The following is a 55548-nucleotide window of genomic DNA, read 5'->3' as shown; positions in this document are numbered from 1 at the left end:
CTCGAGTTCGCGTCCACCCACAACGTGCACACCATGGTCTACAACCCGCTGGGCGGCGGCCTGCTGACCGGCAAGCACAGCTTCGACGCCAAGCCCACCGAGGGCCGCTACGGAGACTCCAAGCTCGCGGCCATGTACACGCAGCGGTACTGGGACAAGCAGCTGTTCGACGCGATCGGCGAGCTGTCCCGGATCGCCGCCGACGCTGACGTGACCCTCGCGGAACTGTCGCTGCGCTGGCTCGCCTACCGTGACGGCGTCGGGTCCCTCCTGCTGGGCGGATCCAAGGTGGAGCAGCTGCGCGCCAACATCGCCGCCGTGGGCAACGGACCGCTCCCGGCCGACGTCGTGGAAGCCTGCGACACCGTGGGCACCTCTCTCCGCGGCCCGATGCCCGCCTACAACCGCTGACGCTTTCCTGACTCTTCGCACTGACTGAACCGAACTGACTGAAGGACTCTGATGACCTCCGAACTGGCCCTCGAATTCGCCCGCAAGATCCGCGCCCGTGAGCAGGCGGTGGGCTACTGGGCGGTGCTGGACGCGCCCGTGGCCACCGAACGCATCGGCCGCCTCGGCTACGACTACGTGGCCCTGGACGCGCAGCACGGCCTGCTGGGCTACTCCGGCGTACTCAACGGGCTGATGGCCATCGACGCCGGGCACACCGCCGTCGGCATGGTCCGCACGGAAGCCAACGACTTCACCGCCATCGGCAAGGCACTGGACGCCGGCGCCGTGGGGGTCATCGTTCCGCTCATCAACAACGCCGAAGACGCCGCCGCGGCCGTGGCGGCAGCGAAGTACCCGCCGCTGGGTGGCCGCTCCTACGGCCCCATGCGCTCGGCCCTGCGCATCGGCCCCGTCCCGGCCGAGGCCAACGCCACCACCCTGGTCTTCGCCATGATCGAAACCCCTGAGGGCCTGGCCAACGTCAAGGAAATCTGCGCCACCCCAGGCCTGGACGGCATCTACGTGGGCCCGTCCGACCTCGCGATCGCCGTGGGCGGGGCCTTCCCCGGGGACCCCGCCGTCGAGACCGAATTCAACGCCGCCCTGGAGACCATCGCCGAGGCCGCCGCCTCCGCGGGCATCGCCGCCGGCATCCACACCCCCGCGGGTACCGTGGCGGCGCAGCGGCTGACGCAGGGCTACACCTTCACCACCATCGCCTCGGACCTGACGCACCTGGAACAGATCGCCAAGTCCCACCTCGACGCCGCAACTTCCGCTGCCGGAACCAAAGAGGACTAATCCCATGACGAACACCACCACCGACGAGTACAGCACCATCACCCCGGACGGCGTTGTAAAAACGGCCGACGGCGCCGACTTCGCCTACCTGCCCGCGCCCACCGTGCAGAGCCACGCGGCCAACCTGCTCACCCTCCCGGACGGCCGGCTGGGCTGCGTCTGGTTCGGCGGCACCCAGGAAGGCGTGCCGGACATTTCCATCTGGTTCTCCGCCCTGGAACCCGGCAGCAGCCAGTGGTCCGGGTCCGAACAGCTCTCCGACGATTCGGCACGCTCGGAGCAGAACCCCATCCTGTTCACGAACACGGACGGCGCCCTCTGGCTCCTGTACACCGCGCAGAAGGCGGGCAACCAGGACACCGCCGAGGTCCGGCGTCGTATTTCCCTGGACAGCGGCCGCACCTGGGGACCCGTAGAAACTCTGTTTGCCGCGAACGAAACCGGCGGCGTGTTCGTCCGCCAGCTGCCCGTGGTGCTCCCGTCCGGCCGCCTGATCATCCCGATCTTCCGCTGCATCACCACCCCGGGCGAAAAGTGGGTGGGCAACAGCGACGACAGCGCCGTGATGATCTCCGACGACGCCGGCGCCACGTGGTCCGAAACCGTGCTCCCCGGCAGCCTGGGCTGCGTCCACATGAACATCCAGCCCGTGGCCGACGGCACCCTGCTGGCCCTGTTCCGCAGCCGCTGGGCCGACTCCATCTACGAATCCCGCTCCACCGACGACGGGTCCACCTGGAGCGAGCCGGTCCCCACCGAGCTGCCGAACAACAACTCGTCCATCCAGTACGTGGCGCTCGCCGACGGCCGCCTGGCGCTGGTCTACAACCACAGCCGGGCCGAGGCCTCCACCGAGCGGCGGCTCTCGCTCTACGACGAGATCGACGACGACGGCCTGGCTGAGGAACAGGGCCAGATCACCGAACCGGTGGTCACGGACGCCGACGCAGGTCCGGGAGCCGGCGACAGCGGCGAACGGAAGGCCTTCTGGGGCACCCCGCGGTCCCCGATGACGCTGGCGATCTCCGAAGACTCCGGCCGTTCCTGGCCCATCCGGCGCAACCTGGACGTGGGCGACGGCTACTGCCTGTCCAACAACTCCCGCGACGGACTCAACCGCGAATACTCCTACCCGTCCATCCACCAGGGCCCGGACGGTGCACTGAACATCGCGTACACGTACTTCCGGCAGGCCATCAAGTTCGTCCGCGTGGACCCGCAGTGGGCCTACGACGGCACGCAGACGCCGGGCGGCCTGGAGGACGGCTCCATCAATGACTGAACAGCATGCGGTGGTCACCGGGTGCAGCTCCGGCATCGGGCAGGCCATCACCAGACGGCTGCTGGCCGACGGCTGGTCCGTCACCGGGCTGAGCCGCACCGAGACGTCCCTGGACGGAAAGTTCGAGTGGCTGCAGGCGGACTTATCTGATCCTGAATCCCTGGCTGACGACGTGGCCGGGCTGCGGCCGGCCCACGCCCTGGTGCACGCCGCCGGGTTCCAGCGGACCGCCCATATCGGCTCCCTTGACCCGGCCGCGCTGGCGGGCATGTTCACCGTCCACGTGGCGGCGGCGTCGGTCCTGGCCAACGCGCTGGTGCCATCCATGCCCGACGGCGGCCGGATCGTCCTTCTGGGCAGCCGCACCTCCACAGGCATGCCGGGCAAGAGCCACTATGCCGCCACCAAGGCTGCGTTGATGGGGCTGGGCCGGACGTGGGCGCAGGAGCTCGCTCCGCGGGGCATCACCGTCAATGTGCTGTCCCCGGGCCCCACCGACACCCCGATGCTGAACGACCCCGGCCGCGCCGCCACCCCGGTGAAGCTGCCCGCGCTGGGTGCCCTGGTGGACCCGGACGACGTCGCCGCCCTGGCCGCGTTCCTCCTGGGCCCGCACGGCAAGTCCATCACCGGCCAGAACTACGTCATCTGCGGCGGCGCCTCCCTCTGACGCCCGCTCACCTGTGGCGGCTTCTTTCCGGACGCCCGCTCACTTGTGGCGGCTTTAACCCGAACGCGCGCTCACTTGTGGTGGCTTCTTCCCGAACGCGTGCTCTCTCCCGGTACCCAGACGGGGGCGCCGTGCACGTTTGTGCAGGAGCCGTTGGGTGGGCGTCCACACCCGAGCGCCACAGAAAGTACCTACTGACCAGTAACAACGCTCGGCCGGCCCCGCTCAGGCGAGGTGCCGCCACACCACCGGATACGCCGCACATTCGTGCAGATCCGCTGCCTCCGGGCCGTGGCGCTGCCAGCATGGAAACCGGCCCGGCGCCTGATGACCCCCAACATCAGGCGCCGGGCTTCCTCCGAAGACAGACGAACAAAGAGGTTTCCATGTCCTTCCTATCCCGGGCCCTGTCCGTTGCCGCAGCAGCGCTCCTCGCCACATCCCTGATGGCGGTCCCTGCCCAGGCCGTCGACGTTTCCCCGCCAGGCGCCAACGACTGGTCCTGCAAACCGTCGGCAGAGCACCCCTACCCAGTCATCCTGGTGCCGGGAACGTTCGAAAGCATGGCGAAGAACTGGTCCACCATGTCGCCCTACCTCAAGAGCCAGGGGTACTGCGTGTTCGCCCTGAACTACGGCGCCACCAACGGCGTGTACGCCACCGCCCCCGTGGCCGAGTCCGCCAAGCAGCTTGCCCCGTTCGTGGATTCCGTCCGGGCCGCCACCGGTGCCAAGCAGGTGGACCTGGTGGGCCACAGCCAGGGCGGCATGATGCCCCGGTACTACATGGGCTTCCTGGGCGGCGCCAAGTATGTCCACCACCTGGTGGGTATCGCGCCGTCCAACCACGGCACCAAGGGCCTGATCGTCCCGCCACCGGACATGCTGCCCACGCCTGACTACACCCTTGCCGGGTGTGCTGCCTGCGCGGACCAGCAGGCCGGTTCAACCTTCATGCAGAAGCTCAACTCGATCGGCGACACCGTGGCCGGGCCGTCGTACACCGTCATCTCCACGAAGTACGACGAGGTAGTGATCCCCTATAACAGCCAGTACCTGAACGGGAGCGCGCGCCAGGTCACCAATCTCACCATCCAGGACAAGTGCCCGGCCGACGTCTTCGAGCACGACCAGACGCCCAACGATCCCGTGGTGCACCAGTGGGTGGGCAACGCACTGGGCCGCGCGTCCGGTCCCGCGGACCCCGCGTTCCAGCCGGTCTGCCTCTAGCGCGCACGCCTCAGCAAAGAAGAACGTACGACGGCGGGTGGTTGGCTGTGTGCCCGCCACCCGCCCAGGACGCTGGAACGGTACGGGGACGCTGGAACGCTTCAGCGTCCCCGCACCGTTCCAGCGTTTTCGGCGCTCCGGGCGCGCACACAACCCGGGCTGCCAGGACGCCCTTCTCAGGAAGCGCGGGACTCCAGGGCCCCATGCTGTCCGGCGGGGCGGCCCTCCGCCACAGCCCAGTGCCGGTGCAGCGACTCCGCCAGCCGTTCGGGCTCAACCCGGTGGGGCGGGTCGAAGTGGTGGCGCCGGGGAAAGACCTCCAGTTGGAAGTCCGGGAAGAAGACCCTGGCCAGCCGGGCCGCAACATCGCCCTGGTCATCGGGATGGCTGAGCCCGCCCACGGCGTAGTACACCGGCCTCGTGAAGGCGGCGAGCCGCGACCGGTCCAGGTCATAGTCCCGGAAAGTGCGCAGGAAAGCACGGATCCCGGCGGGCCGCCTGGCCATCCACGGCGGCGGGGGACCGGCCTCCTGAGGCGGCAGGACGACGTCGTCCCTCACCTGGAGCCGCATGAATCCGGCCATGAACTCGTCCGGAGGAAGCGCTTCCAGCTGGCCGTACCGGCGGCGGTGTTCAGTGTAGGAGTGGCTCCAGTCCCAGCTTCCGGCCCAGGCCGGCTCCAGCACGGCAAGGCTCTGCAGCCGCTCCGGATGCTGAGCGGCGAACGCCAGCGCCACCGCACCGCCGCCCGAATATCCCACCAGGTGGAAGCTCTGCCAGCCCCGGGCATCAGCCTCGCGCAGGACGCCGTCCACCTCCGTGTCCAGCGTCCATCTGGCTGGTGGTTGGTCCTCCCGGTACAGCTCAAGTTCCTTGGCGACGGCGCTCACGCCCGGCCCCAGCGCTTCGATCAGGCGCGCGTAGGCCAGATCGGCGGGGAGCACTGCGCCGGGCAACAGGATGACCCGAATCGGTTCCATGCAAGAACTGTACGCCCGCACCGGAACCGCGCAATGGGGCCGGAACAGTCGAAAGGTCAGCGGTCACGCAGAGGCTGGCGGCGGAGGTTCCGGGCGTGGAGGTAGACCATCAGCACCAAAAGTGGCACGTGGATGGCGGGCAGGTTGTGGGCGAACCATCGTGGCAGGTAGATGTCCGTGACGGACCCGCTCTCAGCGCCGTATCGTTCGGCCAGGCCGGTGAGCGGGCACCGGAATCCGTTGCCCGCGAACACCAGGGATTCGCCGGCAACCACCGCGGCGGCCACGCTAACCCGCCGGTCGGTCCGCCCCGCCAACCCTGCGATGAGCACGTAGACCACGCACGACTCGATGGAGAACCACGCCAGCGTGTGCACCGCCTTGACCGCCGCCACAGCGGCACCGCGCCGGTCCATCCGCGTCCCTACAGCGTCTCCGGAACGGGCCGCCCCGGGAACAGCGTGGCGTACTGCTTCCGGTACATCCGCCGCCCCACCAGCTTGTACGCCAGCCGCACCGGTGCCGGGATCTCCTTGAACAGCTCAACCCGGTCAGCCGGAGGGTTCGTGGCCAGCACCATGCCGAGGTACGCCACCATGAATCTCTTATCGAATTTGTTGATCCCGTGCTGCCCCACGGCCGCGGCTTCCTTCTCGGTCATCACCCGGTCCACCACCGGCATGACCTCGGTGACCTCGCGGCGCAGGTGCACGTCCAGCACGGCTTTCAGGTCCTCATACAGCGCGGCGAGTTCCGACGCGTCCGATTCACCCGCCGTCGCCATCCAGCGCAGCCGTACCGGCTCAATCCGTTCCAGCCGCTGGGTGACCTGCCGGTGGTGCTCCAGCATCTGCGCGATATGCAGGGCACAGCCGGGGGCGCGCTGCTCCAGCGGCGGGTACATGAGCAGGTCCTCGCCCTCGTGGTGCACGTGGAGGACCATGTCGAAGTTCCCCAGCACCTCCCCGACGTACGCGGCCCGCCCAGTATCGCCCGCCGTCACGGAGCGGACCAGGCCGGGCGCCTCGCCGTACGCCCACAGGAAGAAGCGGTGGATGCGCCGCATGGCCGCGGTCCCGGTGCACAAGACCGGCCCGGGCGGCAGGGGAGCGGCGGTCTCGCCGGGCTGCATGGTGAAGAAGTCGGTCACGGGATGGCCCCCTGTTCGTCGCGAGACCAGGCCTCTCCCCGCGAGCATCGTATCGCCGCACCGGGCCCTGAACAATGGCGTGCGGAATGATGCGCGGCAGCTCAGCAGGACGTACGACGGCGGGACGCACCGCCGTCGTACGTCTCGCCTTCAGGAGGTCCCGGCGACACACGGAGCAACCCCTGTTGGACCCCGCGGCCGCCAGCGGAAACAATCAAGCGTGACCTTCACGCCTGCAGACACCGCCACCACCCGCCCAACGCTCCGCGGCACCTTCGGCATGACCGCGTCCACCCACTGGCTGGCCACCGCCTCGGCCCAGGCAGTGCTGGAACGGGGCGGAAACGCCTTCGACGCCGCGGTGGCAGGTGCCTTCGTCCTGCATGTGGTGGAGCCGCACCTGAACGGTCCCGGCGGGGACATGACGGGCATCTTCGTCACTGCCGCCAACCCCTCGGAGCCTGTGGTGCTGATGGGCCAGGGGCCCGCCCCGGCCGCAGCCACCCGGGACCACTACCTTGCCGAAGGGCTGGAGCTGGTCCCCGGCGCCGGTGGGCTCGCCGCCGCCGTCCCGGCCGCCGTCGACGCCTGGCTGCTGCTCCTGCGGGACCACGGCACATGGGAGCTCGCGGACGTGCTGGCCTTTGCCATCGGCTATGCCCGGAACGGCCACCCTGTGCTGGAGCGCGTGTGCAGCACCATCGCCTCCGTTGCAGGGCTCTTCACCGAGCACTGGCCCTCGTCCGCCGCGCTGTGGCTTCGCGGCGGAAAAGTCCCGGCAGGAGGCGACCTCCTCAAGAACCCGGAATACGCGGATGTCCTGGACCGGCTCATTGCCGCCGGCGGCCCGGCCTCGGGTGAGAAGACGGGGGAGCGGGAGGCCCGGATCGACGCCGCCCGCCGCGAATGGCGCGAAGGATTCGTAGCCACCACCGCGGCTGACTTCCTCACCGGCCCGCACCGGCACTCGTCCGGAACGGATCATGCCGGCGTCATCACCGCCGCCGACTTCGCCGCGTTCGAAGCAGGGTACGAGCCCGCCGCCACCCTGGAGTTCCGCGGCCACACCATCGCCAAGACGGGCGCCTGGGGGCAGGGCCCGGCGCTCCTCCAGACGCTCGCGATCCTCGACGGCTTCTCCGATGAACACCTGGACCCGTCCACAGCACTCGGCGCGCACACCATCCTCGAAGCCCAGAAGCTGGCCATAGCCGACCGCGAGGCGTACTACGGCGACGCCGACGTGCCGCTGGAACACCTGCTGAGCCCCGGATACGCTGCCGAGCGGCGGAAGCTGATCGGTGAGCAGGCGTCCCATGAGTTCCGCCCCGGCGCTGTTCCCGGCCACCAACCGTTCCTCCCGCCGCTGCGCACGGAGTACCTCCCGCCGTCGATCGCTGAACGTGGCGGGCATGCCTTTCCCGGCGTGGGCGAACCCACTGTCCAACCGACCGGTGAGACGCGCGGGGACACCTGCCACCTGGACGTGGTGGACCGGTGGGGCAACATGGTCTCGGCCACGCCGTCCGGCGGCTGGCTGCAATCTTCCCCGGCCATTCCCGGGCTGGGATTCTGCCTGGGATCGCGGCTGCAAACCACCTGGCTCGAAGAGGGTGCGCCCTCAACCCTCACCCCGGGCAAACGGCCCCGCACCACCCTGACGCCCACGCTGGTGCTGAAGGACGGCGAACCTGTGGCCGCACTCGGATCGCCCGGCGGGGACCAGCAGGACCAGTGGCAGCTGCTGTACCTGCTCCGGACCATCGTGGGCGGGTACGAGCCGCAACAGGCCATCGACGCACCCGCTTTCCACACCACGTCCATCCCCGGGTCCTTCTGGCCGCGGACGTGGACGCCGGGCGGCGCGGTGGTGGAGGACCGCCTGGGCGACGCGGTGATCACCGGCCTCGTGGAGCGCGGGCACCTGGTCACCCGGGCGGGGGATTGGGCCCTCGGCCGGCTGTCCTCCGTGGAACGCGACCCCGCCACCGGGATCCTGAGGGCGGCGGCCAACCCGCGGGGAGCGCAGGGGTACGCGGCCGGACGGTAATTGCGTCAGCAAGGCTCCGGCCGTCAGAAACCGGCAGCCCGAACAACATCGATCGAATCAGACAGCAGCCCTACCCTTTGGTCCACTGACGAACCCTGCGGCGCGGACACCTTCAGCCCGCGATAAACCTCGGTGTTCGGGCCACCGGGTGCGGACTCCAGTGCAGCGCTTACCGACCGGACCGCCGCGGGAGTCAACAACGACGCCGGCTCCACGGGTGCAGGCGGCACATGGCAGTCATCCCATGCTTCGCCGAAACGGGTGGCTACCGGGGCGCATCCGGAGAGGACAACCCCGGCCAGCAGTTCCGAGTCCAGGCACCTACGGATGTGGCACCCGGCGGTACGTCCGGCGCGGCCTTCAATGGCTGAACGGCCCCAGTTAACCGCCACTCCCGTTCCAGTTCCTGAGGCGGTGACTGCCTCCAGTTCCTCCTCCAGCGTCAGGAAGCCCTTGACCGGTGTTTGGCCAGATTTTGCCGCGTCACAGTGCTCCAGTACCGGCCTTGCAGTGTCCCATTCGAACGCCGCGAGCTGCTCCAGCGAGGAAGCCAGGGGGCCGATGCCCGCGGCACCGGCAGGCACACCGTGGGGAACCGGGCGCGGCGCGCTGAACAGATGCACCGCGCGGACGGCCGGGCGGCCCAGTACGCTGTTGAGCGCTCGCACCGCCCTTGCGGCAGCGGCGGCACGCGCCACGGCGGCCTGCCTCCCGGCCGAGGTCAGGGACGCCAGCCCGAAGTCGGCTGAGCCATCCAGCCTGGACATCGTGTCCGGAATGGTGGTCACCACAAACGTCAGGTGGTCGGGAAGGTGCCGTACCTGCTCAAGGAGCCAGTCGCCGTCGTACTTATGCAACTGGCCCGTGGGGTAGAACGGAATCTCAAGCCCGGAAACGCCGGGCAGCCTGGCTGCCGCGTGAAGGAGAGCCGCCTCAGCCTCCGGGTTCCATCCGTCCAGGGCGGGCGCTGCCGCGTAGCTGCTCAGGATCAGGCCCGGACTGCCGCTCACACCCGGGCCGCCGCTGCGGACATGACGGGGTTCGACAGTTTTCCCACGCCCGCAATTTCCACCGAGACGATGTCACCCGGACTGAGCTCCAGGACGGACTCGTCGGCGGCCCACGGGGTGCCGGTGAGGATTACATCGCCGGGGTACAGGGTCATGAAGCGGGAACAGAAGATGAGGAGTTCCGCCACGCTGAAGACCATGCTTGCCGTGGACGAGTCCTGGGCCAGGTCGCCGTTCACCGTGGTCCTGATGCGGAGTGACTGCAGGTCAGGAATCTCATCTAGCGTCACCAGGTCAGGGCCGAGGGGGCAGAACGAGTCCAGGCTCTTCCCCCGCGTGGACTGGACGTCCGCAGCCTGGAGGTCCCGGGCCGATACATCATTGGCCACCGTCACACCCGCCACTGCCCGCAGTGCCTCCTCGGCGCTTCCCGCGTCCTTGAGGAGGCTTCCGATGACGACGGCGAGCTCGCCTTCGCAGACCACCTGCCCGGCCAGTGCCGGGTCAAGGATGATCGGGGCACCGTCCCCGGCCAGGCTGCCCGCGAACTTGCCGAAGACCAGGGGGATGCGTCCCGGTGCCCGCCGGTCCGGGGCTGTGCCTCCGGCGGGCACCGGACATAAAGGGACTTCCGGACCAGGCGCTGGCCAGTAGTTTTCGCCAATGCCGATCAGCTGCCCGGGGATCCGGACGCCCGGCAACAGGGCGCAGACCAGGGACGGACGTTGGTCCGGACCCGGCTCGGCCCCGACCAGGGGATACCGGGCCATTCAGTGGCTCAGGTGTGAGGCGTACACGCGCAGGCGGGGGTGCTGGAACACTTCGTCCGGCGGCCCTTCGGCCACAATGCCTCCATGTTCCATGAAGATCACGCGGTCGGCGACCTCGCGGGCGAACTTCATCTCGTGGGTCACGATCACCATGGTCATGCCTGTCTTGGCCAGTTTCGCCATGATGTCCAGCACCTCATTCACCAGCTCCGGATCCAGGGCGGATGTGGGCTCATCGAACAGGATGGCCTTGGGGTCCATCATCAGCGCCCGGCAAATAGCCACCCGCTGCTGCTGCCCGCCGGACAGGTCCGCCGGATAAGCGTCCGCCTTGTCCTCCAGGCCCACGGACCGCAGCTTCTCCATAGCCCGCGGAACGGCGTCGGCCCGTTTCTGCCCTTTGGCGATCACCGGGCCTTCCAAAAGGTTGTCCAGGACCGTGCGGTGCGGCCAGAGGTTGAACTGCTGGAACACCATGGCGATCTCCCGCCGGAGCCAGGTCAGCCGAAACTGGTCCAGCACGCCCAGCTTTCCCCGCCCGTTGGGTGTGTAGAACACCTGGCGGCCGTCCACGTGGATGCGGCCTGCGTCGGGCACCTCCAGCATGTTGATGCACCGCAGCAGCGTGCTTTTCCCTGCTCCGCTGGGGCCGATGATGGCCACCACCTCGCCGGGCAGGATCCGCAGGTCCACGTCTTTCAGGACCTGGCGCGAGTTGTAGCTCTTGGTCAATCCGGTGATGCCGATCATGCCATGCTCCCTACAGCCTCACGGAGTTGCTTGGTGGTGCCCATCTTGCGGCCCATTTTCTTTTCGATGACGAGTTGCAGGACCATCAGGAGGCTGGTCATGACCAGGTACATGGCCGCCACGACGCCCAGGGTTTCCATGACGTTGTAGGTGGAGTTGTACGCCTTCTGGCCCTGCAGCATCAGGTCCGGCACGGTGATCACTGAGATTTGTGCCGACTCCTTCAGCATGATGATGCAGTTGTTGATGTACGGGGGAGTCATGAGCCGGATGCCTTCCGGCGCCGTGACCCGGAAGAACTTTTGCAGCGGGTTCATGCCCACTGAGTCCGCAGCCTCCAGGTGGCCCGCGTTTACCGATTTGAGCCCGGCCCTGATGATCTCGGAAAAGAACGACGCCGAGTTGAGGCTCATGGCGATCAGCCCCGCCGTGAAGGCGTCCATGGTCAGCCCGAACGGCTTCGTGTAATAGAAGAAGAACAGGGACAGCATGAGCGGCAGGCCGCGGAAGAACCATACGTAGGCGGCTGCAAAGATCCGCAGGGCACGGACCCGGGAGAGCCTCAGGGTGGCGATGACGTAGCCAAGAACGGTGGCGCAGACGATCGCTGCGGCAACGATTCCCAGCGTGGTCAGCGCCCCGGCCAGGAAGATCGGGAAGTATTCGGCTGCTACAGAGCCGGGCTCATAGGTGTTCATGGTTGATCAGGCGGAGGGGATCTCGACCGTGAATCCGAACCACTTCTGGTTCAGTTCTTCCAGGGTGCCGTCTGCCTTGAGCTCCTCAATGATCTTGTCCACCTTGGGCTTCATTTCGGTGTCGTCCTTCGGGAGTCCGACGCCGGCGGGCTTGGTGCCGTAAACGTCGCCCACAATTTTCAGTTCCGACGCCAGCGGGGAGTTCTTCATGAAGTTCTCTGCGGCGATCCTGCCGGTTGCGAAGACCTCGATCCGGCCGGCGGCTACGTCCGCGAACCCTTCGGGGGCGCCGGGGTAGGCCTTCAGCTCGGTGAACCCGCCGATGCCTTTGACGTCCGATTCCGTTCCAGAACCGCCGATGGCTCCCACCACCAGGCCGTCCAGCTTACTGAGCTGCTCCACCTTCGTGTTGTCCTTCTTCACCACCGCCACGGCTCCGTCCGCCAGGTAGGGCGTGGAGAAAGTGATGGACTGTTTACGCGCATCAGTCATGGTCAAGCCGGACATGACGGCGTCGAACTTGCCGCTGTTCAGGCCCGGGAGGAGTCCGGTCAGCTGGCCTTCCACAAATTCAGGCTCCATGCCGAGCTTCTCCGCAATCAGGGTGCCCACTTCAATGTCGAAGCCGGTGAGCTTGCCGGCTTCAGAGAAGGTGATGGGCCGGAAGGTGCCGCTCGTGGCGATGGTGAACTTTTCCTTTGGCGCGGACTCAGCGGATGTGTTGCTGGTTGCTGCGCAGCCACTGGCAGCGAGGGTTAGCGCTGCCAGGGCGGCTACTACGGCGGCTTTGCTGGTGCGTGAAAACATGCGGGCTTCCCACTTTCGGTGATCCATGTGCCAGTGATGTGCTGACACGGATGACGCTATGGGTTCCGTGTGTCCGGAAATCGCCCGCTTCGTTTCCGGAACGTTAATTATGAATTCTGTAGACACTTTGACGAAGCGGGGCCATTGGACGGGCCGTTTACCGCGCCAGTTCAGCCGGCGTCTGCCGCCAATTGCTCCAGGAGCTCGGCAAAAGCGAGGGCAGCAAGTTCCCCGCCCGGAGGCGCCACCACCTGCACCGAGAGGGGAAAGCCCTCAGCGGAAAGTCCCACCGGAAGCGACACCACGGGGCATCCCGTGAGTGTCACCGCCCGGCACGGGCCCATGATTTCCCATCCCTGCAGCTGCTCGCCGTCCACGTCCAGCGTGCCGTCCACCCGGGCCGCGGGGCCACCGGCGACGGGAAGCAAAGCGATGTCAACGGACTCAAGCTGCCTGATAGCGCCGGTGCGGGCCGCGTCCGCAGCCAGGCGTGCCCGGGCAGTTTCCCCGGGCGACGCTGCCAGCGAATTTTTGATGGTCTGCAGGTTGGCGCCGGTAATGGCATCCTCCCTGCCGGCAACCGCGGCGGCGTGGTCCACCATGGGGTCCAGTTCGCGCAGCCGGTTGTAGGTGGGCAGGCAGTCGGCAAAAAGATCAGGCTGTTCCGTGGCCGTATGGCCCGCCGCGGCGATGGCGGCGGCCAGCCGCACCATGACCTCGGCGACCTCCGTGCGGACCGGGCCGAACGCCCGGCCATCGCTCCACGCAACCCGTATCGGCCCCTCCTGCGTGGGCAGCGGCTCCGTAGGCGAACCGGCCATCACGGTATAGGCCGCCCGGAGGTCACGGACGGAACGGGCCAGTGGGCCCACCGTCTGGAAGGATCCCTGCATGCCGGGGCTCACCGCCGGGATTACGCCGTCGTCCCCGAAGTTCCCAGCCAGGCCCGGTACCTGCCCTTCGCCGGGGAGCGCGCCGATCCCGGGCCGCAAGGCCGCGATGCCCACGCACTGCGCGGGCCATCTCAGTGACCCGCCGAAGTCCGTTCCTACGCCCAACGCAGAGATGCCTGCGGCGACCGAGGCGGCCTCACCGCCGCTGGATCCGCCAGGGGTGGCGTCCGGGTAGCGCGGATTGCCCGTCCTGCCCAGCAGGGGGCTTTCGCAGGTCATGCCGAAGGCGAATTCGGGGCAGTTGGTCTTGCCCACAAGGATGGCGTCAGCGTCAAGGAGCCGCTGCACCGCGGGGGCGGTGGTGTTTGCCATGGTGGCGGCGAACGCCTTGCTGGCGGCCGTGACGGGAAAGCCTGCCACCGCAACCACGTCCTTGACGCTGAACGGGATCCCGGCCAGCGGGCCCAGCGTTCCGCCCGCAGCCCGGCGGGAATCGAGGGCTGCAGCGGCCCGTTCCGCGCTGTCCCAGTCCTCGCTGATAAAGGCGTTGAGGTCCTTGCCCTGCGGGGAGTCGGCAATGGCGCGGGCTTCGGCGAGGATGCTGACGGCGGATTTCCTGCCCGTGCGGAAGGCCTCGGCGATGGACGTGGCGTCCGAGAATCCGGAGTTCAGTGCTGCAAGGAGTGAGCTGCTCATTCACTGGCCTCCTTTTTGGTGGTCGAGCCCTGCCGGGCGAGGTAGTCGCGCTCGCCGTGCTCCTCGAATTCGCGCCGGATCCGGTCGGCGTCCCCCGAGCGCAGGCACTCCAACAGTTCGGCGTGCCTGTCGCACCCCTTGCTCAGGTCACCCTTAGACCGTTCCTCGTTGAGGACATTGGCCGCCATGGAAACCTGCATCTGCACCATGAGGGAGCGGTAGGTGTCGCTGAGCCTGCGGTGGCCGGCGGCATCAACCAGTGCGGTATGGAAGTCGATGTTGGCTTGGACCACTGCCGGCCGGTCGCCGCGCCTTGCTGCTGCCCGCATGGCTTTCATGATCGGGTCCAGCGATGAGTACGCGCCGGGGTCCTTCCGGGCCAGAAGGCGGTCCAGTGCGAACATCTCCAGTGCGCGCCGGAGCGAGTAGATCTCGTCAATGTCGGTGTCCGTCATGGACACCACGCGGTATCCGCGCCTCGGTGACTGCTCAAGAAGGCCCTCGCTTTCAAGGGTCCGCAATGCCTCACGCAGCGGAGGACGGGAGATGCCCAGCTTTTCGGCGAGGGGAGGCTCATTCAACTTGTCGCCGGGCACCAATTCGCCACTGACAATCAGCTTTCGGATCTCCCTGGCGGCCAGTGAAACGAGGCTCTCTTGCTGGATCATGCTCCAAGACTACTGTCTACATTTTTCCTCCCGCCTGCCCCGGGCTGAGTTTACGCAGGGTTTACACAGGGAGCCGTTTCGTCAAACTGTCTACAGTATTCTTAACCGTACTGCCGACGTAAGGATGACTGTTCGATGGGAAAAATACGGACACGTTCCGGTTCGGTGCGCCGACAATTCGGATGGATTGATCCCTTTGTGCTGCTGCTTCTGGCCACTCTTGCCGTAGCCGCGCTGTGGCCGCCCAGGGGCTGGGTGGGCCCGGTGTTTTCCACCGCCGCGGGGATCGCCGTAGGTCTGCAGTTCTTCATCAGCGGGTTGAGGCTACCGCCGTCGGCTGCGCTCCAGGGCGTGAAGGCCTGGCGGCCGCACCTCGTCATTGTTGCGTTTTCCTTCGCCGTCTTTCCGCTGCTCGGACTCGGCGTGGCTGCCGGTTCCTCATGGCTTCTTTCGCGCGAGCTCGTTGCAGGACTGCTTTTTCTGACGATGCTGCCGACGGCGGTACAGACCGCCACCACCTTCACCGGCATCGCCGGGGGAAATACTGCGTTGGCCGTGTGCGCGGCCTCGATCTCCAACCTCTTGGGGGTGGTGGCCACACCCCTCCTGGCTGCCCTGGTGTTGGGTTCCTTCGGCGGCCTGCATACGGACGCGGTGTTCAAGATAGCGCTGCAGATCTTTGCGCCGTTCGTGGCGGGGCAGCTGCTTCATAAGCCGTTGGCGCGGTGGACCGTCCGTCGGGCGAAGCCGCTGAAGGTGGTAGACCGCAGCGCCATCCTCCTGGTGGTGTATGGAGCCTTCGGAGCGGCCGTGGCCGGCGGTCTGTGGCAGCAGATTCCGCCTGCCCAGCTGGCTGTGACAGGGGGGATCTGTGCAGCGCTGTTGGCACTGGTGCTCTCCGCGACATCATTGACGGCACGCAGGTTGGGCTTCGGACGTGCTGATGCCACCGCAGTCCTCTTCTGCGGCTCGCAGAAGAGCCTCGCCAGCGGGCTGCCGCTCTCGGCCATCCTGTTCCACGGGCCACTTGCGGGTGTGGTGATCCTGCCAGTCATCATGTACCACGCCATGCAGTTGATCGTGTGCGCGGCGATCGCCCGCCGGTTGGCCAAACGGGCCGGACAGGCTGTTGGCAAGGCCCCGCTCGACGCGTTTGCGTAACCAACGGCGAGCGCCGGAACCGGAACCCCCACAAGATCGGGAGTTCCGGCCGGGCTGGCCCCAAAAAGTCACGCAAACGCGCCGCGCGAAAGGTCAGCCCCGCGCCTGAAGCCCCGGGACGCCGTCGCGGATCTCGAAGGAGGCCTTCGTGGAGACCGGTGCGCCCGGCGTCGTGACGTGGTCCAGGACCCGGAAGTCCGCGGTCATCGATTCCTTGGTGATGCGGGTGTTCACGTAGCCGCGGTTGTCGTTGTAGAACTTCAGGTGCGGGTTCCAGGCCATGACGGGATCGGTGGTGGAGCCCGTGCCGTTGCCGGTTGAGGTGATGGACGTGCACACCAGTTCGGAGCCCACCACGGGGGAGGTCGGGTCCTTGTAGTCCACCTTGACGTCGTTGGCCCAGTTGCGGTGCACATCGCCGGTGAGGACCACGGCGTTGCGGACATTGGAGTCCACCCAGCCCTGGGTGATGCGGCGCCGGGAGGACACGTAACCGTCCCAGCCGTCCATCGAGACATCGTCCACGTCCAGGGCCTGGGCGCGGTCCCGCTCGGCGAAGAAGACCTGCTGGCCCAGGACGTCCCACCGCTGGGTGGAGTTCCGGAAGCCGTCCAGCAGCCACTTCTCCTGCTCGGCGCCGGTGATGGTGCGGTCCTCCGCAAGCCGCCCGGCCACGTTCTTCTTCCAACCGTCGCCGGCGAGCTGGTCGTCGCGGTACTGGCGGGTGTCCATCATGTGGAAGTTGGCCAGCTGGCCCCACTGGATCTTCCGGAAGATCTTCATGTCCGGCCCGGCCGGCAGCGAGGACGGGCGCAGCGGCATGTTCTCGTAGTACGCCTGGAAGGCGGCGGCGCGGCGCTGGCGGAAGTGCTCCGTGGTGTCATTGAGCTGGCCGGCGTCGCTGTTCTCCGGCACCTCATCCGCCCAGTTGTTGTCCACTTCGTGGTCATCCCAGACCACTGCCCACGGTGCGATGGCGTGCGCTGCCTGCAGGTCGGCGTCGGCCTTGTACTGAGCGTGGCGCTGCCGGTACGTTTCCAGCGCGACGGTCTCCGGGCCTTCATGGTCCCGCGGGTTGCCCCCGCCGATCACGTAGCTGCCCTTCTTGTACTCGTAGAGGTAGTCGCCCAGGTGCAGCACCAGGTCCGGGTGGTCCTCGGCGAGGCGCCGGTAGGCGGTGAAGTAGCCGTGTTCGTACTGCGCGCAGCTGGCGAACGCCATGGCCAGCGCGGCGGGCGTCTCGTGCAGGGCAGGGGAGGTGAGGGTGCGGCCCACCGGGCTCAGGTGCCTGCCGGTGCGGAACCGGTAGAAGTATTCGCGGCCGGCTTTCAGGCCGCGCAGCTCCACGTGTACCGAGTGCGCGGTTTCGATCCGGGCGTGCTCGACGCCGCGGGCTACTACCCGGCGCATGCTTTCGTCCTCGGCCACTTCCCACTGCACCGCAACGTTGCGTGCGGGCATGCCGCCCAGGCCGTCCTCGGCCACGGGGTTTAGCGCCAGGCGGGTCCAGAGCACGAAGCCGTCCGGCCACGGCTCGCCCGACGCGATGCCGAGCAGGAAGGGGTTGGTGCGGAGGCCGGCGTCGTCAGCGGTGGAAACCGCGACGGCGGCACCCGGCAGGGCGGCGACGATGCCTGCGCCCAGGCCGGCGGAGATCAGGGTTCTGCGGGAAATATTGTCCATGCTTCGAACCTAGGGAGGCCGGTTGGACAGGTTCCTTGGGGAATGTGAATGGCGGGTTAACTGCGTGACAAGATCAGTCGATTGCGTGCCGGACCGGAAGTGCCTGCAGGGTCCTTGGACTCTGGCCCGGCCGCGGGCAACCGGGAAGAGTGGTTGCCAACCCCATCCGGCCCGTGTAAGGACGTTGCCATGGCCCGCACCTCCGTCATCACCGGCGCAGCATCCGGCATTGGTAAGGCCGCTAAGGAGCTGCTTGAGGAACGCGGTGAGCGCGTCATCGGCGTTGATCTCCATGACGCCGACGTCGTGGCAGACCTCTCCACCCCAGGCGGCCGTTCCGCAATGGTGGACGCGGTGCGGGACGCCAGCGGCGGCACCATCGACGCCGTTTACGCCGTGGCCGGGCTCGCATTGCCGGCGCCCGCCACGGTGGCGGTGAACTATTTCGGCACCCTCGCAACACTGAACGGACTCCGCCCGCTGCTGGCCGGCTCGGACGCGCCGCGGGCCCTGTTGGTCTCCTCGATGGCTGCCCTCATGGCCAGCGACGATGAGCTCGTGGCGCTGCTGGCCGCAGGGGACGAGCCGGCAGCCCTGACCCGCGCCGAGGTCCTGGCCAAGGAACCGGCCGTCACCGGCGGGCTCATTTACGTGTCCACCAAGCTGGCACTCTCCCGCTGGGTCCGCCGGCATGCTGCCACGGCCGACTGGGCCGGTGCCGGGATCCCGCTGAACGCCGTTTCACCCGGCATTATCGCCACGCCCATGACGGCGGACCTGATCGACACGGAAGAGGAGCGGGAGTCGCTGCTCAAGATGGTCCCCATGCCGCTGAACGGCATCGCCGAACCGATGGTGGTGGCCCGCCTGATGGCCTGGCTCAACAGCCCCGAAAACTCCCACCTCTGCGGGCAGGTCATCTACGTGGACGGCGGCAGCGACGTGGTGCTGCGCGGCGACACCGTGTGGTGACCAGCAGGGCCCCTCTGGCTACGAACAGGCTCAAAAGACTGACTGTCAGTCACAGGCAGCCCGGAAAGCCAGGTATCCCGGATCGTCGCGTCCCACGATCCGGCGCAGCGCCTCGACGGCCAGCGGATCAGATGCCCCCATGTCCGTGGAAAGCCAACGCACCAGCAAGGAGGCGTCCCCGCTGGCCCGAACGGCGGACCCCACGGCGAGGTCCATCTGGTCCCGCAGCAGCTGCACGGCCAGGGTTCCTGACCGGCTGAGCAGGGGAGCGCGGTAAGCCTCCAGCGCTTCGGCCACCCGGCCAGCACGCAGCAGCCGCAGCACCCGGCCCGAGTCGGAGCGTCCGGTCAGGCTTGCCGCCAGCCGGTAGGGGTTGGATTCCACGGCGCCGCCCACCAGTGACCGGACCCGGAACATTTCGGTTCGGATGGCCTGCGGCGTTCCCGAGTCCCCGTGCAGTTCGTAGGCCAGTTCCTCCGCGGACCAACCCTGCGACCGGGAGTCCAGTAGAGCCAGGATCTCGGCCCGGCGGAGCGTGAGGGTGGTTCGGCTGCCGTCGTCGAATACCGCCGCAGCTTTGTCACCCAGCAGTTCAAGGGAGGTTACGACGGCGGCCGGCTGGGCATCAGGAGCCGTTGACCGCCGAGCGCGGACGGGAGATGACGCAGCCAAGGAGGCTCCGCCGTCGAGCGTTCCCAGGAGCGATTCCGCCACCCGGACCGCGCACCGCACCATCCGCAGCGTGTCCGCACTGATCGTGTCCAGGGGGCCGGAGACATCCAGGACGCCCAGCACTTCGCCGGTGGCAGGGTCCGTAATGGGCGCGGCGGTGCAGGCCCACTCGTGGTGGGTGCGCACAAGATGTTCGGCGGAAAACAGCTGCACGGCACCGCCGGTCACCAGGGCCTCGCTGATGGCGTTGGTACCGATCCCGGCCTCGGACCAGTCCGCTCCCTCCAGGAACTCCAGATGGTCGGCCCGGCGCAGGACGGCGGGGCTGCCCACCCGCCAGAAGATTTCCCCGCCGGCATCGGTGAGCACCAAGAGGTGGCGCCCGTCCCGCGAGTCGTCCGCCAGGAGCTCGTGCAGCGCCGGCATGACCCGCTGCAGCCGGTGCGCGCGCCGCAGTTCCAGCACCTCGGACACATCGTGCAGGTGCCGCGGGCTGTGCTGGTCCGGGCTGATGCCCAGCGCCATGGACCTGTGCCAGGAGGCGACCAGGCTAGTAGGGATCTCGGGGCGCGAGACACCGGATATGACCAGCTCGTGCGCGCGCCGCAGCGTCCGCGCATACCGTGCCGGGTCCGAAAACCTCTGACCGTAGTCCACCGTGTCCTCCTCGCCGCCGGCGTCCTTGCCAGTCCGGTGGGCGTGTAACGCACCTGTTACCCCCGCCGCGTTCCACTAGTGATGCAGCTCACGCCCGCCTCAGCATATCGCAGCACCCCGGCGGGACAGGGCGGCCAAGCACCAACACAAAGGAGTGGAGATGACCGAAACACCCACCGCCGCCGCCAAGGCCTGGCTCGGCGGCCTGGACGAGGCGCTGCAACGGCGCGACGTGGACGCAGCACTTGAGCTTTTCGAGGACGACAGCTACTGGCGGGACTTCGTGGCATTCACATGGAACCTCAAAACCCTCGAGGGAAAGGCGGACATCCGGCGCATGCTGGAGTCCACGCTGGACCGCGTGCAGCCCACCAACTGGGCGCTCGCCGAGGACGCCACCGGAGATGCAGACAGCGCGGAAGCCTGGATCACGTTCGAAACCGGTGACGCCCGCGGCTACGGCCACCTCCGGCTCCGGAACGGCAAATGCTGGACGCTGCTGACCACCATGCAGGAGCTCAAGGGCTTCGAGGAAAAGAAGGGTCCGCGGCGCGAGCAGGGCGTGGCCCACGAGATTGTCCGCGGCCGGCGGTCCTGGAAGGAACTCAAGGAAGAGCAGGAAGCCAGGCTCGGCTACCAGGAGCAGCCTTACTGCGTGATCATCGGCGGCGGCCAGGGTGGGATCGGCCTCGCCGCCCGGCTGAAGCGGCTGGGCGTGCCCACCATCATCATCGAAAAGAACCAGAACCCCGGCGACTCCTGGCGGAACCGCTACAAGTCCCTGCACCTGCATGACCCCGTCTGGTACGACCACCTGCCCTACCTGAAGTTCCCGGACGACTGGCCCGTCTTCGCCGCCAAGGACAAGATCGGCGACTGGCTGGAGCATTACACCCGCATCATGGAGCTGAACTACTGGTCCGGCACCGAGTGCGTGGGGGCAGCGTACGACGACGGCACGCAGGAATGGGAGGTCAGCGTCCTTCGCAACGGCGAACCCGTGACGCTCCGGCCGAAGCAGCTGATCTTCGCCTTGGGCGTGTCCGGCTACCCGAGCATTCCCACGTTCGACGGCGCCGAGTCCTTCCTTGGGGAGCAGCGCCACTCCTCCCAGCACACCGGCGGCGGGGACTGGACGGGCAAGAAAGCCGTGGTGATTGGCTCCAACAACTCGGCCCACGATATCTGCGCCGACCTCTGGGAGCACGGCGCCGACGTCACCATGGTGCAGCGTTCCTCAACGCACATCGCCCGCAGCGAGTCCCTGATGGACCTGGCGCTGGGGGACTTGTACTCGGAGCGGGCGCTCGCGGCAGGGGTGACCACGGAGAAGGCCGATCTGCTGTTCGCCTCGCTGCCCATGCGCATCCTCCCGGAAGCACAGGTGCCGGTGTACCAGGAGATGGCGTCCCGGGATGCCGAGTTCTACTCGCAGCTGGAGGCCGCCGGGTTCGACCTGGACTTCGGCGTGGACGGGTCCGGCCTGTTCGTGAAGTACCTGCGGCGCGGCTCCGGCTACTACATTGACGTCGGCGCTTCCCAGCTGATCATCGACGGCCGGGTGAAGCTGAGGACCGGGCAGGTCACCAAGATCACCGGCAACGCGGTGGTGATGGACGACGGCACCGAACTGGAGGCGGACCTGATTGTCTATGCCACCGGCTACGGCTCCATGAACGGCTGGCTGGCGGACCTGGTTTCGCCCGAGGTCGCGGACCAGGTAGGAAAGTGCTGGGGGTATGGCTCAGACACGCCAAAAGACCCTGGCCCATGGGAGGGGGAGCTGCGCAATATGTGGAAGCCCACCAACGTGCCGCAGCTCTGGATCCATGGCGGCAACCTGCACCAGAGCCGGCATTACTCCGCCTACCTGGCGCTGCAGCTGAAGGCCCGGATGGAAGGACTGGACACCCCCGTCTACGAATTGCAGCCCAGCCACCACACCCGCTGAGCCGGCGGTTGAACCCACCGAAACCCATGAAAGGACCATCATGAAGGCAGCACGTTTCCACGCCCGCAAGGACATCCGCATCGAGGACGTCCCGGAGCCGGAGCTCAGGGCAGGGGCGGTGAAGATCGACGTCGCGTGGTGCGGCATCTGCGGCACCGACCTGCACGAGTACCTGGAAGGGCCCATCTTCTGCCCCGCCCCGGGGCACCCACACCCGGTGTCCCACGAGGAATCCCCGGTGACCCTGGGGCACGAATTCTCCGGGACTGTGTCCGAAGTGGGCCAAGGCGTGGACGGACTGGCAGTGGGTGACAACGTCGTCGTCGAACCCTACTTCGTGGACGGTGACTGCGACATGTGCCAGGCGGGCAGCTACCACCTGTGCCGCCAGATGGGGTTCATCGGGCTGTCCGGCGGCGGGGGAGGGCTGAGCGAGAGGATCGTGGTGGACCAGCGGTGGGTGCACCCCATCGGGGACATCCCGCTGGACGAGGCGGCGCTGATCGAGCCGCTGTCCGTGGCCCACCACGCGGTGGCGCGAAGCCGCGTGAAGGAAGGCGATGTTGCGCTGGTGGGCGGGTCCGGTCCTATCGGCCTACTCACCGCGGCTGTCCTCAAAGGCATGGGCGTGACCACCATCATCAGCGAACTCACCCAGGCGCGGAAGGAGAAGGCCACTTCCAGCGGGGTGGCGGACCATGTGCTGGACCCCAGCAAGGAGGACGTGCCGGCCCGGGTGCGGGAGCTCACCGGCGGGACCGGGGCTGATGTCGCGTTCGAGTGCGCCGGTGTGAACGCGGTATTGGACACCATGCTCGACGCCGTCCGTCCGGGCGCCGTGGTGGTCAACGTGTCCATCTGGGGCGCGCCAGCCACCATCGATATGCAGAAGCTGGTGCTCAAGGAGATCGACCTGCGCGGCACCATCGCCTACGTCCGAGACCACCCCGCCGTGATCAGGATGGTGCAGGAGGGCAGAGTGGATCTCAAGCCGTTCATCACCGGCCGGATCGCGCTGGAGGACCTGGTGGAGCAGGGCTTCGACACCCTCATCAACCACAAGGACACCGCGGTGAAGGTGCTGGTGCACCCGTAGTGGTGTGCGCCGCCGGACTTTAGTCCCTGTTCTGGAGTAACCCTCCGGCGTAGCTTGAAGGTGGGTCCCGCACCCCGCAGGCCCACATTCAAGGGGGCATCATGACCAGGCCCAGGCATCCGGTTCTTGGCATTCTGGGGCTCAGCGGCCTGATGGTGCTCACAGGCTGCTTCGGCCCTCCCGCGCCGACGCCCACGGGCAGTTCTGCCGCGCCAGCGCCCACCGCGAGCGCGACCGGCACCACGGGTCCAAGCACGACGGCGGCCCCCGCCACGACGACGCCGTCCAGCACCTCAGCCGCGCCCACCACCAGCGCCGCCGCGCCGCCGTCGTCCGCTCCCGCCAGCCAGCCTGCGACGGAGGAACCGCAACCCACCGGGCTGCCGGAACAAACGGGACCGCTGACCGTGTACTACATCGGCATCGGATACGGCGGCCCGGGCCCCACGACCGGGTGCGGAGACAGCGTGGTTCCCATCACCACGGCACCTGTCCGCTTCACGGACCAGGTGCGGCCGAGCATCGAGGCATTGCTCGCCAACAAGACCTACACACTGGGCGAATCGGGTTATGTGAACGCGCTGTATCAGTCGAACCTGACGTATGTGGCCGGTGAGCTGAACGGCAGTACCATCACCATCTGGCTGACCGGGCAGTTCATGCTGGGCGGTGTGTGCGACATTCCGCGGGCCAAGGCACAGCTGGAGTACACGGCGATGGCCGCCTCCGGCGCCACCAGTGCGCAGGTGTACGTCAACGGCCGCCCCATCGACGAGGTGCTGAGCCTGAAGTAGGCAGCTTGGTTTCCCGCACGTACCGCCGGGGCGGTGCCGGGGCTTTGGGCCCTACCTGCCGCTGCCGGCCGGAGCCTAGCCTGAAGGCAGCAGCGGCACCCTGCCGCCTGCCCGGCTCCGGGAGGTACACGGTGAAACAGGCCAACGCGAGCATCATCGCCGGCATCGTCCTGATGATGCTCGGTGTCCTGTTGATGCTGGACCGGGTGGGCGTCCTTGACAGCGGGGCGATCGTTGCGCCGCTGGTGTTTGCTGCCGCCGGTGTCCTGTTCCTGTCCGTCTTCGTCCGACGCCGGGAGCACTGGTGGGCGGCCATCCCCGGGTCCGTGTTCCTTGGCCTCGCCGCGGTGGTCACCTCCGCTGAGCTCACCGGCAGCGGCGCGTCCGCGGGCTTCCTGTTCCTCTTCATGGGTGCCGGCTTCGGCGCCGTTTACGTCCGCGTCCCGGACAACTGGTGGGCCATCATCCCGGCCGGGGTGATGCTGACCCTGGCCGTCATTGTGGCCCTGCCGCCGGCGTTCCAGGGCACACCAATTGCCGCTGTGCTGTTCCTGGGCCTGGCGGCCACCTTCGGCGTGCTGACCCTGGTTCCGGTCCGCTCCTCCGATGTCAGTAGCTCAGGCGCCGGCCATCTCAAATGGCCGTTGATTCCGGCCGGTGTCCTCGCGGTGCTCGGCGTGATCATGGCCCTCCAGGCGTCAGCGCTCCTGATTCCGATGGACATTGCCGTGCCAGCCGTGATGATCGCGGCCGGGATTGCGCTGGTGGTTTACGCGTTCCTCGCCCGGACCGGCAGGCACCGCAAGGTCGACGGCCCCGGCTAAGCGGTACGCGACGCCAGGTGTTCCGCCACGTACTCGGCGTCCGGGCCCACCCCGGGAAGCGTCGCCGAGATGTGCCTGGTCAGCCAGGGGAGGCCGACGGCGTACAGGCCCGGGTGCTCCGTCACGCCGCGCAGGTGGCGGGGGTAGTTCCACTCATCCAGGAGGTCGAGGGCCGGGTCCAGCATGCTGAAGTCCAATCCATAGCCGGTGCACCAGATCACGGACGTAATGCCCTCCGCCGCCAGGTCCAGCCGGGATCCGGACTCGGACGGCAGCCAATTGTCAGGCTCAGGGACATCGGCCGCCGGGGCGTCGATGCCGGCAGCTGCGATGTAGGCGTCGGAGAGCCGGCCCAGCCGCTGGCCGAAGCCGGCCTCAACCAGCGTGAGGCGTTCGGCGAGATCGTCCGTGAAGACGGGACCGCCGTCGTGCATTCCCTCGAAGCGGCCGTGCAGCCGGACGCCCCTGCGGCCCAGGGACCGCAGCCGGATGCTGCGGCCGCCGCCGTTGCCGGACAGCAGCGGATTGCACATGAACCGGCCCGCGGGGGAGGGGAGCTGATCCACCTGCAGGGCGTTGATGCCGTACTCCGGCCCGTGCACGTTCACCTGCATGATCCAGTGGAAGACGTCCTTGCCGCGGTACCGCCGGGGCGCCTCCGGGCACGACGCCACGGACAGGTGCACCGTGCGGCCGGCGTCCAGCAGGTCCTCGGTGATCTGCCCGCCCGACTGCCCGGTCCCCACCACCAGCACCGCGCCGTCCGGAAGCTGGCCGGGGTTGCGGTAGCTGTGGCTGTGCAGCTGCAGCACGTCCGGGGAGATGCCGACGGCGGCCGGCGGGATCCGCGGCCGCTGGAACGCGCCGCTGGCCAGGACGACGTTGCGGGCAGCCCACGCGCCACGGTCCGTTTCCACCGTGAACCCGCCATCCGCCGGGGAGATCCGGGTGACAGCGGTTCCCAGCTTCACCGGCGCCGCGATGTCCTCCGCATAGTTCCGGAAACAGCCGATGGTGGCGTCCCGCGGCTGGAACCCGTCAGGTTCGGACCCGGCGTAGGCCTTGCCGGGCAGGTCCAGGGAGAAGTTGGGGGTGTTCAGGTAGAAGGAATCCCACCGGTCCTGCCACGCCCCGCCCAGCGCTGGCCGCCGTTCCAGCAGCCGGTGCTCCACCCCGTGCTGGCTGAGCCAGTAACTGGTGGCGAGGCCGGCCTGTCCGGCACCCACTATTACTGTGTTGGTTTCCTGCCGGGAGGCTGCGGGGGAGGACATGGCTACTTCGCGGCTGCCCGCGGGGTGCCGGACCGTGGCGCCCGGGCCTTCGGTTCCTTGGTGGCCTTCGGTTCCTTGGGCTGCTTGGGCGGCAGCGTGGCGATGTAGCCCAGGGCTTTTTCGGCCCAGGCCCTGGCACGGGTGTCGTCGCCGTCGCCCTCTTCGTTCCAGACTTCCGGCAGTCCGGTGTACCCGCCCATCGGCCGCTCCGCGGGTCCGAACGGTACGGTCCGCTCGGAGGATTCCAGGATGCCCCGGTCCGCGTCGGAGAGTTTCACGCCGATGGTGGATCCGAACAGGCCCGCGAACATGTTGCCGTTGATGAACGCGCCCAGGTTGCCGAACATTGGCTTCACCACGACGTCGGGATGGTCCGGCACCACACGCCGGAACCGTTCTTTGTCCTGCTCCGAAGCTTTGGGCATCTCCATGGGTGTCATCTCCCGGAATAGGGGCGGAGTGGATCTGGATGCAGGATATGCCTGGGCGGGTACCGGGGTCGAGGGGGAGCAACGCCCTGCATTTTGGGAATGCTTGCTGCTGTCATCAGGGCGGGTACCGGCCGTGGTTCGGCAGCGCCGGAAACTCCTGTAGTGTGGTACATGTTGTTGTGTTTATGCAGTTGGTAGTTCAGGCAGTACGCACGGTCGAAAGCCCGTGTTCTTCTGAAGTAGCGGTTTTTGAACACCCCACGCCGGAGGGCCCGAAAGTCGGGACGTTCCCTCCACCTTCACGAAGGACAAAAATAATGGCTACTGGTACCGTCAAATGGTTTAACGCTGAAAAGGGCTTCGGCTTCATCTCCCCGGACGACTCCTCACAGGACGTTTTCGCGCACTACTCCGCGATCAACTCCAACGGCTTCCGCTCCCTCGAAGAGAACCAGAAGGTTTCCTTCGACACCGAGCAGGGCCCCAAGGGTCCCCAGGCCACCAACATCCAGGCTCTCTAATTTCCTAGAGTTCCGGGACCGTTAGGTGTCATAAAGCAGGGCTTGCCTTCGGGCAGGCCCTGCTTTTGCTTAACCCGGGTGTGCCACGTCAGCTGCCGGCGTCCAGCGTAGGCATCCCCAGCTCGGCGCAGACGCTGTGCGGCCCCGGAATGATGGCCACAGCATTGTCCACCACGCAGGCAGTAAGTTCCGGAACGTAGTGGCCCGGGCCGAAGTTGTTGGGCATGGCCGTGGCAGGGTTACCCTGTGCATCGGTGACGCCGGTCTCCAGATCCTGCGGGGGACGGGCCGCGGGGCCTTCGAAGTCCGGCGGAATCAGGTCATCCGTGGCGCCGCCAGGGTTCATCAGCCCCTGGTCCCAGTTGAACGCGCAGAGCGCCACAGGATCCTCAATCTGCTTGTTTCCGGCCCGGGGATCCGTGCCTGGATTTGGCCATGTCAAGGCCCTCGTCCCGGCTCCACAGCACCTCATCTGTTTCCCCCCCCAACCGTTCCATACCTCATAGTGTCCGCGGGCCCGTGGAATGTCCCGGCAGGAAGGAGGCACATCGGGAGGATTGTGCAGCAATGGTTATCTGGCTGCCACTCCGCCACCCCGGGCCGCTTCAGCCGGGCTGCGTTACCCCGGGTGGCGCTCCGCCAGGAACGCCGTCAGCGCAGGGTTGTCGATTTCCTTGGCCAGCCAGGGGACGGCCTCCGCCGCGGCTTCGTCGCCGAGCACGGCGCGGTGGGACTGGCCGCGCACCACGAACTCCCGCATCCCGCTCCGGCTGGCCAGCTCACCGAGCCTGTCCACGAAGCCGGCGGCCCGCGGCGACCGGATGGCAATGGCAACTTCCGCGGCCGTATCCAGAAGCCTGGCCGAATACCAGAGGTACCAGGGCTTTGGCTCCAGGCCGCGGTCGATCCAGTGCTCCGCAGCTGCGAGGTCGCCGTGCCGGGCGAAGAGGCGCGCTTCGGCCCCGGCCGCTAGGGCCATGTAGCAGTGGTCGCCCGCCAGTTCCGCCATCACCCAGGCCCGGTCGATAAACGCGGCGGCTTGCTCCATCTCCCCGGCGGCCAGGTAGGTTTCCCCGCGGACCCCCGCGACGAACGGCTCGAATGCCGTCCAATGCTCCTCCGCGATCCAGGCCAGGGCGCGGTCCAGGATGGCTCCCGCAAGGTCCAGTTCGCCGCGGAGCAGGTGCACCCGGCCCAGGAGGGCCGCACTGAAAGCCTGCTGCCGTCGGTTGCCGGCAGCCTCGGCCAGTTTCCCGGACTCCGTGAGGGCCGCTGCAGCTGCCCCGTACCGTGCAGTGTCTGAGGCCAGCATGCCCTGGATGGCCAGGATCCGGGCCTGTTCGTCGGGAAAACCGTCCGCCGCCTGCATGGCCTTGTCCAGCCACCCGGCGGCCCGGTCCGGCACACCCCGCTGCACGGACAGGTAGCCCAGCTCGCGGTACGCCGCAGCGGCGGTCCGGGAGGCGCCGTCGGGCCCCTCCGCCTGGAGCGCCCGGTGGAGAAGGTCCGCCACCTCGGCGCCGCGGCCCCGCCGGCCTGGTGGATCAGCGCCCCGGACAGCGTCACCAGCGACTCGGCCACCAAATGGCTGTTGCCCGTATGCTGCGCCAGGCTGACGGCAAGCCGCAGCTGCTCCAGCCCCCGGTCCACGGACCCGGCCCACAGCGATGCCCCGCCGGCATCCAGGTAGGACCGCACGGTTGCCGCAGTGGCCGGTGTGCCGGGATCGGGCTCCGGATCCGCGTCGAACAATGCGCGGCGGACCTCCGCCGGCAACGGCAGCCCCAGTTCCTGCCGGTAAAGGTTGCCGCAGTGGACGGCGTGCGCGCGGGCCTTGCGGTACTCGCCCGCGGCTATGAGCGCCTTCACCAGGACGGCGTTGCAGTCCGCGTGGAAGGGGTCCCGCTCCAGGGCAAGGGTTGCCAGTTCGGCGGCCTCGCCGGCGGCGTCCGATGCCAGTGCCGCCAGGGCAGCCTCGTACAGCAGTGACTGGACCACATTGTCCAGGCGGTAGCGCTGGTCCGCCAGCCAGGAATCGAACACCGGGGAGTCCGTAAAGGCCAGGCCTTCCAGCAACTGCCCGGTGAAGCGGCGCGGGTCGGTGCCCGGACCGGTGGCGGGGTCCATCGCGTCCAGCGCATCGCAGCGCCACGGCGGCAGCAGATCCAGCCGCAGGGGATCGCCCGCCACCGTGACGCCGTCAAGTGCCCGCCGCAGCTCCGACAGGTTCCAGCGCAACGCCCCCAGCGGGTCCGCCGCATCCGGAAACAGCAGGGCAGCAGTGCGGGACCGGCCGGTGCCATCGGCCTGCAGCGCAAGGTAGGCCAGCAACGCCCAGGCCTTGCGGCCCCGGGGCTGCGGGGGAGTGGTGCCGGGGGACTCGATCGCTGGCGGACCGAGGAGCCGAATCCAGTTCTCGGCCATAGGGCTCATGGTACGCCGCGGGATTGGCGGCGTCAGCGGCCGTCACACGGTTGCTCACACGCCGGCCGAACACACTGAAATCGCCCCATCCGCACACTCACCAGAAAGCACCAACCATGGAACTGCTCGGCCTCCTGCTTCTCGTTCTTTGGGTACTCATCGCAACCATCTGCACCATCCTGGCTGACGGCCGTGGACACACCCCGGACATCCGCTCGGGATCGCCATGGTCGGCAGGAAACCTCCCCAGCGAGCCCTACGCCTCACTGCGCATGTAGGCCACGCCCACGTCATGAGGGCTCACACCAGTAGGGCTCATTGACAGGACGTACGACGGCGGGACCCGGCACGGTTGCCGGGCCCGCCGTCGCTTGTGCGCAGGAAGCCGGAGTCAGGGCACGCGCAATTCGATGGGCGGCGTGCTCATGGGGCCGCCGCACTGTTCAGATCCGCCCACGCGCGTCCACGTCAGGTCGAACTTCTGCTCCGCCAGAACCGTTCCGTCCGCCGCGAGGGCGCTGATGGTGGCCCTCGGGGGAGCGCTCATCCCCATCATGAAATTCCAGGTGTCACCCTCCCTGGTGACCGTGAAAAGGGGATAGGACTCAGATTCCGGCGCCGGCTGTGGTGTGGGAGTGGACGGATCGAAGGTGGGCGCCACGCTGCGCAGGGGGAGGGGATCGGCGGGGGTGGGAGCAGGCCGGGAACACCGGTCCTTTTCGTCGCACAGCCGGACTTCGCTGACGGCGGCCGGGTTCCCCTCGACGGTCACGGTCAAGGAATTGGACCAGCCGATGGCCGGGCACGCGTAGTTCATGCAGCCGGCCAGCGGCAGTACCCCCGTCATGGCCGCAGCGAGTGTTCCCAGGATCCCCCAACCCGTTTTCATGGTTTCAGCGTAGCCCCATGGCCTCGCGGACTTCGTCGAGGATGTGCAGCATTGCCCGCTCGGCAACAGCGCAGTCGCCGTTGGCCACGGCAGCAGCAACATCCTCATGCGCCTGCAGTGCCTCGTTGCGGGGCTTGAACGGCATGAGGCCCTGCTGGGTGCGGCTGGTCAGGACCTCCGCCACCATGCCTTCAAGCGCCCGGAACATTTCGTTGCCGCAGCTGCGCAGCAGGAGCTGGTGGAATTCGATGTCCGCCGCCAGGAAGTTCTGGAGGTCGCCGGCCTCGCCCAGCCGCCGCAGGTCGCCGGCCAGGGCCAGGAGTTGTGCGCGTTCGTCGGCACTGGCCCGCCGCGCTGCCCCGGCAGCGGCTATGGGTTCGACGGCGATGCGCAGCTCGGTCAGGCTGCTGTACTGGACCTCGCGGCGCTCGGAGGCGAGGCGCCACCGGACAAGCTTGGGGTCAAAGACGTTCCAGCGCTCGCGTTCCTGCACCACGATGCCCACCCGGCGCCGCGAGTACACCAGGTTCATGGACTCCAGGACCTTCATGGTGTCCCGGGCAACGGTCCGGGAAATTTTGTACTCCTGCTGCAGCCCTTCCAGCGTGAGCCGGCTGCCTGGCGGAAGCTTGGCGGACGCTATGGCTATGCCCACCGCCTCGAGGACGCGCTCGTGCATCGCTCCGGACGTGCCGCCGTCGTGCGCGTCATCCGTCTCTTCAACTGTCGCCGTTGACATTCCTGCCGCCTCTCTCTGCGCCGCAGCGCACCTCCAGAATACCGCCGAAAAGTGCAAAGGTATGACTTGTGACACTGAAAGATAGTATTTATCGCTCCGAAAGGTGATACCTTATGGCGTAGCCCACGCCAGCTGGGCACCGCAGGGAGCTTCTACAAAAGCCAACGACGTCTTCTCCGGAGGTACAGATATGCAGTATCCACCCACGCACCTCGTGGTGATGGGCGTTGCCGGGTCCGGCAAATCCACCCTCGCCGCCGCCCTCTCCCACACGCTGGGCTGGGCCTGCGCCGAGGCGGATGAGTTTCACCCGGCGGCCAATATCGCCAAGATGAGCCAGGGCATTCCCCTCCAGGACGACGATCGCTGGCCCTGGCTTGGTGAGATAAGGGACTGGATGACAGGCAAGTCCCGGGATGGCCTGAGCACCGTCCTCACCTGCTCCGCCCTGAAGCAGAGCTACCGGCGCCTCCTGTCCGAGGCCGGCGGACGAGTGATTTTCCTGCACCTCGACGGCGGCGCGGACCTGATCGGCCAGCGCATGCAGGGCCGCGAAGGCCACTTCATGCCGCCCACGCTGCTGCCCAGCCAGCTGGCCACGCTGGAGCCCCTGAACCAGGAAGAGCTCGACGCCGGCAGCCTCCGCCTCGACATCTCCCGCTCACCGGAGGAACTGGTCGCCGCCGTCGTGCAAACCCTTGGCCTTGACGCGGACCAGGCGCCCCGCGCTTCCTAAGCACCCCCGAACCCCCACCAAGAAGCACTGTTTCAAAGGAGAACCATGACCATCGAAGGATGGACCCAGACGCTGGGAGCAGGTCCCCTGCTGCTCATCGCCGCAGCCGCGATCCTCGCCCTGCTGTTCCTGATCATCAAGCTGCGCGTGCACGCCCTGATCGCCCTGATCCTCGTCAGCCTCGCCACCGCCTTTGCCACCGGCATCCCGGCCAACAAGGTGGTGCCGGTCCTCATTGACGGCTTCGGCACCACGCTGGGAACGGTAGCGCTTCTGGTGGGCCTCGGCGCGATGCTGGGACGCATCGTCGAAACCAGCGGCGGCGCCAAGGTCCTGGCCGACTACCTGATCGGCATCTTCGGCGAGAAGCGTGCCCCCTTCGCGCTGGGCCTCGCCTCCCTGATCTTCGGCTTCCCCATCTTCTTCGACGCCGGCCTCGTGGTCATGCTGCCGGTCGTGTTCGCAGTGGCCCACCGCCTGGGCGGTGGCGTGCTCCGCTACGGCCTGCCTGCCGCCGGTGCTTTCTCCGTGATGCACATTTTCCTGCCGCCGCACCCGGGTCCGGTTTCCGCCGCTGCGTTCTTCGACGCCAACATCGGCCTGGTGACCATCGCGGGCCTCATCGTCGCCATCCCCACCTGGTACGTCACCGCCTACCTCTACGGCCTGTACACCGGCAAGAAGCTTGTCCTGCCCGTGCCGGAAATCCTAGGCCACGCCTCGGCCGAGGCCGAGTCCCACCCGCCGCGCTTCCGCACCATTATCGGCCTGCTGCTCCTGCCGCTGGCCCTGATCTTCATTAACACTGGCCTGAACACCATGGCCTCTTCCGGTGTGCTGGCCGAAGGCACCAAGGACCAGCAGTGGTTCCAGATCCTGCGCACCCTGGGTGAAACCCCGGTGGCCCTGCTGATCGCCGTGCTCGTTGCCCTGTTCGTCCTGGGCGCCCGGCGCGGCAAGGACGCAGGCGAGCTGGAGCAGTTGCTGGAGTCCTCACTCGGGCCTGTCTGCTCCGTCATCCTGATCACCGGCGCCGGCGGCATGTTCGGCGGCGTGCTGCGCACCTCCGGCATCGGCAAGGCCCTGGCTGACGTCCTGGGCGGACTGGGCATCCCGCTGATCCTGGCCGGCTTCCTGATCTCCGCCATCCTCCGCATCGCGCAGGGTTCCGCCACCGTGGCACTCACCACCACGGCAGGCCTGATCGCTCCGGCCGTGGCCGCGGGCGGCCTGAACGGCATGCAGGTGGCCGCCATGGTCATCGCCGTGGCCGCCGGTTCAGTGGTGGTCTCGCACGTGAACGACTCCGGCTTCTGGCTGGTGGGCCGTTTCTTCGGCATGGACGTCAAGACCACACTGAAGACCTGGACCGTGATGGAAACCCTGATCGGCGTCATGGGCTTCGGCATCGCAGCGGTCATCTTCCTGGTGGCCGGGCTGGCGGGATAGCGTCCCCAACCAAGTAGCGCCAAGTGCCGTTTTGGGCCCTCAAAACGGCACTTGGCGCTACTTACTTTCGAGGCGGGGCGGCTGGTGGGAACACCGGCCGCCCCGCCGTCGTTGTTCCCCCTATGTGCGCCCGTGCTATCCGTAAGAGCAGGGCGCAGCCGCTCCGAGCAGAGGACACCCCTTGACCCAACGCACCATCGTGATCACCGGCGCCAGCGACGGCATCGGCGCAGCAGCCGCCCGGACTCTGGCAAAGGCAGGCGAAAAAGTGGTGGTCGTGGGGCGCTCCGCCGAGAAGACCCGGGCATTGGCCAAGGAAATCGACGCCGACTACTTCGTTGCCGACTTCGCTGACCTCGCGCAGGTCCGCACCCTCGCGGCGCAGCTGAAGTCCGACTACCCCCGCATCGATGTCCTTGCCAACAATGCCGGCGGCATCATGGGCAAGCGGACCCTGACCGTGGACGGCAACGAAGCCACGTTCCAGATCAACCACCTGGCGCCCTTCCTGCTCACCACGCTGCTGCTGGAAACCCTCGCGGCCAGCAACGCCAAGGTCATCAACACCTCCAGCGCCGCCAACGGCTTCGGCAAGCTGGACCTCTTCGACCTCACCGCCGAGCACAGCTACTCCGTCAACCGCGCCTACGGCACCGGCAAGCTCGCCAACATCCTCTTCACCTCCGAGCTGCACCGCCGCTTCCACGAGCGCGGAATTACGACGGCGGCATTCCACCCCGGCGTGGTCCGCACCAACTTCGCGGCGGAGTCAGCGAGTCCGATGCGGCACGCGTACAAGACCATCCTGAACCGCTTCATGCTCACCCCGGACCAGGGCGCCGACACCATGCTGTGGCTCATCAACGGCACGGCCGGCACCGACTGGATCTCCGGTGCCTACTACGCCAAGCGTGCTCTGGCCAAGGCGAACAAGCAGGCTTACGACGCCGTCCTGGCCCGCGAGCTGTGGGACAGGAGCGAAGAGCTGGTCAAGCCCGCCTAACTACTCGCAGCCGAAACCGTCGCCGTCCCGGTCCAGACCGTAAATATCGCTGCCGATAACCTGTACCGGCCCCCGTACGTAGGCGGGACCGTTGCCGCTTCCCCCGGCGCAGTCGACGTCCGAGGCGATAGGCACGCATCCTGAGTAGTTCGGGTCACAACCGGTTCCGGCCGCAGGAGCGACCGGCACGGCTTTAGGTGCTGGCGCTGCTGCCGCCCTTGCAGCGGCTTCGGCCGCAGCCTGTGCTGCGGCGGCGTCTCGTGCGGCCTTGGCTTCCGCGGCTTGGCGCGCCGCTTCCTGCGCGGCGGCATCGGCTGCCGCTTTGTCCGCTGCTGCCTTGTCGGCAGCTGCTTTGTCTGCCGCGGCTTTATCTGCAGCTGCCTTGTCCGCTGCTGCCTTGTCTGCGGCAGCCTTGGCACCAGCAGCGGCCGCCAGCTTCTCCTTCACATTCTGCGATTTGGAGGCCTCAAGCCACACGACGGCACCGGCCTCGTCCTTTGTGCAGATATACGTGGTGCCACTGGCGGACTTCTGGCTGTCTACGCTCGCACACGCAGTTCCGGAGATGGGCGTGACGGTTGGTGTCGGCGAGGCCGCAGCTGTGCTGGTGGGTTCGTCTGCCGTCGCAGCGCTGAGCGAGGCGGGGGATCCGCCGCAGCCGGTCAGGAGGAGCACGACGGCGGCCGCGGCCGCCGCGGCAACACCGTTCTTGGTGCCGTGCCCCCGGGCGCTGCTGCCGGCACCCGTCTCGGCTTTCGGGTCTGCGGCGCGCGACCGATAAGAGTGCTTCCGTGTATTCATTTGTGCCCCCATTGACGTGTGCCGGATGCGAAGTGCACGGCCAGCGTAGCCACGGCGCGGGGGAGAAAAGCTGGCCCTGCGCCAACCTTGATCAATTCTTGGGCGAATCCTGCTCTACCGGCTCAACCCTGCCGCGCCAGCGCCTCGCCGATCACCTTGGCACCCTGGGGGTACGCCGCCGGGTTCGGGCCGGAGTAGTTGAGGCGGACGAACGGTCCGGCTGGTTCCGCCGGGAACCATTCCGTTCCGGCGGCGATGATGACCCCGTTATCCTCGCAGTCGCGGGTGAGCCGGGGCAGGTCCGTGCCGTCAGGCATCCGCAGCCACAGGTTCAGCCCGCCCTTGGGCAGCAGCTCAACGTGGGCGTCCGGCACATGCTCGCGGATGCTGGTCACCAGCAGGTCCCGGCGGGAATGCAGCTGCTGGCGCAGGCTCCGCAGATGGGTCTGCCAGCCGGGCTGCGTCACCACATCCAGCGCCGCTGCCTGCAGCAGCCCGCTGACGTACATCGACTCCGCGGCCCGGTGCGCCAGGATCCGCTCCCGGGCCGGGCCCCGTGCAACAACAGCGGCAATCCGGACCGACGTGGACACGCTCTTGGTCAGCGAGCGGATGTAGATGACATGCCCGGAATCGTCCTGCGTGGCCAGCGGCACCGGGGTTGAGGTGATGCCGAAGTCATGGGCCCAGTCGTCCTCGATGACGAACGCCCCGTGTGCGCGGACCACCTCCAGGACCTCGCCGCCCCGGCCGGGCACCCACTGTGCACCGCTGGGGTTGGCGTAATTGGGCTGCGCATAGAACGCGCGCGCCCCGGTCTCCTCGAACGCCCTGGCCAGTCCCACCGGGTCCGGGCCGTCCGGCCCGCTGGGTACCGGTACCACCCTTACGCCTGTCTGGGCGGCAGCCAGGATGGCACCCCAGTACGTGGGCGATTCCATCAGCAGCGGCTGCCCGGCCCCCACCAGCGCCCGGAAGATCGAGCTCAGCCCGCTCTGGCTTCCCGGCAGCACGATCACATCGCTCGGCGTTGGGGGAGTGATCCCCACCGGCGTCGCCGCCCCCAGCTCCTGGGCAAACCACTGCTGCAGCTCCGGCATCCCGGCTGCCGGCGGGCGGGACAGTGCGGCGTCACCGCGTGCCGCCCTGGCCAGCGCCGTGCGCACCAGGCGTTCCGGCAGCAGTTCACGGTCCGGATAACCCGAGTGGAACCAGATGGCATCGTTGGGCACCGTTCGCATGGTGGACGACGACGGCAGCGAGGACGACGGTGACCCCAGCGCCGCGGTCTGCCAGCCATAGTCCGCGGGGCGCGCCGTCCGGACGGCACGCACGAACGTTCCCACGCCAGGACGGCTTTCGATCAGCCCCTGCGCCGTCAACGCCTGCAGCGCCTTCTGCACGGTCACCGGGCTGGCCTGGTACTCGGCCACCAGCGAGCGCGTGGACGGCAGCTTCGCCCCGGGTGCGGCAGCGGTGATCCACGTCCTCAGTGCCAGGACGATCCGCGAACTGCTATCGTTGTTCATGAGAGAACATAGTAGCGCTACCGCCCTTCCGGAGCCAGTGATACTACCCGTCCGGTACAGCGGGACAGCCCCGAGCAGGACGTCCACCGGCATCTGGTGGGGGCTCCTTGGCGTCGCGGCCTTCTCCTTCACGGTCCCGTTGACCCGGATGGCGGTGGCGGGCCTGTCCCCGATTTTCATCGGGTCCGGCCGTGCAGTCGTCGCCGGGGTCCTTGCAGCCGCAGCCTTGGCGCTTACGCGGCAGCGGCTTCCGCAACCACGCACCTGGGCGAGGCTGGCGCTGGTGGCCGGGGGCGTCGTCGTGGGCTTCCCGTTGCTGACGTCCTACGCGCTCACCGCCGTTCCGGCCGGGCACGGCGCCGTGGTGATCGCCCTCCTCCCGGCCGCCACAGCTACGGCCGCCATCCTACGGACCCGGGAGCGTCCCCGGGCAGCCTTCTGGGCAGTCATGGCGCTCGGCTCGCTGGCTGCCCTCGCGTTCGCGTTCCTGCAATCGGGCGGGATGGGCCACCTGCACTGGGCGGACCTCCTGCTGCTCGGCGCCGTGGTGTGCGCCGCTGTGGGGTATGCCGAGGGTGGCCTGCTGGCCCGCGAACTGGGCTCCTGGCAGACCATCGCCTGGGCGGTGGTCCTCGCCTTCCCACCCATGCTGGCACTGGCCGTGTTCGACCTCGCCAGCCAGCCGCCGTCCGCCACGCCCGCCCAGTGGGCAGCGTTCGCTTACCTTGCGGTGGTCAGCATGTTCCTCGGCTTCTTCGCCTGGTACCGCGGCCTGGCCATCGGCCCCATGGCGCAGGTCAGCCAGATCCAGCTCCTGCAGCCCGTGCTGAGCATCTGCTGGGCGGCGCTCCTGCTGGGCGAAGCCGTCACCTGGACCACCGTGATCGGCGGCCTGGCCGTCATCTTCTGTGCCGGCGCCGCCGTCCGCGTCAGGCTCAAACCGGCAGCCTGACCTCCCCACACACCGAAAGGACATTTCCGTGTACATTCCCGCCCACTTCGCCGCCGGCCCCGACGCCGTCCGGCACCTGCTGGCCAGCCCCGGCGCGGCCAACCTCATCACCATGACCGACGGCGGTCTGCTGGCTACGCTGCTGCCTTTCGTCTACGAGCCGGACGTGGGGGAGCACGGTGCCCTGCACGCGCACGTTGCCCGGAACAACCCGCAGGCCTCCGCGACTGTTGCCGGTGAGGCGCTGGCGATCCTCCAGGGCCCGGACGCCTACATTTCGCCGTCCTGGTACGCGTCCAAAGCCGAGCACGGGCGGGTGGTGCCCACCTGGAACTACAGCACCGCGCACGTGTACGGCCGCCTGGTTGTCCATGACGACGCCGGCTGGCTGGCACGGCACGTCCGCCGCCTGACGGACCGTCATGAGGGGGAGCGCGAGCACCCGTGGAGCGTGGGGGACGCGCCCGAAAAGTTCATCGCCGGGCAGTTGCGCGCCATCGTGGGCATCGAGCTGCTGATCACCCGGATCGAGGCGAAGGAAAAGCTGAGCCAGAACCGGTCCGCCGCCGATGTTGCAGGAGTGGTGGCCGGACTGCGGTCCGACGGGCAGGAAGCCAGCGCGGCCGCCGTCGAACGCGTCCTGGCCCAGCGGGCGCCGGAAGGCTAGCCGGCCCGCTCCAGCAGCACCATCACTTCGTAGTGCGTGGTCTGCGGGAACATGTCCAGGACCCGTGCCCGCCGTGCCGTGAACGAGGGGAGTGCGGCCAGGTCGCGGGCCAGGGACTGGGCATTGCAGCTGGAGTAGACCACGTGCCGGACATCGGAGGATTCCAGCCAGCCGCACAGGTCCTTGCCGATGCCCCGGCGCGGCGGGTTCACGATGACCAGCTCCGGTGCCTGCCGGGCAGCAAGGGCGAAGGCTGTGGCATCCCCGGCCTCGAATTCCATGCCCTGCAGCCCTGCTTCATCGCTGCTGAGCCGGGCCGAGACGATGGCCTCGCTGCTGGTTTCGATGCCGGTCACCGTGCGGGACGGATCGGCCACGTGCAGGGCGAAGCCGCCCACGCCGCAGTACAGGTCCCATACGGACGCCGGCGCCAGTTCGCTGACCCATTCACGCCCCTGCCGGTATAGGGCGGCGGCCATCGCGCTGTTGGTCTGGAAGAAGCTTTGCGGGCGCAGGTGCAGGTTGATGTTGTTCACTCGCATGTTCAGCGTGGACTGCTCCGTCAGAAGGATCTCCCGGTCACCCTCCAGCACCGCCTTGTGCTCGGGGTGCAGGTTGATGGACACCACCTTCACCTGGGGCAGTTCGGCAAGAAGGCCCGGGAGGTTCTTGCGGATGCGCGGCACCAGCTGCTCCGAACGCAGCACCAGGCGCAGCATGATCTCGCCGTCCGGGGACTCGGTGACGATCAGGTGCTTGAGTTCTCCGCTCCGGGTGGGCACGTCGTAGGGCGTCAGGCGGTGGGTGCGGATGAAGGCGGCCACCACGGGAAATACAGCGCGGAGCCCGGGGGAGCAGACGCCGCATTTGCGCAGGTCGATGCCGTGGCCGTCGGCATCCAGGATGCCGATGGTGGGGTTTTGGGCTGTCCCGCTGATCACCATTTTGGCCTTGTTGCGGAACGCGGTCTCCTGGCTGGCCACTGGCTCCAGCCACTCCAGCGACGTGTGGCCGGAGAGGAGGGTCTGGCAGTGGGCCTGCTTGCCGGCCAGCTGTTCCCCGTAGGGCGTGCCCATCAGGGTGCAGGAGCGGCAGCGGGCGGCATCAAAGTAGGAACAGCGCATGGCCCTCCAATTTTACCCGCTGCCTTTGTGGGCGCCCGACGACGGCACCTGGGGGAGTGCCGCCGTCGCCGGCACCCTCGTAATAGCGTGCAATATAATCAAGCCGCCATGCCTTTAATGACCGTAAATTCGGCAACCGTGCTACTTTCGGCTCTGTCGGCATTCACTTCTTCGGTCACCGGCCCTGCGAAGCGCATCAGCGAAACACGCCGGCCCGCGGAGCACCGGATACCGCCGCCGCCACCTGCACCGATCACCCACACTGGAGAAACCCGTGGAACCCTCATTGCCTACGCTCGACACCAGGCCGGACCCGGCGCAGCCGGTCACCTCCGGACTCCGCCGCTCCATGGGGCCGCGGCACCTGGTGATGATCGCCATGGGCGGCGTCATCGGCTCGGGCCTGTTCCTCAGCTCCGGCTACACGATTTCCCAGGCAGGCCCGCTGGGCGCGGTGATCGCGTACCTCGTCGGGGCGTTCGTGGTGTACCTGGTGATGGCCTGCCTGGGTGAACTGGCCATCGCCTACCCCGTGTCCGGGGCGTTCCATATTTACGCGGCCCGCTCCATCGGGCCAGCCACCGGCTTTGCCACCGCCTGGCTCTACTGGCTCTGCTGGGCCGTGGCCATCGGCTCCGAGTTCACAGCGTCCGGCCTGCTCATGCAGCGGTGGTTCCCGGACGTGGCGGTGTGGGTCTGGTGCCTGGTGTTCGCGGCCATCCTCTTCGGCTTCAACGCGGTGTCCGCCCGGTTCTTCGGCGAGTCCGAGTTCTGGTTCGCCATCATCAAGGTGGCCGCCATTATCGGCCTTATCGTCCTGGGCGGCGCGGCACTGTTCGGCTTCCGTCCGCTCGGCGGCGGCGGGGACGGGCACCCGTTCCTGTTCGAAAACTTCGCCACCGAGTCCGGCCTGTTCCCCAACGGCTTCACCGGCGTCCTGGTCACCGTGCTTGCCGTCTTCTACGCCTTCTCCGGCTCCGAGTTGATCGGCGTTGCCGCCGGCGAAACCAAGGACCCGGCCACGGCCATCCCCAAGGCCATGCGCACCACCTTGATCCGCCTGCTCATCTTCTTCGTCGGCGCTATCGCCGTCATTGCGGCCACCATCCCGTATACGGAGGTGGGGTTGGACGAGAGCCCGTTCGTCACCGTCTTCTCCGCCATCGGCATCCCGTTCGCGGCCGACATCATGAACTTCGTCATCATCACCGCGCTCCTGTCCGCCGGCAACAGCGGCCTGTTCTCCTGCGCCCGCATGCTCTACTCGCTCGCCGACGAAGGCCATGCACCGCGTGCCCTCAAGAAACTGACCCGCCGCGGCATCCCCCTGGCCGCGCTCTCCCTGAGCATGGTGGGCGGCCTGGCCTCCCTGATCAGCAGCGTGGTGGCACCCGAGACGGTCTACCTGGTCCTGGTGTCCGCGGCCGGTTTCGCGGTGGTGGGCGTCTGGATGTCCATCACGGCCTCGCACTTCTTCCACCGCCGCGCGTTCATCCGGGCCGGCGGCGACACCTCCACCCTCGCCTACAAGGCGCCGCTGTTCCCGCTGGTGCCCATCCTGGCGTTCACCCTGTGCGTCGTTTCGCTGATCGGCATCGCCCTGGATCCCGCCCAGGCGCCGGCGCTGTACTTCGGTGTGCCGTTCGTGGCCGCCTGCTACCTCTACTTCCACTTTCGGCACGGCCGCAAGCCGGTTCAGGCGCGGCGCTAAGCCGGGAACGGACGACGACGGAGGTGCGGCAGGTGCGCCCGGCACCTTAGCCGGCGCGCGCCGTCGTCGTCCGAGGCCTGGGTGCGATGGCCGCCTGCGGTGACCATGTGCTGGCTACGCGGGCTTCGCGCCGCAAGGCCGTGGAAGAATGGGGCGCGTGACCGGCGGGAGGGGCAGGGAAAGCGTGGATTCATCTGCTGAGGCGTCGTCAATGGCGCAGGGGCTCCGGATTGTCCGGCTGGTGGTGGACAGGGAGAAATCCGGGCGGCCCCTCCTGGGCGTATCCCAGCTCGCTGCGGCGTTGTCCATGGACCAGAGCAGGGTGTCGCGGCTGGCCCAGGAACTCTGCGACCTTGGACTACTCGAACGCCCGGAGCGTGGTCCCTTCCGGGCCGGGCCGGAATACTTCAGCCTGGCCGCGGCACTCAATACCGGCTGGGTGCTCGCCGCCCGGGCCGAACTCGAATCCCTGGTTTCCGCGCTGGGCCTGCGTGCCAGGCTCTCTGTCCGCGACGGCTACCGGGCCATCCTGCTCCGGAACTCCAGCAACGACTCCGTACCCGGCAGCTTCGTCCAGCCCGGCATGGTCAGCCCGGTGTGGTGCACGGGTGCCGGCCGGGCCCTGCTGTGGGACCTGGACCGGCCGGCCCTGGAGGGGCTGCTGCAGGACGTGAACTTCATTGGTATCGGCGGGCCTGGCGCGGCGCACACCATCGACGGTGTCTGGGAGCTCATGGCCCGGGACCGCCAGGCCGGGGTGGTAGCCGCCGTCGAGGAATTCGAGCATGACGTTGTTGAGCTGGCCGTGCCCGTGCGGGACGGATCAGGAGAAGTGCGGGCCGCGCTGAGCGTGCTCGGCGGTCCCGGCCTGGCGGAGCGCCGTGACGCGGCCGCTGCCCTGGCCAACGCCGCGGTACGGCTTGGCGCTGCGGCTGTGCCCCGCTAGTCCCGAGGCCGGTACCCCAACTCCGCTTCGAGCCACCGTCCCTGCTGGAGCAGCGCCGCGGCGCAGGCCTCCCGGCGGGGTTCCAACCGGTCCCTGATCCCCACGATCTGGAGGGCAGCCACCACCTCGCCCTTGAAATCGCGGACGGGGACGGCCAGTGAATATAGTCCCGGTTCCGCCTCCTGGTCCACCACCGAATAGCCCCGGATGCGTGCCGCTTCCAGCCTGGCCAGGAACTCTTCCACGCTGTCCGGCGTATTGGGCCCGTGCCGGACGAAGTCGACGTCCGCGAAGACGGTGCGGACTTCCTCGTCGGAGGCCTCCCAGAGCACTGCCTGCCCGGCGTCGCTGCAGTACGCGGGGTAGGGCCGGCCCAGCCAGGAGCCCACCAGGTTGCTGCTGGCCGGAACACTTTCGCCGATAGTCACGGTGCTGTTCCCGTGCAGGATGCCCAGGAAGCAGGCTTCATCAGTTTCGCCGGCCAGGTTGTCCAGGGCCGTGGCACCGTCAGATTCCAGCCGGCGTGCCGTCAGCTGCTGGGCGCCGGTGAAGACCGCCCAGTCCAGCGCATACGTTCGGTGGACGGCGCGGGCCAGGAAGCCCTCCTGCTCCGCGCTGCGAAGGTACCGTGAGACCTGGCTGCGGTCCTTGCCCAGGCCGGCGGCGATCTCAGCCACGGTGCCGCCCGGACGCTCGGCCGCGTGGCGGGATCCCACAGCCAGCAGGGCCATGATTCCGCGGCCCATGCTGGAGGATTTCGACATGGTTCCGAGTGTAGTTGGGGTGCGGTTCCGGCGCGTTCACGGGGACGTAACACCCGGCATCGGCATATCTGGATGCGTATAGTGACGATCATGCCTGCCATCCCCACGCTGTCCGCCCTGCTCGACGCCGGGGAATCCCTGACCTCCGACGGCGCACTGGCCACGGAACTCGAGGTGCGCGGCTGCAACCTGGACGATCCGCTGTGGTCGGCCAAGGTCCTGCTGGAACAACCGGGCCTGATCCGGGACGTGCACCGGGACTACTTTGCGGCAGGTGCCAGGATCGCCACCACCGCGAGCTACCAGGCAACACCGCAGGGATTCGCCGGCCGCGGCATGACGGAGCAGGAGGCGCTGGACCTCGTGGCCCTGTCCGTGCAGCTGGCCGACGAGGCACGGCGTGAGCATCTGGCCCACCACCCGGAGGCCGGGCCCCTGTTCATCGCGGGATCCGTGGGGCCGTACGGTGCCTACCTTGCCGACGGCTCGGAGTACCGCGGCGACTACGCCCTGACACCCGCCGAATTCCGGGCCTTCCACCGTCCCCGCCTCGAAGCCCTGGCCGCTGCCGGCGCGGACGTCCTGGCCTGCGAAACCCTGCCCTCCTTCGCCGAAGCACAGGCCCTGACGGAACTGACCCGGGACCTCGGCGTCGAATCCTGGTTCTCGTTTTCCCTCCGCGACGCCGGGCACATCAGTGACGGCACGCCCCTGCCCGCCGTCGCGGAACTCCTGGACGCGGAGCCCCACGTGGCCGCCGTCGGGGTCAACTGCGTGCCGCTGGCGCTGGTTGCCCCGGCGCTCACTGCCCTCCGCAGCGGCACCGGCAAGCCGCTGGTGGCCTATCCGAATTCGGGGGAGACCTACGACGCGGGCACCAAAACCTGGGACGCAGCGCCGGCAGCCGCCACGGCCCCCGCAGCGCTTGCCGACGGCGTCCCCGCCTGGCAGGCCCTCGGCGCCCGGATCATCGGCGGGTGCTGCCGGACCACGCCGGCCGACATCTCCGCCGTCGCGGGGCACATCAACCGCTGAATCCGGGCCGAATGCCCACCATCCCGGCGTGTCCGCTTCAAGGTGCCCCCGATCGGCGGCCTGTGGCAAGCGGGCCGTGCCCCGGCGGCGGAGCAGCTTAGTCGCCGCGAAGTCCGTAGGTGCTGAGCACGTTGCCCTTGCTGGTGCGTTTCTCATCGAGCAGGACCAGCCGGGTGAGCGGATCACCGTCCTCGAACAGCCGCCTGCCGCTGCCGGCCACCACGGGGTGGGTCATGAGCTGCAGCGAATCCAGCAGCCCAGCGAACAGCAGCTGCCGGGTGACGGAGATGCTGCCGCACACGGCAATTTCACCGCCGTCGCCCTCCTTGAGCTTCGCGACGAACTCCTCCAGCGGCGCGTCCATCAGCCGGGAGTTCTGCCACTCCAACGGCTCGCTCAGCGTCCGGGACACCACAAACTTCTGCACCGGGTTGATGAACGCGGCGAAGTCCTGGTCAGCTGACGCGTTGGGCCAGTAGGACGCCCATTCCTCGTAGCTCTTCCGGCCCAGCACCACAGTGTCCACGGTGTTCATCATGGTGGTGAGCCCCTCGCCGAGCTCATCGTCGAAGCTGTCGAACTGGAACTTGAACGGATCCGAAACCACTCCGTCAATGGAGTGGAACAGTCCGGCCGTAACTTTGCGCATGCGGGTCCTCCCGGGTTCGTGGGGTCAAGGAACAACCTATGCGCCGGGCCGGGCCGGCGGAAGACCAAATACCGCCAAGGCGAGGTTGATTGCCGCCAAAAACGGGGACGACGGCGGCCCTCCAGTTACGTTCATCACTCGCCGTGGCGTCTTGCCGGGTTTCGGCGGAAACGGGCCCCATACTTAGGGTGATGCGGCCACTTTCCGCAGCCCCGGCCAGGCAAGGAGGAAGTGCATTGGAAACCCTGAAGAAGATTGTTCGGAACCAGTACTTTCCCGCCGGAGCAGTCCTCGCGGCGGTCATCCTCTTCTGGCTCGTGGGGATCCTTGGCGGGCTGTCCCTCCTGCACAACAACCAGCCTCCGCTGACCACCCTCACCTGGTTGCTCTTCGTGTACACCGCTGCGGTGCTCACTCCGCTGGCGGGCCTGCTGGCCGCCGTGGACCTCATCCGCCGCTGGCGCCGCAACCGCGCCGCCATGGCAAACCCCGCTGATGTGTTTGTCCCGGCTGAAAACGCTGTTAACGAGGACGGCGTCATTGAGTACGCCCTTGACGGGGAATCAGCCGGACAGGCCAACGACGCCCCGGCCGTTACCCGGGAATCCATCGCCGCGGAGCCGGCCGCCGGGTCATCCGCCCAGGACCCTGCACCGTACGACCACGCCCAGTCCACAGCACCCGAAGCGCGCGAGCCGCAGGGCCGTCCGGCCACTCCGCAGCGGCCGGCAGGCCAGCCCCTGGGATCGGGAAAGAAGCCCAAGCAGCCCGGCGGCAGGCAGGCAGCCTAACAGCCGGACGGCTCGGCGTCGTACGTGTGCCGCAGCCGCCGGCTAGCGCTGGTGCAGCGCGCCCAGTACCTCTTCGGCCTGGCGCAGCGCGTGCCCCAGGCGCGCGGCCGGCTCCGGAAGCGAGAACAGGTAGCCCTGCAGCGCATCGCAGTCGAGCGCCGTGAGGTAGTCCGCCTGTGAGGCCGTCTCGATTCCCTCCGCGGTGACGGTCAGCCCCAGGCTGTGCGCCATGTTGATCATGGAACTGAGGATGGGCAGGCGCTCGCTTCCGGTCCGCACCATGGACACAAAGGTCTTGTCGATCTTCACGGTGTCCACCGGCAGGTCCTGCAACCGCCCCAGGGAGGAGTAGCCGGTGCCGAAGTCGTCCAGGGCAACCCGGGCGCCCGCGTCCCGCAACGTGCTGAGCTGCCTGATCAGGTCGCAGTCGGCGTGGAAGAACACACTCTCGGTGACTTCCAGCACCAGCTGGCGGGCGGCCACGCCGTTGGTCTCCGCCAGGCCCAGCACCTTCGCGGCAAAGTCGTGTTCCTGCAGCTGCACGCCGGACACGTTCACGGCCAGCGACCGTGCCGGGTCCTCGCCCAGCCAGTCCGCCAGCTGCGCCATGGCCTGGGCCATCACCTCAAGGCCGATGTCCCGGATCAGTCCCGTGCGTTCGGCCAGGGGAATGAAGTCCGACGGCGGCACCCGCCCGGCGCCGCGGTCCCACCGTGCGAGGGCCTCGAACTGGACCACCTGCCCGCTGCGGTGCGACACGATGGGCTGGAAATCCACCGAGATCTCCCCGCCCTGCAGGGCGAACTGCAGGCCGCTTTCCATGTCCGTCCGTTGCACCAGGGCAGCCATCATGTCCGGGTGGAACCGCAGGAAGCGGTTCTTTCCGGCGGCCTTCGCCGCATACATGGCGATGTCCGCCTGGCGCAGCAGCTCCGACGGGCCCACCTCGTCCCGCCCCCGCGATGCCACTCCGAGGCTCAGGCTGGGGCGGAGCGCACGGCCGCTGATGGTGACAGGTACGTGCAGGCAGCGCACAATGCACGCCGCTATTTCGTCCACGTTGGGGCAGGCCGTCAGGAGCACCACGAACTCGTCGCCGCCCAGCCGTGCCACCACATCCGCGGCGGGGACGCAGCCACGGAGCCTGCGGGACACCTCGATCAGCATGTCGTCGCCGGCCTGGTGGCCCAGGAGGTCGTTGACTTCCTTGAAGTCGTCCAGGTCCAGCAGCAGCACATCAACAGACTTGAGCCGGGGTTCCTGCAGCGACCCGGCCAGGGCGTCGTTGAACACGGCCCGGTTGGCCAGGCCGGTCAGCGGGTCTTGGAAGGCCATGACGCGCAGCTTTTCCGCCTGCTCCGCCAAGTCGAGCATCGCCTGGTGCGCTTGTTGCTGGGCCTTGCGGCGGGGAGTGACATCCCGGAAGCTCCACACCCGCCCCACGACGTCATCGCCCACCTTGTGGGGGCGGGAATACCGTTCGAAGGTGCGGCCGTCCGTGAAGTCCACAACGTCGTGGCTCTCGGCGGTGGTATTGCCCTGGACCTCCATGAGCCTGGCCAGGAACGCCCCGGGATCGGTGAGCTGGCTGGTGATGCGCTCCATTATCGGGTCCGCGCTTTCACCTTCCATGAGTTTGCGGGGAATGCCCCACATGGTGAGGAACTGGTCGTTGTAGCCGGCCACGGTGCCGTCGGAGCCCATCACCAGGATGCCGTCCGCGGTGGACTCCAGGGTGGACGTCAGCAGGGACATCGCCTGGCGAAGGTCCGCATTCGTGGCCTGCCGGTGCGAAGTACCCCGGACCGAGAGGAGGACCTGTGCCCTGGCCGGGACGCCGTCGTCGGGCGCGGTGTCCGTGGCTTCGCCGGCGCCGGGCCCTGCACCAGCGGCCAGCTGACCGGGCCCGGCGGGGAGGAGGGACCCGGCCACTTCGGCGGAGAAGCTGGTGCCGTCGGCGTGGACCCAGGCCACTTCCCGCGGGTGTTCGGCGGACCGGGCCAGGATCTGGTGGAAGAGCCTGTCCACCTCCGGGTGTGAGCGGTCAGCCAGAAGGGTCCGGTAATCCAGGCCGGTGAGGAACCTGCGGTCCAGCCCGAAGAGGGTTGTTGCTGCCTTGTTGGCCAGGGTGATGGTGCCATCCGCCGCGAGGGCCAGGAAGGCATCCGGGCTGGCGTCAAGCATCGCCTCGAACGTCCGGACTGCCATTGTGCTTTCGTGGCTGGATTCAGCCATAACACCACCCCCTCGCACATCATAAGGTGCGAACTGCCGGGAATGGGGGCCAGCTTCACTACGGATTGGGCACGAATCCCGGTCCGGGCCCGGAACGCAGAAACGCCGCCCCGCTGCCGGGACGGCGTTCCTCATTTGTTGGAAGGGGAGGGACTGCTAGGCCCGGTGCCCGCTGCGGTTCATGACTGCACCGTAGATCAGCAGGACCACGATGGATCCGAGAATAGCCAGCAGCCAGGTCCGGATATCGAAGAATTCGGCCAGGCCGCCGCCGAAGATCAGCGATCCGATCCAGCCACCGAGGATAGCGCCGACTACGCCGAGGACCATTGTTACCACCCAGCCTCCGCCTTGACGGCCGGGCAGGATAGCCTTCGCGATTGCGCCGGCGATCAAGCCCAAGATGAGAAATCCGAGAATGCCCATGCTCTCACTCCTTATTAGTAAGTTGTGCCGTGCCCCCATCTCCGGTTCCCTAATTCAATCAGCGTGCTTACTTCGCTGCAAGGCTTTGAATATCACAGGATGACTATCAGTTTTCCCCGTAAATACCCGCCTGATCAGCCCTCTTGGCCTGGAGGGACGCCATATTCAAGGCCTTCGATAGGATGAATTGTCCCCGAAGCAACACCAAGGAGTCCGGCATGTCCAGCCAGCAAACTGACCGCCCACGTGCCATATTCCTCGACATTGACGGGACATACGCGGACCACGGCCTGGCCCCGGCAGCCCACGTGGAAGCGGTGCAGGAAGTGCGCCGCCGCGGCCACCTGGTCTTCGTGTGTACCGGGCGTCCGCTGTCCATGGTGCCGGCCCACATCCTGGAGGCAGGGTTCGACGGCGTGATCACCGGCGCGGGTGCCCGGGTGGAAATGAACGGGGAGGTACTCAAGGACACCCGCTTCGAGCCCGACGTGGCGGCCCTCATCGTGGACACCCTGGACGCCCACGACGTCGCCTACATCCTGGAGGCTCCCGAAGCGTTGCATGGCCGCACCGGAGTGGGCGAGCGGCTCCGGCGGGTCCTGGCCCCCGTTTTTGCCGGCCGTTCCCGGCACGACGGCGTCCTCAGCACCGACGTGGATCCTGTGGAGGACATCCTGGGACCTGTCCAGTACAGCGACGACCTGCGAGGCACGTCCTTCGCCAAGATTTCCTGCTTCGATTCCCCGGTACCGCTGACCCGCCTCATGGGTGGCCTTGGCCCGCAGGTGGGGCTCATCCCCAGTTCGCTGTCCGCCCTTGGCGACTCAGCCGGCGAGATCTTCATGGCCGGAACCCACAAGGCGGTGGGCATCCGGGTGGTGGAGGAGCGCCTGGGCCTCCGCCGGGAGGACATTGTGGCCATCGGCGACAGCGCCAACGACATCGAAATGCTCGAATATGCCGGGGTGGGCATCGCGGTGGAGGACGGTCACCCCGGCGTGGTCGCCGTCGCCGACCGGATCACCCCCGGCCCGGCCGGCAACGGCGTGGCGCTCGCCTTCGCCGGCCTGGGCCTCCTGGACTGATACGTCCACTGGCGGACGGGAACCTGCCTGGCCCGGTTCCGGGCACCGGTGGCTATCGACGTGCGTGCTGCGCCGGCGCCATCGTTCCAGCCGGCTCCGGCCGTGTGACAGCCGATGAGTCCGGGCGCGTGCCAAGGCCGCGCACCACCCAGCCCTGGGCCTGCCAGGCCGCGGAGTCCAGTGCGTTGCGCGCATCCAGCAACACCCGCCGTCGTACCAGGCCGCCTGCAAGGGCGGGGGACAGCCGGCGGTACTCATCCCACTCGGTGAGGAGCAGCACCAGTTCTGCGCCTTCCAGGGCCCGGGTTGCCTTGGCCTCGAACCGCAGCCGGGGGTAGCGCCGCCACGCGTTGTTCACGGCCTTGGGGTCGGTGACTGTCACGTGTGCTCCGGCCGCCGCGAGGCGGTCTGCCACGTCCAGGGCGGGGGAGTCGCGGATATCGTCCGTGTCCGGTTTGAAGGAGGCGCCCAGCACGGTGATGGTCCGGCCGGCCACGGTACCGCCGCAGAGCTCCGCCGCCAGGTCCACCGTGCGCTGCCGTTGGCCAAGGTTGACCGAGTCCACCAGCTGCATCCAGTCCGCCACCGCATCCACGCCGTGGCCTGTGGCCTGCGCCCGGAAGCTGCGGATGTCCTTGGGCAGGCAACCACCGCCGAAGCCCAGCCCGGCATGAAGGTACCGGTTGCCGATCCGCGGATCCAGTCCCATGGCCTCGCTGAGTTCCGCCACGTCCGCGCCGGACGCATCGCACAGCTCAGACACCGCGTTGATGAAACTGATCTTGGTGGCCAGATACGCGTTGGCCGCGGACTTGATGAGTTCTGCCGTGGCGCAGCTGCAGACCTGCCGGGGAATGCCTGCTCGCAGCAGCGGCTCGTAGACCGCATCCAGGGCCGCCGCCACACCTACGGGTGCGCCGGTGGACCGGTTGAACGCAGCGGCCTTTCCGCCGTCCACGCCGTACACCAGGCGGTCCGGCACCAGCGAGTCCTTGACTGCTGTGCCCTGCCGGAGGAACTCGGGGTTCCAGCCCAGCAGGACATCGGGACGCCGTCCCAGCACCCCGCGCAGCATGTCCACAGTGCCCACCGGTACCGTGGATTTACCCACGACGACGGCGCCTGCGGCCAGGTGCGGCAGCAGGGCCCGGGTGGCGGAGACCAGGTAGGACAGGTCGGCGGCGTCGGAGGCTTTGTCCTGCGGGGTGCCCACACACAGGAAATGCACCTGGGCGCCGGCGATGTCCGCGATGTCCGCGGAGAACCGGAGCCGTCCCGTGGCGCTGCCGTCCTGCAGCAGCTCGTCCAGGCCTGGTTCGTGGAAGGGGGCTGCACCCCGGGCCAGTTGTTCCACTTTCGCATGATCCACATCGATGCCCACCACTGTGTGGCCCATCGAGGCAAGCGTGGCCGCGTGCACGGCGCCCAGGTAGCCGCAGCCGATCACCGAGATTTTCATAGAGCAGCTCCCTTGGCTTTGTACGGACCGGACAGCAGCGGCTGTTCGGCAATGACGTCCGTGTAGTGGCTGATCAGTTCCGAGCACAGGGCCGGCCACGTGCGGGCCTGTACCGAGGCGTGCGCCGCGGCGGCGAACGCCCGGCGCTTGGCGTCGTCGCCCATGAGGTCCAGGACGTGGCCGCGCATGGCGGACAGGTCACCGGGCTCGTAGAGCCAGCCGGTCCGGGAGTTCTCCACCAGGTCCAGCGGTCCGCCGCGTCCCGTGGCCACCACCGGCACTCCGGATGCCATGGCTTCCTGGATGGTCTGGCAGAAGGTTTCGAACTCGCCCGGATGGACGAAGAGGTCAAAGGACGCCACCGCGCGGGCCAGGTCGTCGCCGCCCAGGAATCCGGTAAAGACTGCTCCCGGAAGGGTTTCCTGCAGGGCCGCGCGCTGGGGGCCGTCACCAACGATCACCAGGGTGGTGTCCGGCATTCCGGCCAGGGCGGCGAGGTCCTCCACCTGCTTTTCCACGGCCAGCCTGCCCACGTAGCCGATGAGCCGGCGGCCCGCCGGGGCTATCGAAGCCCGCCACCCGTCGTCGCGCTTTTCCGGCGAGAACCTGGCCGTGTCCACCCCTCGGCGCCACATCCGCACCCGGGGAATGCCGCGCCCGCGCAACTGGTTCAGCGCGAACGTGGAGGGCACCAGGGTCCGGGAGGCGAGCAGGTGGATGTTCTCCACACGGTTCCAGGCCCAGTTCTCCAGGAAGGGGACGCCGTAGCGGGCCGCGTAGCCGGGAACCTCCGTCTGGTAGACAGCCACGGTGGGGATGCCCAGCTGGGCCGCCGCCTGGGCTGCCCGCCAGCCGAGGACGAACGGCGAGGCCAGGTGGACGACGTCCGGTGCGTAGTCGGCAAGGATTCGCTTGACCCGGTACACACCGCCCATCGCCACCCGGACGTTCGCGTATCCCGCAAGCGGGACTGCCGGAAGCCGGTGGATCTCCGCGCCCTTGACGTGGTTCTCCGCACCGCCGTCGTGCGCTGACGGCGCAATGACCAGGACCTCGTCGCCCCGTTCCTGCAGATGGTCCAGCACCCGCAGGATGGAGTGCGTGACCCCGTTCATCAGCGGCAGGAATGATTCAGCAACAATTGCGATCCTCACTCCTCCACGGTGGGCGCCGGCCCTGACGCGGCGGGTGTGAAGGCATGGCCCGGAGGGAAAGGTTCGGTGAACAGCAGGGAGTGCGCCGTCGCGGGTCTCTGTGAAAATTACTAAGCAGACTTCCCATTTGATGCTAAGCATGCTTACTGTAGTGGGGCAGCCAGCGCAGTGCCTCAAGCAACGGGGCGGGAGCCGAAGACCGGGGGAATCCCGTGCCGGAAAATCCGCAGCTGGCGCATGCCTAGTGCAACGACCATCCAAGGAGAAGTCATGCTCAACCGGGAAAACATTGAGACCCTGCTCCACAAGGGCGGCAACGTCATCGGAGCCGACGGCGACAAGATCGGTTCGATTGGCCAGCTCTACGCAGACGACGACACGGGTGAGCCCACCTGGGTCACCGTCAAGACGGGCCTCTTCGGCACGTCCCAGTCCTTCATCCCCGTCGAGGGAGCGCGCAGCCAGGACGACGACCTGGTGGTCCCCTACACCAAGGACCATGTGAAGGACGCCCCGCGCGTCGACGTCGACGGCCACCTCACCCCCGAGGAGGAGGACCGGCTGTACACGCACTACGACCGTGGGGCCACCACGTACTCGGAGTCGCAGGACAATACGCGCAACGACGTCGACCTGCAGGGTGATGCCGACCTGAACGCCGGCACCCCCACCGCCGGGGTCACGGGCGGAGGCGACGCCAGCCGCGAACGGGACTACGACGGCGGCCGCGGCGTTGGGCAGGACACCTCGGGCCCCAATACTGACGACGCTATGACGCGGTCCGAGGAGCGGCTGAACGTCGGCACCGAACGCGAAGCAGCCGGCCGGGTCCGCCTGCGGAAGTACGTCACTACGGAAAACGTCACGAAGACCGTTCCTGTCCAGCGCGAGGAGGTCCGGTTGGAGCGCGAGCCGATCACGGACGAAAACCGCGGCGCCGCACTCTCCGGACCGGACATCAGCGAAGAGGAACACGAAGTGACCCTGCACGAGGAGCGCCCCGTGGTGGAGAAGGAAACCGTTCCGGTGGAGCGGGTCCGGCTCGACAAGGAAGTGGTCCAGGACGACGTCACTGTGAGTGAGGAAGTCCGCAAGGAGCACATCGACGCGGACGGCCTGGACGGCGGCCGCCGCACCGGGGACGACAAGCGCCTCTGACGTAACGCACGCTATCCGAATGCCGGGAGTCCCTTCAGGGGCTCCCGGCATTCGTGTGCCCGCACTCCGGGGCCTGTCGCTGGCGGGCAGTGCGGGCCCGGCGTGACACCATGGATCACGATGAAACTGCGCGCTGACCAGACCGGAGACCGTGGCCTTCCCATGCCCTTGTGGCTGCAGGGAGCTATTGAAACAGCGCAGGCGGCGATCATCTCGGCGCTGGCCGTGCTGGTTCCCATCATTGCCGTCTGGGCAACGGCCGGCTTCCAGGACGATGGGTTTGAGACGCTGGCCCGCCTCGCCGGCCAGTCCTGGCTCCTGGTGCACGGTGTCCCGCTGGAACTGGCAGCGGCCGGATCCACCGCAGCATCCCACACCGGCTCAGGCCTGCTCACGCTGGTGCCCCTCGGGCTGACACTGATCCCCTTCCTGCTTGCCTGGCGGGCCGGGCGACGCCTGGCCCGGGCCTCTTACACGGACCAGCTGTGGCAGGCGCTGCTGGGGTCATGGGTGGTCTATTCGGCGTTCGGCGTGGCCACCGGCTTCGTCTGCCGCACCCCGGACGTGGGCATCAACCTCGGGTACGCCATGGTGGTCCCCCTGATTCCCTTCGCCCTGGGCATGGTCATCGGCGCCCGCCGCGAAGCCGGATCGTGGAGCCGGCTGATCGGCGTGGACGCCGTCGACTGGATCTCGCGGACCAGCCAGCATTCACGGTGGGCAGGGTCCTACCTCGCCTCGGTGGTGAAGGCCGGTTTGGTGGCGGTTGCCGCTGCCCTGTCACTGGCCGCGGTGCTGCTGGCCTTGGACCTGTTCGTCCACTGGAACCTGGTGCTGGCCGTCTACGAAGCGCTCGACGCCGGTGCCGCCGGCGGTGCGGCCCTCACGGTCGCCCAGCTCGGCTACCTTCCCAACCTCGTGGTCTTCGCCCTCGCCTGGACCTCGGGCTCCGGCTTCGCCATGGGAGTCGGTTCCCAGGTGGGCCCGCTGGGTACCGCCGTGGGGCCCCTGCCATCCATCCCGGTACTGGCTGCCATTCCCGCCGGCGCCCTCGACTACGCGTTCGTGGCCCTCCTGGTTCCGGTGATCGCCGGCGTGCTGGCCGGCTGGTGGTTCCTCCGGGAAGGCGAAAACCACTTCGACGAGTGGCTCTCCATCAAGGTCCACGCCCGCTGGTTCACCGCCACGGTGTCCACCCTGGTCCTGGGAGTCTTGGCAGGGGTCGCGGCGGGACTGCTCGCCATGGGGCTGGCCTGGCTTGCCCGCGGCTCGGCCGGCATCGGCCGGCTGACCGAGATCGGTCCCGACCCTTTGTGGACGGGAGTCTGGTTGGCCGCGGAGGTGGGTGCCGGCGTCGTGATCGGTTACGCTGCCGGGCCGTGGCTGGAACGTGAGCGGGCCGTGGCAGACGACGACGTGGAGCTGGTCCACTAGCCGCGAGGCTTGCGCTCCTGAGGTCCTTGGCCTGTCAGCAAAGGCGCTGCTACGGCGCCGGGCGGGGGAGTGAACCCTCCAGCTGCACTTGGCAACTCCGCTGTGCCTGGTCCGTAAGCGCCCGGTTCACGCACGCCTGATACTCCGTTGCCTGGTTGAAGAACAGGGCCGAGGCCAGGGTCAGCAGCACCATGCCGGCGGTCACCATCAGGCCGCAGATGGTGGCGAACAGAATCAGCCGCGACTCCTTCGAACGGAACCACCGGATCAACAAGACGATGCCGAGGGCCAGTGCGGCCGCTGTCAGGATTCCCGTCAGCCAGAGGTAACGGACGTCCAGCTGGTAGACGAAGAACGACCCCAGAACGGACACGATGAACATCCGGAACAGTGAGTGCGTCTTGGCCCGGGAGGCTTTTGCAGCCTCGCTGAGCGGCGCTTTTGTCCGCTGGGGCCTGGCCGGTTCCGGTGTGGAGTTCATGTTTTCCAGCCTACGCGAGCCTGCCCATAAGCTAGACGCATGCGCATCGTAGTCCTCGTTTCCGGTACCGGCTCCAACCTTCAGGCTGTCATTGACGCGGTCAAGGCGGGGGAGTTGGACGTGGACATCGCCGCTGTCGGAGCTGACCGGCCCGGCACCTACGGCGTGGAGCGCTCGGCCGCGGCCGGGATTCCCACTTTTGTGGTGGACTTCAAGGAGTACCCGGACCGTGCCCAGTGGAACGCCGCACTGACCGAGGCGGTGGCCGCGTTCCAGCCGGATGTGGTGGTGTCCTCAGGGTTCATGCGGATCGTCAGCCCGGAATTCATCGACGCTTTCGGCGGCAAGTACCTCAACACCCACCCCGCCCTGCTTCCGGCGTTCCCCGGTGCCCACGGAGTCCGTGACGCAATGGCCTACGGAGTCAAGGTCACCGGCTGCACAGTGCACTGGGCCGACGCTGGCGTGGACACCGGACCCATCATCGCCCAGGAAGCGGTGGACATCGAGGACGCCGACACCGAAGAGACCCTGCACGAGCGCATCAAGGTGGTGGAACGCCGGCTGCTGGTCTCCACCCTGGCAGCCCTCGCCGCTGCCTCCTGAGCCGCATCTCCCAACTAACTGGCAGTTGTTGTCGTTTTGGGCCTTCAGAACGACAACAACTGCCAGTCAGTTGGCAGTAGGCGTGCTTAGCCTGTGGATAACCCGATCCCTTGGTGAAGGTTTTGCAATTATGTTGCCGTGAAGACCCCTCGCCCGCTGCCAACGCCACTTGCCGATCTGCCATTCACTTTCCAGGACGCGGTCGACGCCGGCGTGAGCCTCAGGCGGTTGCGTCATGTCGCGTTGAAGTCGCCCAGCCGCGGTATTGTCGGTGACGGTCGAAAACTGAGCCATTGTGACGGTTGAAAACTGAGCCACCCGTTCCAAACGATTGGGTGGGTGATCACAGTGGAGGATTGGG

Annotated in this window: 56 protein-coding genes (1 of these 56 only partly in view); 28 read left to right on the top strand and 28 right to left on the bottom strand. The window is 67.8% G+C overall.

All coding sequences use genetic code 11. The features are described from left to right. The 5 genes from ACFV4R_RS19490 to ACFV4R_RS19470 all read left to right on the top strand — a co-directional run. Positions 1–411: the final stretch of an aldo/keto reductase gene (locus ACFV4R_RS19490; protein WP_377204107.1), read on the top strand. The gene continues 579 nt to the left of window position 1, outside the view; only the last 411 of its 990 coding nucleotides appear in the window; the start codon falls outside the window, past its left edge; it ends in the stop codon at positions 409–411. A gap of 51 nt (positions 412–462) precedes the next feature. Continuing rightward, the gene (locus tag ACFV4R_RS19485) at positions 463–1254 is read left to right on the top strand and encodes an HpcH/HpaI aldolase/citrate lyase family protein (RefSeq protein ID WP_377204108.1); all 792 of its coding nucleotides are present in this window, start codon (positions 463–465) and stop codon (positions 1252–1254) included. Between the two features lie 4 nt (positions 1255–1258). Further along, a complete protein-coding gene (locus ACFV4R_RS19480) occupies positions 1259–2536 on the top strand; it encodes an exo-alpha-sialidase (RefSeq protein ID WP_377204109.1) in 1278 nt (425 codons plus the stop codon). Continuing rightward, a complete protein-coding gene (locus tag ACFV4R_RS19475; RefSeq protein WP_377204110.1) occupies positions 2529–3206 on the top strand; it encodes an SDR family NAD(P)-dependent oxidoreductase in 678 nt (225 codons plus the stop codon). The genes ACFV4R_RS19480 and ACFV4R_RS19475 overlap by 8 nt, the downstream gene beginning before the upstream one ends. A gap of 386 nt (positions 3207–3592) precedes the next feature. Next, positions 3593–4435, top strand: a complete 843-nt coding sequence (locus tag ACFV4R_RS19470) for an esterase/lipase family protein (protein ID WP_377204111.1) — start codon at positions 3593–3595, stop codon at positions 4433–4435. Positions 4436–4611: 176 nt separating this feature from the next. On the opposite strand, the gene ACFV4R_RS19465 is transcribed toward ACFV4R_RS19470, so the two are convergent. Genes ACFV4R_RS19465 through ACFV4R_RS19455 form a run of 3 tightly spaced genes read right to left on the bottom strand, consistent with a single transcriptional unit; the run spans position 4612 to position 6565 of the window. After that, positions 4612–5415 carry an alpha/beta fold hydrolase gene (locus ACFV4R_RS19465; RefSeq protein ID WP_377204112.1) on the bottom strand — a complete coding sequence of 268 codons (804 nt, stop codon included), beginning with the start codon at positions 5413–5415 and terminating at the stop codon, positions 4612–4614. A 56-nt stretch (positions 5416–5471) separates the two neighbouring features. Next, positions 5472–5831, bottom strand: a complete 360-nt coding sequence (locus tag ACFV4R_RS19460; protein WP_377204113.1) for a hypothetical protein — start codon at positions 5829–5831, stop codon at positions 5472–5474. An 8-nt stretch (positions 5832–5839) separates the two neighbouring features. Then, positions 5840–6565, bottom strand: a complete 726-nt coding sequence (locus ACFV4R_RS19455; protein WP_377204114.1) for a hemerythrin domain-containing protein — start codon at positions 6563–6565, stop codon at positions 5840–5842. A gap of 220 nt (positions 6566–6785) precedes the next feature. Between ACFV4R_RS19455 and ACFV4R_RS19450 the strand changes: the two genes are divergently transcribed. Then, positions 6786–8615, top strand: a complete 1830-nt coding sequence (locus tag ACFV4R_RS19450) for a gamma-glutamyltransferase family protein (protein ID WP_377204115.1) — start codon at positions 6786–6788, stop codon at positions 8613–8615. Between the two features lie 23 nt (positions 8616–8638). Here ACFV4R_RS19450 and ACFV4R_RS19445 read toward each other — a convergent pair whose 3' ends face one another. From ACFV4R_RS19445 to ACFV4R_RS19415, 7 genes are all read right to left on the bottom strand, one after another. Further along, complete coding sequence (locus ACFV4R_RS19445; RefSeq protein ID WP_377204116.1) at positions 8639–9625, bottom strand: DUF4862 family protein; 987 nt, start codon at positions 9623–9625, stop codon at positions 8639–8641. Next, on the bottom strand, positions 9622–10395 hold the full coding sequence (locus tag ACFV4R_RS19440) for a fumarylacetoacetate hydrolase family protein (protein ID WP_377204117.1): 774 nt from the start codon (positions 10393–10395) through the stop codon (positions 9622–9624). The genes ACFV4R_RS19445 and ACFV4R_RS19440 overlap by 4 nt, the downstream gene beginning before the upstream one ends. Continuing rightward, positions 10396–11145 (bottom strand): amino acid ABC transporter ATP-binding protein, encoded by a 750-nt coding sequence (locus ACFV4R_RS19435; protein WP_377204118.1) that lies wholly within the window; start codon positions 11143–11145, stop codon positions 10396–10398. Next, entirely contained in the window at positions 11142–11843 is a 702-nt protein-coding gene (locus ACFV4R_RS19430) for an amino acid ABC transporter permease (RefSeq protein ID WP_377204119.1), read from the bottom strand. The genes ACFV4R_RS19435 and ACFV4R_RS19430 overlap by 4 nt, the downstream gene beginning before the upstream one ends. Before the next feature lie 6 nt (positions 11844–11849). Further along, positions 11850–12650 carry a transporter substrate-binding domain-containing protein gene (locus ACFV4R_RS19425; RefSeq protein WP_377204120.1) on the bottom strand — a complete coding sequence of 267 codons (801 nt, stop codon included), beginning with the start codon at positions 12648–12650 and terminating at the stop codon, positions 11850–11852. 170 nt (positions 12651–12820) lie between these two features. Beyond that, entirely contained in the window at positions 12821–14239 is a 1419-nt protein-coding gene (locus tag ACFV4R_RS19420) for an amidase (RefSeq protein WP_377204121.1), read from the bottom strand. Further along, positions 14236–14907: a GntR family transcriptional regulator gene (locus tag ACFV4R_RS19415; protein WP_377204122.1), complete on the bottom strand. Its 672-nt coding sequence runs from the start codon at positions 14905–14907 to the stop codon at positions 14236–14238. The genes ACFV4R_RS19420 and ACFV4R_RS19415 overlap by 4 nt, the downstream gene beginning before the upstream one ends. A gap of 198 nt (positions 14908–15105) precedes the next feature. On the opposite strand from ACFV4R_RS19415, the gene ACFV4R_RS19410 reads away from it, so the two are divergent. After that, positions 15106–16068, top strand: coding sequence for a bile acid:sodium symporter family protein (locus ACFV4R_RS19410; RefSeq protein ID WP_377204123.1), 963 nt, complete (start codon positions 15106–15108; stop codon positions 16066–16068). Between the two features lie 93 nt (positions 16069–16161). On the opposite strand, the gene ACFV4R_RS19405 is transcribed toward ACFV4R_RS19410, so the two are convergent. Beyond that, a complete protein-coding gene (locus ACFV4R_RS19405; protein ID WP_377204124.1) occupies positions 16162–17751 on the bottom strand; it encodes an alkaline phosphatase D family protein in 1590 nt (529 codons plus the stop codon). Between the two features lie 189 nt (positions 17752–17940). On the opposite strand from ACFV4R_RS19405, the gene ACFV4R_RS19400 reads away from it, so the two are divergent. Beyond that, entirely contained in the window at positions 17941–18723 is a 783-nt protein-coding gene (locus ACFV4R_RS19400) for an SDR family oxidoreductase (protein ID WP_377204125.1), read from the top strand. A 45-nt stretch (positions 18724–18768) separates the two neighbouring features. Here the strand turns inward: ACFV4R_RS19400 and ACFV4R_RS19395 are convergent, their stop codons facing one another. Beyond that, complete coding sequence (locus ACFV4R_RS19395) at positions 18769–20052, bottom strand: GAF domain-containing protein (RefSeq protein ID WP_377204126.1); 1284 nt, start codon at positions 20050–20052, stop codon at positions 18769–18771. A gap of 160 nt (positions 20053–20212) precedes the next feature. On the opposite strand from ACFV4R_RS19395, the gene ACFV4R_RS19390 reads away from it, so the two are divergent. From ACFV4R_RS19390 to ACFV4R_RS19375, 4 genes are all read left to right on the top strand, one after another. Next, complete coding sequence (locus ACFV4R_RS19390; protein ID WP_377204127.1) at positions 20213–22003, top strand: NAD(P)/FAD-dependent oxidoreductase; 1791 nt, start codon at positions 20213–20215, stop codon at positions 22001–22003. Between the two features lie 40 nt (positions 22004–22043). Continuing rightward, positions 22044–23099: a 2,3-butanediol dehydrogenase gene (locus ACFV4R_RS19385; protein ID WP_377204128.1), complete on the top strand. Its 1056-nt coding sequence runs from the start codon at positions 22044–22046 to the stop codon at positions 23097–23099. A gap of 101 nt (positions 23100–23200) precedes the next feature. Next, complete coding sequence (locus tag ACFV4R_RS19380; RefSeq protein WP_377204129.1) at positions 23201–23893, top strand: hypothetical protein; 693 nt, start codon at positions 23201–23203, stop codon at positions 23891–23893. Between the two features lie 131 nt (positions 23894–24024). After that, on the top strand, positions 24025–24717 hold the full coding sequence (locus ACFV4R_RS19375) for a hypothetical protein (RefSeq protein ID WP_377204130.1): 693 nt from the start codon (positions 24025–24027) through the stop codon (positions 24715–24717). Here the strand turns inward: ACFV4R_RS19375 and ACFV4R_RS19370 are convergent. Both ACFV4R_RS19370 and ACFV4R_RS19365 read right to left on the bottom strand, forming a co-directional pair. Next, a complete protein-coding gene (locus tag ACFV4R_RS19370) occupies positions 24714–25988 on the bottom strand; it encodes a flavin-containing monooxygenase (RefSeq protein WP_377204131.1) in 1275 nt (424 codons plus the stop codon). The genes ACFV4R_RS19375 and ACFV4R_RS19370 overlap by 4 nt on opposite strands. A gap of 2 nt (positions 25989–25990) precedes the next feature. Then, positions 25991–26419, bottom strand: a complete 429-nt coding sequence (locus tag ACFV4R_RS19365; protein WP_377204132.1) for a TfoX/Sxy family protein — start codon at positions 26417–26419, stop codon at positions 25991–25993. Positions 26420–26736: 317 nt separating this feature from the next. Here ACFV4R_RS19365 and ACFV4R_RS19360 point away from each other — a divergent pair, with 317 nt between their 5' ends. Then, complete coding sequence (locus ACFV4R_RS19360) at positions 26737–26940, top strand: cold-shock protein (RefSeq protein ID WP_009372930.1); 204 nt, start codon at positions 26737–26739, stop codon at positions 26938–26940. Positions 26941–27028: 88 nt separating this feature from the next. On the opposite strand, the gene ACFV4R_RS19355 is transcribed toward ACFV4R_RS19360, so the two are convergent. Together ACFV4R_RS19355 and ACFV4R_RS19350 are read right to left on the bottom strand one after the other, a co-directional pair. Then, entirely contained in the window at positions 27029–27382 is a 354-nt protein-coding gene (locus ACFV4R_RS19355) for a hypothetical protein (RefSeq protein WP_377204133.1), read from the bottom strand. A gap of 177 nt (positions 27383–27559) precedes the next feature. Next, complete coding sequence (locus ACFV4R_RS19350) at positions 27560–28453, bottom strand: hypothetical protein (protein ID WP_377204134.1); 894 nt, start codon at positions 28451–28453, stop codon at positions 27560–27562. 71 nt (positions 28454–28524) lie between these two features. Here ACFV4R_RS19350 and ACFV4R_RS19345 point away from each other — a divergent pair, with 71 nt between their 5' ends. Both ACFV4R_RS19345 and ACFV4R_RS19340 read left to right on the top strand, forming a co-directional pair. Continuing rightward, positions 28525–28929, top strand: a complete 405-nt coding sequence (locus ACFV4R_RS19345; protein WP_377204135.1) for a hypothetical protein — start codon at positions 28525–28527, stop codon at positions 28927–28929. A gap of 551 nt (positions 28930–29480) precedes the next feature. Continuing rightward, positions 29481–29642, top strand: coding sequence for a hypothetical protein (locus ACFV4R_RS19340; protein WP_261620077.1), 162 nt, complete (start codon positions 29481–29483; stop codon positions 29640–29642). A gap of 113 nt (positions 29643–29755) precedes the next feature. Here ACFV4R_RS19340 and ACFV4R_RS19335 read toward each other — a convergent pair whose 3' ends face one another. Further along, positions 29756–30253 carry a hypothetical protein gene (locus tag ACFV4R_RS19335; RefSeq protein ID WP_377204136.1) on the bottom strand — a complete coding sequence of 166 codons (498 nt, stop codon included), beginning with the start codon at positions 30251–30253 and terminating at the stop codon, positions 29756–29758. Between the two features lie 4 nt (positions 30254–30257). Next, complete coding sequence (locus tag ACFV4R_RS19330; protein ID WP_377204137.1) at positions 30258–30992, bottom strand: FadR/GntR family transcriptional regulator; 735 nt, start codon at positions 30990–30992, stop codon at positions 30258–30260. Between the two features lie 190 nt (positions 30993–31182). Between ACFV4R_RS19330 and ACFV4R_RS19325 the strand changes: the two genes are divergently transcribed. The 3 genes from ACFV4R_RS19325 to ACFV4R_RS19315 all read left to right on the top strand — a co-directional run bounded on the left by ACFV4R_RS19325 (position 31183) and on the right by ACFV4R_RS19315 (position 34180). Then, entirely contained in the window at positions 31183–31728 is a 546-nt protein-coding gene (locus ACFV4R_RS19325) for a gluconokinase (RefSeq protein WP_377204138.1), read from the top strand. Between the two features lie 45 nt (positions 31729–31773). Further along, on the top strand, positions 31774–33177 hold the full coding sequence (locus ACFV4R_RS19320; protein ID WP_377204139.1) for a GntP family permease: 1404 nt from the start codon (positions 31774–31776) through the stop codon (positions 33175–33177). A 181-nt stretch (positions 33178–33358) separates the two neighbouring features. Continuing rightward, entirely contained in the window at positions 33359–34180 is an 822-nt protein-coding gene (locus ACFV4R_RS19315; RefSeq protein WP_377204140.1) for an SDR family NAD(P)-dependent oxidoreductase, read from the top strand. Here the strand turns inward: ACFV4R_RS19315 and ACFV4R_RS19310 are convergent, their stop codons facing one another. Continuing rightward, positions 34181–34981, bottom strand: a complete 801-nt coding sequence (locus ACFV4R_RS19310) for a hypothetical protein (RefSeq protein WP_377204141.1) — start codon at positions 34979–34981, stop codon at positions 34181–34183. A 122-nt stretch (positions 34982–35103) separates the two neighbouring features. Continuing rightward, positions 35104–36510 carry a PLP-dependent aminotransferase family protein gene (locus ACFV4R_RS19305; RefSeq protein ID WP_377204142.1) on the bottom strand — a complete coding sequence of 469 codons (1407 nt, stop codon included), beginning with the start codon at positions 36508–36510 and terminating at the stop codon, positions 35104–35106. Here ACFV4R_RS19305 and ACFV4R_RS19300 point away from each other — a divergent pair. Together ACFV4R_RS19300 and ACFV4R_RS19295 are read left to right on the top strand one after the other, a co-directional pair. Beyond that, on the top strand, positions 36509–37462 hold the full coding sequence (locus ACFV4R_RS19300) for a DMT family transporter (protein ID WP_377204143.1): 954 nt from the start codon (positions 36509–36511) through the stop codon (positions 37460–37462). The two genes, ACFV4R_RS19305 and ACFV4R_RS19300, sit on opposite strands and share 2 nt — an antisense overlap. A gap of 28 nt (positions 37463–37490) precedes the next feature. Next, positions 37491–38129 carry an FMN-binding negative transcriptional regulator gene (locus ACFV4R_RS19295; protein ID WP_377204144.1) on the top strand — a complete coding sequence of 213 codons (639 nt, stop codon included), beginning with the start codon at positions 37491–37493 and terminating at the stop codon, positions 38127–38129. Here the strand turns inward: ACFV4R_RS19295 and rlmC are convergent. After that, positions 38126–39253 carry a 23S rRNA (uracil(747)-C(5))-methyltransferase RlmC gene (rlmC, locus tag ACFV4R_RS19290; RefSeq protein ID WP_377204145.1) on the bottom strand — a complete coding sequence of 376 codons (1128 nt, stop codon included), beginning with the start codon at positions 39251–39253 and terminating at the stop codon, positions 38126–38128. The genes ACFV4R_RS19295 and rlmC overlap by 4 nt on opposite strands. A gap of 274 nt (positions 39254–39527) precedes the next feature. On the opposite strand from rlmC, the gene ACFV4R_RS19285 reads away from it, so the two are divergent. Together ACFV4R_RS19285 and ACFV4R_RS19280 are read left to right on the top strand one after the other, a co-directional pair. Continuing rightward, complete coding sequence (locus tag ACFV4R_RS19285) at positions 39528–40964, top strand: amino acid permease (protein ID WP_377204146.1); 1437 nt, start codon at positions 39528–39530, stop codon at positions 40962–40964. A 184-nt stretch (positions 40965–41148) separates the two neighbouring features. Further along, entirely contained in the window at positions 41149–41910 is a 762-nt protein-coding gene (locus tag ACFV4R_RS19280) for an IclR family transcriptional regulator (RefSeq protein WP_377204147.1), read from the top strand. Here ACFV4R_RS19280 and ACFV4R_RS19275 read toward each other — a convergent pair. Continuing rightward, positions 41907–42674, bottom strand: coding sequence for an IclR family transcriptional regulator (locus ACFV4R_RS19275; RefSeq protein WP_377204148.1), 768 nt, complete (start codon positions 42672–42674; stop codon positions 41907–41909). The genes ACFV4R_RS19280 and ACFV4R_RS19275 overlap by 4 nt on opposite strands. A gap of 90 nt (positions 42675–42764) precedes the next feature. Between ACFV4R_RS19275 and mmuM the strand changes: the two genes are divergently transcribed. Beyond that, the gene (mmuM, locus tag ACFV4R_RS19270; RefSeq protein WP_377204149.1) at positions 42765–43709 is read left to right on the top strand and encodes a homocysteine S-methyltransferase; all 945 of its coding nucleotides are present in this window, start codon (positions 42765–42767) and stop codon (positions 43707–43709) included. A gap of 97 nt (positions 43710–43806) precedes the next feature. On the opposite strand, the gene ACFV4R_RS19265 is transcribed toward mmuM, so the two are convergent. Next, positions 43807–44358 carry a dihydrofolate reductase family protein gene (locus tag ACFV4R_RS19265; RefSeq protein ID WP_377204150.1) on the bottom strand — a complete coding sequence of 184 codons (552 nt, stop codon included), beginning with the start codon at positions 44356–44358 and terminating at the stop codon, positions 43807–43809. Positions 44359–44594: 236 nt separating this feature from the next. On the opposite strand from ACFV4R_RS19265, the gene ACFV4R_RS19260 reads away from it, so the two are divergent. Continuing rightward, on the top strand, positions 44595–45149 hold the full coding sequence (locus ACFV4R_RS19260) for a hypothetical protein (RefSeq protein ID WP_377204151.1): 555 nt from the start codon (positions 44595–44597) through the stop codon (positions 45147–45149). Between the two features lie 42 nt (positions 45150–45191). Here ACFV4R_RS19260 and ACFV4R_RS19255 read toward each other — a convergent pair whose 3' ends face one another. Both ACFV4R_RS19255 and ACFV4R_RS19250 read right to left on the bottom strand, forming a co-directional pair. Continuing rightward, positions 45192–47384: an EAL domain-containing protein gene (locus tag ACFV4R_RS19255; RefSeq protein ID WP_377204152.1), complete on the bottom strand. Its 2193-nt coding sequence runs from the start codon at positions 47382–47384 to the stop codon at positions 45192–45194. Positions 47385–47540: 156 nt separating this feature from the next. Continuing rightward, a complete protein-coding gene (locus ACFV4R_RS19250; protein ID WP_015936364.1) occupies positions 47541–47810 on the bottom strand; it encodes a GlsB/YeaQ/YmgE family stress response membrane protein in 270 nt (89 codons plus the stop codon). A gap of 218 nt (positions 47811–48028) precedes the next feature. Between ACFV4R_RS19250 and ACFV4R_RS19245 the strand changes: the two genes are divergently transcribed. Beyond that, the gene (locus ACFV4R_RS19245) at positions 48029–48895 is read left to right on the top strand and encodes an HAD hydrolase family protein (protein ID WP_377204153.1); all 867 of its coding nucleotides are present in this window, start codon (positions 48029–48031) and stop codon (positions 48893–48895) included. A gap of 52 nt (positions 48896–48947) precedes the next feature. On the opposite strand, the gene ACFV4R_RS19240 is transcribed toward ACFV4R_RS19245, so the two are convergent. Next, on the bottom strand, positions 48948–50354 hold the full coding sequence (locus ACFV4R_RS19240; protein ID WP_377204154.1) for a UDP-glucose dehydrogenase family protein: 1407 nt from the start codon (positions 50352–50354) through the stop codon (positions 48948–48950). Then, a complete protein-coding gene (locus ACFV4R_RS19235) occupies positions 50351–51508 on the bottom strand; it encodes a glycosyltransferase family 4 protein (protein WP_377204155.1) in 1158 nt (385 codons plus the stop codon). The genes ACFV4R_RS19240 and ACFV4R_RS19235 overlap by 4 nt, the downstream gene beginning before the upstream one ends. A 270-nt stretch (positions 51509–51778) precedes the next feature. Here ACFV4R_RS19235 and ACFV4R_RS19230 point away from each other — a divergent pair, with 270 nt between their 5' ends. Both ACFV4R_RS19230 and ACFV4R_RS19225 read left to right on the top strand, forming a co-directional pair. Next, complete coding sequence (locus ACFV4R_RS19230; RefSeq protein WP_377204156.1) at positions 51779–52666, top strand: DUF2382 domain-containing protein; 888 nt, start codon at positions 51779–51781, stop codon at positions 52664–52666. Between the two features lie 120 nt (positions 52667–52786). After that, entirely contained in the window at positions 52787–54100 is a 1314-nt protein-coding gene (locus ACFV4R_RS19225; RefSeq protein ID WP_377204157.1) for a DUF6350 family protein, read from the top strand. A 49-nt stretch (positions 54101–54149) separates the two neighbouring features. Here ACFV4R_RS19225 and ACFV4R_RS19220 read toward each other — a convergent pair whose 3' ends face one another. Continuing rightward, a complete protein-coding gene (locus ACFV4R_RS19220) occupies positions 54150–54581 on the bottom strand; it encodes a hypothetical protein (RefSeq protein ID WP_377204158.1) in 432 nt (143 codons plus the stop codon). A 39-nt stretch (positions 54582–54620) separates the two neighbouring features. Here ACFV4R_RS19220 and purN point away from each other — a divergent pair, with 39 nt between their 5' ends. Then, on the top strand, positions 54621–55187 hold the full coding sequence (gene purN / locus ACFV4R_RS19215) for a phosphoribosylglycinamide formyltransferase (protein WP_377204159.1): 567 nt from the start codon (positions 54621–54623) through the stop codon (positions 55185–55187). The last annotated feature ends 361 nt before the right edge of the window (positions 55188–55548 follow it).

Source organism: Pseudarthrobacter sp. NPDC059871 (assembly GCF_042731175.1).
GTDB lineage: Bacteria > Actinomycetota > Actinomycetes > Actinomycetales > Micrococcaceae > Arthrobacter.
Note: the sequence above shows the minus strand (reverse complement) of the source record. Positions and strands in the feature narration are given on the sequence as shown.

Bases quoted from the DNA above. Each gene is read 5' to 3' on its own strand.
- ACFV4R_RS19300 (WP_377204143.1), top strand. From the start codon at position 36,509: ATGAGAGAACATAGTAGCGCTACCGCCCTTCCGGAGCCAGTGATACTA.
- ACFV4R_RS19470 (WP_377204111.1), top strand. From the start codon at position 3,593: ATGTCCTTCCTATCCCGGGCCCTGTCCGTTGCCGCAGCAGCGCTCCTC.
- ACFV4R_RS19405 (WP_377204124.1), bottom strand. From the start codon at position 17,751: ATGGACAATATTTCCCGCAGAACCCTGATCTCCGCCGGCCTGGGCGCA.
- ACFV4R_RS19435 (WP_377204118.1), bottom strand. From the start codon at position 11,145: ATGATCGGCATCACCGGATTGACCAAGAGCTACAACTCGCGCCAGGTC.
- ACFV4R_RS19485 (WP_377204108.1), top strand. From the start codon at position 463: ATGACCTCCGAACTGGCCCTCGAATTCGCCCGCAAGATCCGCGCCCGT.
- mmuM (WP_377204149.1), top strand. From the start codon at position 42,765: ATGCCTGCCATCCCCACGCTGTCCGCCCTGCTCGACGCCGGGGAATCC.
- ACFV4R_RS19310 (WP_377204141.1), bottom strand. From the start codon at position 34,981: ATGAATACACGGAAGCACTCTTATCGGTCGCGCGCCGCAGACCCGAAA.
- ACFV4R_RS19325 (WP_377204138.1), top strand. From the start codon at position 31,183: ATGCAGTATCCACCCACGCACCTCGTGGTGATGGGCGTTGCCGGGTCC.
- rlmC (WP_377204145.1), bottom strand. From the start codon at position 39,253: ATGCGCTGTTCCTACTTTGATGCCGCCCGCTGCCGCTCCTGCACCCTG.
- ACFV4R_RS19425 (WP_377204120.1), bottom strand. From the start codon at position 12,650: ATGTTTTCACGCACCAGCAAAGCCGCCGTAGTAGCCGCCCTGGCAGCG.
- ACFV4R_RS19230 (WP_377204156.1), top strand. From the start codon at position 51,779: ATGCTCAACCGGGAAAACATTGAGACCCTGCTCCACAAGGGCGGCAAC.
- ACFV4R_RS19475 (WP_377204110.1), top strand. From the start codon at position 2,529: ATGACTGAACAGCATGCGGTGGTCACCGGGTGCAGCTCCGGCATCGGG.
- purN (WP_377204159.1), top strand. From the start codon at position 54,621: ATGCGCATCGTAGTCCTCGTTTCCGGTACCGGCTCCAACCTTCAGGCT.
- ACFV4R_RS19465 (WP_377204112.1), bottom strand. From the start codon at position 5,415: ATGGAACCGATTCGGGTCATCCTGTTGCCCGGCGCAGTGCTCCCCGCC.
- ACFV4R_RS19250 (WP_015936364.1), bottom strand. From the start codon at position 47,810: ATGGGCATTCTCGGATTTCTCATCTTGGGCTTGATCGCCGGCGCAATC.
- ACFV4R_RS19265 (WP_377204150.1), bottom strand. From the start codon at position 44,358: ATGCGCAAAGTTACGGCCGGACTGTTCCACTCCATTGACGGAGTGGTT.
- ACFV4R_RS19480 (WP_377204109.1), top strand. From the start codon at position 1,259: ATGACGAACACCACCACCGACGAGTACAGCACCATCACCCCGGACGGC.
- ACFV4R_RS19365 (WP_377204132.1), bottom strand. From the start codon at position 26,419: ATGGAGATGCCCAAAGCTTCGGAGCAGGACAAAGAACGGTTCCGGCGT.
- ACFV4R_RS19430 (WP_377204119.1), bottom strand. From the start codon at position 11,843: ATGAACACCTATGAGCCCGGCTCTGTAGCAGCCGAATACTTCCCGATC.
- ACFV4R_RS19400 (WP_377204125.1), top strand. From the start codon at position 17,941: ATGGCCCGCACCTCCGTCATCACCGGCGCAGCATCCGGCATTGGTAAG.
- ACFV4R_RS19335 (WP_377204136.1), bottom strand. From the start codon at position 30,253: ATGAAAACGGGTTGGGGGATCCTGGGAACACTCGCTGCGGCCATGACG.
- ACFV4R_RS19390 (WP_377204127.1), top strand. From the start codon at position 20,213: ATGACCGAAACACCCACCGCCGCCGCCAAGGCCTGGCTCGGCGGCCTG.
- ACFV4R_RS19255 (WP_377204152.1), bottom strand. From the start codon at position 47,384: ATGGCTGAATCCAGCCACGAAAGCACAATGGCAGTCCGGACGTTCGAG.
- ACFV4R_RS19340 (WP_261620077.1), top strand. From the start codon at position 29,481: ATGGAACTGCTCGGCCTCCTGCTTCTCGTTCTTTGGGTACTCATCGCA.
- ACFV4R_RS19330 (WP_377204137.1), bottom strand. From the start codon at position 30,992: ATGTCAACGGCGACAGTTGAAGAGACGGATGACGCGCACGACGGCGGC.
- ACFV4R_RS19415 (WP_377204122.1), bottom strand. From the start codon at position 14,907: ATGATCCAGCAAGAGAGCCTCGTTTCACTGGCCGCCAGGGAGATCCGA.
- ACFV4R_RS19460 (WP_377204113.1), bottom strand. From the start codon at position 5,831: ATGGACCGGCGCGGTGCCGCTGTGGCGGCGGTCAAGGCGGTGCACACG.
- ACFV4R_RS19245 (WP_377204153.1), top strand. From the start codon at position 48,029: ATGTCCAGCCAGCAAACTGACCGCCCACGTGCCATATTCCTCGACATT.
- ACFV4R_RS19440 (WP_377204117.1), bottom strand. From the start codon at position 10,395: ATGGCCCGGTATCCCCTGGTCGGGGCCGAGCCGGGTCCGGACCAACGT.
- ACFV4R_RS19345 (WP_377204135.1), top strand. From the start codon at position 28,525: ATGGCTGTTGCCCGTATGCTGCGCCAGGCTGACGGCAAGCCGCAGCTG.
- ACFV4R_RS19360 (WP_009372930.1), top strand. From the start codon at position 26,737: ATGGCTACTGGTACCGTCAAATGGTTTAACGCTGAAAAGGGCTTCGGC.
- ACFV4R_RS19225 (WP_377204157.1), top strand. From the start codon at position 52,787: ATGAAACTGCGCGCTGACCAGACCGGAGACCGTGGCCTTCCCATGCCC.
- ACFV4R_RS19220 (WP_377204158.1), bottom strand. From the start codon at position 54,581: ATGAACTCCACACCGGAACCGGCCAGGCCCCAGCGGACAAAAGCGCCG.
- ACFV4R_RS19385 (WP_377204128.1), top strand. From the start codon at position 22,044: ATGAAGGCAGCACGTTTCCACGCCCGCAAGGACATCCGCATCGAGGAC.
- ACFV4R_RS19275 (WP_377204148.1), bottom strand. From the start codon at position 42,674: ATGTCGAAATCCTCCAGCATGGGCCGCGGAATCATGGCCCTGCTGGCT.
- ACFV4R_RS19305 (WP_377204142.1), bottom strand. From the start codon at position 36,510: ATGAACAACGATAGCAGTTCGCGGATCGTCCTGGCACTGAGGACGTGG.
- ACFV4R_RS19380 (WP_377204129.1), top strand. From the start codon at position 23,201: ATGACCAGGCCCAGGCATCCGGTTCTTGGCATTCTGGGGCTCAGCGGC.
- ACFV4R_RS19240 (WP_377204154.1), bottom strand. From the start codon at position 50,354: ATGAAAATCTCGGTGATCGGCTGCGGCTACCTGGGCGCCGTGCACGCG.
- ACFV4R_RS19370 (WP_377204131.1), bottom strand. From the start codon at position 25,988: ATGTCCTCCCCCGCAGCCTCCCGGCAGGAAACCAACACAGTAATAGTG.
- ACFV4R_RS19320 (WP_377204139.1), top strand. From the start codon at position 31,774: ATGACCATCGAAGGATGGACCCAGACGCTGGGAGCAGGTCCCCTGCTG.
- ACFV4R_RS19420 (WP_377204121.1), bottom strand. From the start codon at position 14,239: ATGAGCAGCTCACTCCTTGCAGCACTGAACTCCGGATTCTCGGACGCC.